This is a genomic window from Candidatus Pelagibacter sp. (assembly GCF_052049975.1).
In the GTDB taxonomy this organism is placed as follows: domain Bacteria; phylum Pseudomonadota; class Alphaproteobacteria; order Pelagibacterales; family Pelagibacteraceae; genus Pelagibacter.
Map to the genome: position 1 here is coordinate 519,045 of NZ_JBNGYZ010000001.1, position 57,342 is coordinate 576,386.

Below are 57,342 nucleotides of genomic sequence, written 5' to 3' on the forward strand. Positions count from 1 at the left end.
TTAATCTTTGAAGTGCTAGTTTGTCAGATTTTAAATCAATACCGTTATCTTTTTTAAATTCAGAAATCAAATATTCAACAACAGCATTATCAAAGTCTTCTCCACCTAAAAAAGTATCTCCATTTGTTGACTTAACTTCAAATACACCATCACCTAATTCTAAAATAGATACATCAAATGTACCACCTCCTAAATCATAAACGGCAATTTTTTTATTTTGTTTTTTATCTAAACCGTATGCTAACGAAGCAGCTGTTGGTTCGTTTATAATTCTTAAAACTTCAAGGCCAGCAATTTTACCAGCATCTTTTGTAGCTTGTCTTTGTGCATCATTAAAATAAGCTGGAACAGTAATTACCGCCTTCGTTACAGCTTGACCTAAATATTTTTCTGCAGTTTCTTTCATTTTCTGTAAAATGAAAGCTGAAATTTGTGATGGAGAATATTTTTCTCCTTTTGCTTCAATCCATGCATCACCTTTTTCAGAATTTACAATTTTAAAAGGAGCAGCTTCTACATCTTTTTTAACAGTTGGATCATCAAAATTTCTACCAATCAATCTTTTTACTGCAAAAATTGTATTTTCGGGGTTGGTTACTGCTTGTCTTTTAGCTGGCTGACCAATTAGTTTTTCATTTTCATCAGTAAATGCAACAACAGATGGTGTTGTTCTTGCACCTTCGGCATTTTCTAAAACTTTTGCCTGACTACCTTCCATGATCGCAACACATGAATTGGTAGTTCCTAAATCTATTCCAATAATTTTACTCATAATTAATATCTCTCCTTCGTCATATAAGTGTTTATTTTTAATCTACAAGTTGTCACATGCATTATTTCTTCTCTGAATTCTCTTTATTTTCTTCAACTTTTTTGTCTGGTTCTGAAGGTTTTTTTGCTACACCAACTAGTGAAGGCCTTAATAGACGATCTTTGATTGTAAAACCTTTTTGAATTTCTTGAATTATAGTTCCAGGTTCCTTAGTTGCATCTTCTATTTCCATCATTGCTTGATGAAAGTTTGGATCAAGTTTTTTATTTAAACTTTCTATTGGTTTGATGTTGTTTTTGCTAAATATAGAAATTAAATCTTTACTAATAATATCAAAGTGCTCTAAGGTTTTTTTTAATGCTTCTGTGTTTTTTAAAGTATCGTCACTTTCCAGGACTACTTTAGATCTTTCAAGATTATCAATTAAACTTAAAGCTTCTTTTGCAAATGAAGATCCCCCATACTCAAAAGCATCTTCTTTTTCCTTTTCAAACCTTCTTCTTTGATTTTCCATTTCAGCAAAAGTTCTAGCCAATTTATCTTCAAGTTCAGTAATTTTATCTTCTGGAGAAAGTTCTTTTACTTCCTCAGATGTTTCTGAAGGTGAACCTACTTTTTGTTCTGTATTCTCTTCAGTATTTGAAACTTCTTGATTTTGTTCTTGACTATCGGTTTGCCCTTTTTCCATGAAGACATATATGGTAAGAAATCTATAAATTTCTAGATGTCTCAAAAAAAAATTAAAAACCTTCTAATTGGTACTAATAATAAAGGAAAATTAAAGGAAATTAGGAGTTTATTACCAAAATATATAAATATCTATTCATCTTCAAACTTTAAACTAAATAGTCCAAAAGAGGACGGAAATACATTTAAAGAAAACTCATTGATCAAATCTAGACATTTTTCATTAAAAAGTGGTCTCATTTGCTTGGCAGACGACTCAGGCCTAGAGGTTGATCTTTTAAATAAAAGACCTGGTATTTTTTCTGCTAGATGGGGAGGAAAAATGGGTGATTTTAATAAAGCAATTAAAAAGGTTTATAGAGAATTAAGTAAAGTGGATAAAAATTGGAAAAATAAAAAAGTAAAAGCAAGATTTATTTGTGCACTTTCAATAAGTAATTTGAATAAAAAAATTGCTTGTGTTCAAGGCAAAGTAGAAGGCTTTATATCATCTGTACCAAAGGGAAAAAATGGATTTGGTTATGATCCTATTTTTATACCAGTCGGAAAGAACATAACATTTGGGGAAATGAAACCATCTCAAAAATATAAAATGGATCACAGGTTTAATGCTTTTAAGAAAATTAAAAAATTTTTATGAGTTGTTTATTTTCTATTTTGTAAAAATTTAAACGATGATTTATTTCGTTATTTTTGATATCAAAAATTCCTATTTTCCCTTTAAATGAATTTTTTCTTTTAAATATTTTATTGATATCAGACAAATCAAAATTATTTTTAAAAGATAAATAATAAACCAATCCCACCAAATCATAACTTAATAATGATAAATGATTAGGTTCCTCTTCAAAATCTAATTGATATCTTAACTTATATTTTTCAAAATTATCTCTATTTATTGATGGATAATAAATTGGTTGAATATCTTTTTCATTAATTAAACTTTTATCAAACCATTGATTGAGAGTTATGAAATACTTATCTTTTGGAGAAACATCTGTGTAAAGTAAAGAAGTAGTTACACTTTTCAAACTTTCTTCAAAGTCAGCAATTATTACAGAATTAAATTTAACATCTCCTAAGGTATATTTCATTTTTAATTGTTCTATTTTTTTCTCTTTATTAAATTCATTGGAATTTTCTAATCTATAAAGTTCATCCTCAAGATTTTGTTTTCTAATTTTATAATTAGTTATTTTTTCAATTTGATTTGTAAGTTTGGTCGGTTCTTTTTCATAGAAATGAGTTTTAGAAATTTTAATTTTAGATTTTTTTATACTTTTTTTTAATTCTTCCTCATAACTCAATTTGGGTATAAGAAAAATATTATCATCGATTTCATTATCTTTTAAAAATTTTTTTATTGCATTAAGTTGAGATGTTGAATTGACACCAGAACTTATGACATTTTTTGGTAAATCAATTGTTTGATTTGTGAATGATAAAAATATCATATCTTCTATTTCATCAAGATATTTTAAGCTATCAAAAAACACAGGACCAATTGTTAAATTAATTTCTTCAAGCTTTAGTTCTTTGGCAGATTTTAAAGTAGTTTCTGGATCAGATTTAGTATCTTTAATTATTATCTCCAATTTGTCGGTATTTATATCTTTCATAGCCATCCTCACAGCCTTGATTATTGATTGTCCGAGCTCATAATTTTCCCCTGAGATTGGTATAAGTAAACCTATTTTAAGTTTAGTATTTTCTTCTGCATGTGAGTTAATTAAATAGAAAATTATAATTATTATTGAAATAATTAACTTTGAAATTTTATTCATTTGATTAGTATTATAACAATTTATTTTCTAAATGAGCTTAAATTTTAAATCTGACAATAATAAGTTTAAAAAAGGTCTTTATCTAATATCAACTCCTATTGGAAATTTAGAGGATATAACTCTTAGAGCAATTGAGATATTAAAAAATTCAGATCACATTTTATGTGAAGATACTAGGGTTTCTAAAAACTTATTAAAAAGGTACAATATAAATTCAAACCTAATTTCTTATCATAAATTTAATGAAGCAAAAAGTTTAGAAAAAATCATCAAACTGTTACAGGCAGGCAGTTTAATTTCTTTGATCTCTGATGCTGGAACACCAGTTGTTTCTGATCCAGGAAAACTTTTAGTAAATGAATGTATAAAAAATGATATTACTATTGTTCCAATTCCAGGCCCTTCAGCAGTTACAAGTGCAACTTCTGTAAGTGGATTTTCTGAAAAGTTTTATTTTTATGGTTTTTTGCCTGAAAAAAAAAATATTTTAAATAATGATTTATTAAAACTTTCAAGTTTTGATTGTTCGATAGTGTTTTTTGTTTCAGCAAAAAAGTTAGCTAAAGCTTTGACAGAATTTAAAAAATATTTTTTAGAAAGAAATATCTTGATTTGCAGAGAGATGACAAAGATTTATGAAGAATTTATCAGAAGCACCGTTAGAGAAATTGATATATCCAAACTGACACTAAAAGGAGAGGTTACAGTAGTAATCTCTGAAAAAATTAATGAAAAAAAATCTTCGCAAACTTTAAGTGAATCAGATAAGAATAAAATTAACAAAATGATAAAAAAATTGAGTATTAAAGAAATTACTTCATTAATTTGTTTGGATAAAAAAATTTCAAAAAAAGATGTTTATAATTATTGCTTAAAAATTAAGAATGAAAATTAAGATAATATTATTATTAATCATTGGATTATTTCTTACGAGCTGCGCAGGAGTAGCTTCAAAAGGTATCTTTGGTACTGGTGTAAGTGTTGCATTCGATCCAAGATCTGTAGGAACTCAAATAGATGACTCTATTATGGAGAAAAGTTTGAAAACTAAAATCCTCTTAAGAGACAAAAACCATTTACTTAAAGTAAAAACCAAAGTACTTGATGGGAGAATTTTTTTAACAGGAACTGTTGATGACCCTGAAGAGAAATTGCAATTAACCAAATTAGCTTGGGAAACTAAAGGAGTTAGATCAGTTAGAAATGATATTAAGATTAAGGAAGAATTTAATTTTTCGCAATCAGCAAAAGATTTATTAATAACTTCTCAATTAAGAACTGCTATTATTTTGAATAAAGAAATAAAAGCCACCAATTATCAAATTGATACCTATAAAAAGAAAATATTTATTTATGGTATAGCTCAAACATTAGATGAAAAAGATCTTGTAATTAAAGAAGCAAAAGAAATATTAGATGTAGAAGATGTAATTGCTAGTATTATGTTACTTGAGGATCTTAGAATTCAAAAAAATTAATTTTCCAATTTATAATCAATAATATCCGATGAGTAAGCTGCGATAGAGGCTAAGTTTAAAATTTCTGAAGTTGAACATCTTAGTGGTGCTATTTCTATCGGCAAACCTAAACCAATTAACAAAGGCCCTATTACTTTGCTATCACCAAATGCTTTTATCATTTTATAAGATATAGATGCTGCGTGCTGACCAGGCATAATTAGTATATTTGAATTACCTACAATTTTAGAAAAAGGATATAATTTTTTATATTCTTCATTCAAGGCAACATCTGGCTGCATATCTCCATCAAATTCAAAATCTACTTTTTTATTTTTTAAAATTTCCACAGCTTCTCTGATTTGTTCTGTCCTGCTTGTTACTGGTTGTCCAAAAGTTGAATGAGAAACAAAAGCAACTTTTGGATCAAATCCAAATAATCTAACTACTCTTGCTGCTGAAACTGCGATTTCAGATAGCTGTTGGGAGGTTGGCCATTCATGAACACTCGTGTCAGCAACAAAAATTGTTTTTCCTTTATGAACTACAAGGTTTAATCCAAACATTATTTCCCCAGCTCTTGCGCCTATCACTTGTTGTACTTTCTCTAAAGAGGCACCAAAACGCCTTGTATTTCCGGTTACAGCACCGTCAGCATCGCCACAAGCAACCATGCATGATGCCCAAATTACACGATCATTTCTTACTAGTCTGTCACAATCCCATTCCAAAAGACCTTGCTCTCTTTGTAGTTTTTTAAATAAGTATTTTGTATATTTTTCCCTTTTTGAATTGTCTGTTGAATTTGTTATCTCAAAATCAAAGTGATCATCATAGCCAATTTTTTCGATTTGTTCTTTAATCTTTGCTTCCTTTCCTACCAATATAGGAATACCTAATTTAGAATTTTTAAAAGCAATTGCAGCTTTCAAAGTATTTTCATCTTCTCCATCAGCAAATACTATTTTCTTTTTTTTATTTTTGATTAAATTATTTATTCCATTCATTATTGTAACAGTAGGATCTAATCGTTGTTTTAATTGTTCTTTGTAAGTATCAAAATTTTTTATTTCTTTTCTTGCCACACCTGTTTCCATTGCAGCTTTTGCAACAGCAGCAGGGATAACACTTATTAATCTTGGGTCAAAAGTTGAGGGAATAATATATTCTTTACCATAATGAGGCCTGTTACCACCCATTGCAGCCACCACCTCGTCCGGTACATCCTCTCTTGCTAAGTTAGCAATAGCATGAGCTGCAGCAATTTTCATTTCTTCATTGATTGTTTTAGATCGCACATCTAAAGCACCTCTAAAAATATATGGAAAACCAATCAAATTATTTACTTGATTTGGATAATCAGATCTTCCTGTTGCTATAATTGCGTCATCTCTTACTTCTTCAATTTCTTCAGGAGTAATTTCTGGATCTGGATTTGCACAGGCAAATATAATTGGATTTTTTGCCATTTTTTTTACGAGAGCTTTTGGTAAAGCACCTTTAGCAGATAAACCTAAAAAAACATCCGCCCCATCTATCGCATCTTCTAAAGATCTTTTCTTGGTTTCAATTGCATGTCTTGATTTCCATTGATCAACTTTTTCTGGTCTACCTTTATAAATCACACCTTTCCTATCAAGCATAATTATGTTTTCATGAGGTACACCTGTTCTTTTAAATAATTCTGTGCAAGCTATTGCAGATGCACCAGCTCCATTCACTACTACCTTAATATCTTTAATTGATTTACCGTTTATATCTAAAGCATTTATTAAGGCAGCCGTTGTTATAATTGCAGTTCCATGCTGATCATCATGAAAGACAGGAATATCTAAAATTTCTTTTAATTTTTGTTCAATTATAAAACAATCTGGTGCCGCTATATCTTCTAAATTTATACCTCCAAAACTGGGTGCAAAATTTTTTATACTTTGAATTATTTCATTAGCGTCTGAGCAATCAATCTCTAAATCTATTGAGTCTATATCTGCAAATCTTTTAAATAATACAGCTTTCCCTTCCATTACTGGTTTAGAAGCAAGTGCTCCTAAATTACCCAATCCTAAAATTGCAGATCCATTACTAATTACGGCCACTAAATTACCCTTACTTGTGTAATCATAAGCAGACTCAGGATCTTCACTTATTTTTTTTACAGGAACTGCTACTCCAGGAGAATATGCAAGAGCAAGATCTCTTTTTGTTGTCATATTTTTTGATGAAACAATCTCAATCTTGCCAGGTTTCTTTTTAGTATGAAACTCTAATGCTTCTTTATCAGTGTAATGATCAGCTTTTGTTTTTTTCATTTTTGGTATTTATATGTACAAATAGGACTAAATTAAGACTAATATGATTTATGAACTTGATTAAGTCAACAGGCACATTTAGTTTCTTTACTGTATTAAGCAGGATATCTGGATATATAAGAGATATCTTAATAGCATTCTTTTTAGGAACAGGTTTTATAGCAGATGCTTTTTTTGTGGCATTTAGAATTCCAAATACATTTAGAAGATTATTTTCAGAAGGAACATTTAACGCTGCATTTATACCAAGTTATACATCTGAACAAAGATTAGGAAAAACAAGATCTGATAAGTTTGCAAATCAAGTATTTAATATTTTATTAATAGCACTGTTTCTTTTGGTTATTATAGTTGAATTATTTGCACCATTTTTTGTTTCATTGTTAGCTCCAGGCTTTATTGAAGATGATCAAAAAATAGATTTAGCAATTAAATTAACGAGAATTACCTTTCCTTTCTTATTGTTTGTATCTTTAGCATCTTTTTTTGCTGCAATATTAAATTCAAATAATAGATTTGCAGCCGCAGCTGCATCTCCAATTATCTTAAATTTGATATTGATAATTACATTATTAATTTCAGCAAACATTGGAGATCAACTTGTTTACCAATTGTCTTATGCAGTAACAATTAGTGGAATTATACAATTATTATTTTTATATATTTTTGTTAAAAAATATTTCTCACTGAATTTATCTTTTAAAATTAATTTTAATCAAAAAATTAAGTTTTTTTTCAGAAAATTATTTCCAAGTATTTTTGCTGCAGGTGTAACCCAAATAAATGTTTTAATTGGTACTATAATTGCATCCTTCCAAGCAGGAGCTGTTTCATATTTATATTATGCTGATAGAATCTATCAGATAAATTTAGCGATAGCTGGAATTGCTGTGGGCGTAGTTATACTTCCACAACTATCAAAATATATTCAATCAAAAAACAAAGAAAAAATTAATCATATCCAAAATAAATCAATCGAACTTTGTCTATTTTTATCATTACCAGCCTCTATAGCTTTGTTCCTAGGTTCTGAAGAAATAGTATCAGCTTTGTTTGGATATGGATCTTTTAATGAGCAATCAATAATAAATTCTTCTAAAGCTCTTTTTTATTTTGCGTATGGTTTACCAGCATTTGCTCTAATAAAGATATTTTCAAGTTTCTTCTTTGCAAACAATGATACTAAAACTCCTTTTTATATTTCTTTAGTTTCAGTAGTATTAAACGTTTTCATAAGTGTGTATTATTTCAAAGAAATAGGTTTTATAATTATACCAATTGCAACCTCAGTTTCATCATGGTTTAACACTATTGTTTTATTTTTGTATTTACTAAATAAAGACATGTTTAAATTTAACCAAAACTTTTTAATTCAATTTATTAAAATAATATTTGCTTCTCTTGTAATGGGAATATTTTTTTATTTTATGATTACAGAATTTAGTTATTATTTACATAATGATTATTCATTAAAAGCAATTTTTATTTTGATTTTTGTATTTTTAAGTATTCTTTTTTATCTTTTGGTTTCTTTTTTAATTAAAGCATTTAAATTAAGTGATATTAGAGCTAAATATTAATTTATTATGACTAAAAAAATTTTTTCAGGTGTTCAACCTACTGGTAATTTGCATTTAGGCAATTATTTGGGTGCAATAAAAAATTTTGTAAAATTAGGAAACGATTCAAACAATGATTGTATTTACTGCGTTGTAGACCTTCACGCAATTACTGTTAAACAAGATCCAAGATTATTGACTGAAAATATTCGAGAAACTGTTGCAACTTTTGTAGCAAGTGGGATCGATCCTGAAAAAAATATAATATTTAATCAATCAAGAGTTTCTGCCCATGCAGAAGCAGCATGGATTTTTAGTTGTGTAGCTAGAATGGGTTGGTTGAGTAGGATGACCCAATTTAAAGAAAAAGCAGGAAAAGATAAAGAAAAGGCAAGCGTTGGTTTATATTCTTATCCAGTTTTAATGGCTGCAGATATTTTATTGTATGATGCAACACATGTACCAGTTGGCGAAGATCAAAAACAACATTTGGAGTTAAGTAGAGATATTGCTCAAAAATTTAACAATGATTTTGATCAAGACAATTTTTTAAAAATTCCTGAACCATTAATTCAAAAAGAATTTTCTAGAATAATGAGTTTAAGAGATGGAACAAAAAAAATGAGTAAATCTGAAGTATCTGATTTGAGCAGGATTAATTTAACAGATAATAAAGATTCTATAATATTAAAAATAAAAAAAGCTAAAACTGATCCTTTACCTCTACCTAATAATGTAACAGAATTAGAAAACAGAGCAGAAGCAAAAAATCTGCTTAGTATTTATTCAAGCCTAAATGAGACTAGTTTAGAAAATTCAGTTAAAGAATTTGCGGGCAAAAATTTTTCTGAATTTAAAGAAGTATTAATTCAAGTTTTAGTTGATAAAATTGAACCTATATCATTAGAAATAAACAAGCTGATGTCCAATCAGGAATATTTAGATAAAATTTTAGATTTAGGTTATGAAAAAGCTAATGATTTAGCCTCAAAAAAAGTTAATAGATTAAAGGAAATAGTTGGTTTTTATTAATTTTTTTATTAACAAGTTATAATTTAAAGTTTAATGGCTATATAAAAGATATGTTTGTACAAACAGAAATAACACCAAATCCAAATTCATTAAAATTTTTACCTGGGAAAAAAGTTTCAAATAATGGTTCTTTTGAAATAACTAAAAAAGATGATGTTAGTAATGAATTGGTAAGAAATTTATTATCAATAAATGGAGTTGAAGGAATATTTTTAGGAAAAGATTTTATATCAATTAACAAAGTCGAAAATATTAATTGGGAAGAAATTAAACATATAGTGATTTCTCTAATCAATGATTTTTATTCAGATGGGAAAGAGTTTGTAATAGATAGAGATTTAAATGAAGAAAATTCAAATTTTTCTGAAACTGAACAAAACATTATTAAAATCTTAGATCAAAAAATTAGACCTGCAGTTGCTAAAGATGGAGGAGATATAAAATTTAAAGAATTTAAAGATGGAATAGTAAAAGTTCAATTACAAGGAAGCTGTTCTGGATGCCCTAGTTCAACTATGACTTTAAAGCAAGGTGTTCAAAATTTACTTAAACATTATATTAAAGAAGTGAAAGAAGTAGAAGCTGTGGAATGAAAAATTTGAAGTTTATTAATTTTAACTATAAAAAAAAAACAACCGAAACTGTCTATTTGTTGGGTAGTAGAGTTACAAGTACTTTTGGTAGAACTTTAATATCTTGTCTTTTTATATTATTATTTTTTTATACTGCCCCTATAGTAATTAATTTTTTAGATGAAGATGTTTTCACAGGTGAGTTTAAGAACGAATCAAGAAAAATAATGGTTTACAAACTTGATGGAAAAAATATTGATGAAAATAAAAAAAACAATGAAGAATTAGAAGTTTTTAATGAAAAGGATTTGCTGTCAGATATTTTAACATTAAATGATCTTGATAATGATTCAGTTCGTTTAAGTGCATCAACAATAAAACAATTATTTGAAGATACAAAATATAGTCTTGCCGATGTAAGAAAAAATAAATTGGTAAAACCAGTTGCACTCACATGGTTACCATATGAAATTAAAGAAATTGAAAATACAAAAAAAAGGAAAGAACTTTTTTTGCAAATTGTACTACCTTTGGTTTTGGAAGAGAACAATAAGATTAAAATAGATAGAATAAAACTGTTTAGTATTATTAATAAATCAAATAATTCTGAAGTTGAAAAAAAATGGCTAAATAAGAAATACAAACAGTACGGAGTTAGTTCTAAAGATCTTTCAACGTTAAAAATAAGAATGGACGAAATACCCACATCTTTAGCTTTGGCTCAAGCAGCTAAAGAAACAGGGTGGGGAACTTCAAGATTTGCATTAGAGGGTAATGCATTATTTGGTCAATGGACATGGTCTGGAGAAGGTTTAAAACCAAAAGAAGCAGACATATCAGAAGGTCACAAAGTTATGAAATTTAATATTTTACAAGCTTCTGTGAGAGCTTATCAAAGAAACTTAAATACACATAAGTCTTATAAAAAATTTAGAAAAGCAAGAGCGGAATTAAGAGCTCAGGGAAAAAAACTAGATAGTATGATATTATCAGCTTATTTAGATAAGTATGCAGAAACTGGAACAAAATATGTAGAAATTTTACAAAAAATTATTGAACAAAATAATTTAGAAGATTTTGATGATGCTAAATTATTACCATCTAGCAAAAAATTAGAAAGTTTAATTTAATTTCTTACAGTAAATTGAGTCCCAAACCAACGCCATTTACCTTTATCATTTAACGAACAATTAATTCTACCTCTTCTTGGTAAAAACTTTTTTTCAAATTTTATTTTCATTATATTGTTTTCAAAAGTAGAATTCGTTTTTTTCCAATTACCACCATCATTAGAATAACAAGTAATATTATTGATATTTGTTTGTTCATCAAAAAACTCAACTATTAACTCAGGAGGGTTTGAGTTATTATTTATTTTTTTTTCTTCTGGTTTGATAGATTTATATTCAAGGGGGTTATAATTGATAACAGATTTGAATCTTTTTAAGTCTCCATATTTTTCATTTATAGGAAATCTTGGTAGTTCGAATTTATCTTTATTTAAATCAATGACACCAGAATGTTGTCCAAACGCAACAGAAAAATTTTCAGCAATATAATTTTTCATAAATTTTGAATATTCTCCAAAGGGATAAGAAAATATGGAGGGAGTATAACCAAGCTTTTCTTTAAAAATTTTACTAGCGGTTTCAATATCATTTATAAAATCGTCATTACTAAAATCTATTAAATATTCATGGGTATGAGAATGATGTCCAATTGTGCCTAAGGGTGACTTTTCAATTTCTATAATTTGTTCCCATGTCATATAACCATTTTTTCCAACTGGTTCAGTTGAAATAAATAAAATAAATGGAATATTATTTTTCTTTAAATATGGCCATGCCTCATTGTAGAACGAACTAAAACCGTCATCTATTGAGATTAATATTTTTTTTTCTTTTTTACTTATATTAAATTCTTCCTCAAACAGCTTGGGATCATAAAATTTATATCCTAGATTTTTAATCATTTGCATTTGTTCATCAAAAACATTCATTCCGATATTTGTTGAAGGATATTTATTTTCATTAAATCGATGATACATCAAAGACAGAACACCCTTATCATTTGAAAAAAATTTACTATCATTTTCAGATGCAATAGAGTTTAATGATAAATGAAAATAGCAAATGACAAAACTAATAATCGATGTTGCAAATGAGAAAATTTTTTTAATGTTCATCAATGATGATAATATTCATAAAGTTGAACATGAAAATAGTAAAATTAATTATGAAAAGTTATCAATCCTAATTAATGAATTTTTAGAGAAACATAAGAAAAATTTAAAAAATATCTCTGAAATATATGTAAATAGAGGTCCAGGTAGTTTTGCAGGCATTAGAAATTCTTTATCAACTGTGAAAGCAATAAATTTAATTAATAATACAGATTATTTTTGTTTTAGTTTTAATGATTTTAAAAAAGAAGATGATGTTAAATATGAAAATATTCCAGATTTTTGTAAAAAATATAAGATTAAAAAAAATTTGATTAATCCTGATTATTCAGGTTAAAACTAACTATGTCAGAAACCATTGAAGAAAAATGTTTATTAAAAGGGGTAAAACTTACAGATCAGAGACGTGTAATAGCTCAAGTTATGTCAAAATCAACAGATCACCCAGATGTTGACGAACTATATAAAAGAGTTTCAAAAATAGATTCAAAAATTAGTATTGCCACAGTTTATAGGACTGTAAAACTTTTTGAGGAAAGTGGAATTTTGACAAAACATGAATTTAAAGGGGACAAAGCTAGATATGAGGAATTAAACGAAGGTCATCATGATCATTTAATAGATGTAAAAACTGGAGAGATTATTGAATTTGTTGATGATGAAATAGAAAAGTTGCAACAAAAAGTTGCCAAGAAGTATGGTTACAAATTAGTAGATCATAAATTAGAGTTATATGGAGTAAAAATTAACTCAAAAAAATCATGAAGAAAATTTTTATTAAAACATTTGGTTGTCAAATGAATGAATACGATTCAAATCGTATATTTGACACCGTTAAAAAAATTGGTTTTGAAAAAACAGATGTGCTTGAAGAAACTGATTGTTATCTTTTAAATACATGTCACATCAGGGACAAGGCCAAAGAAAAAGTTTATCATGATATTGGAAGAATAAAGAAAAGTTTCAGATCAAAAAAAAAACCTTTCGTAATTATAGCAGGATGTGTTGCACAAGCTGAGAATGAAGAAATGTTAAAAAGAGAACCCTATATTGATTTGGTTATCGGGCCACAGGCGTATCATAAAATTAATTCAAGAATTGAGGAATACTTTGAAAAACAAAAAAAATTAGAGGAAACAGATTTTGATGCTGAAGCAAAATTTAATTATCTTAATCAAATTAAAAATAGCTCAAGCAAAGTATCTTCTTTTTTAACAATTCAAGAGGGATGTGATAAATTCTGTCATTTTTGCGTAGTTCCTTATACACGTGGCCCAGAATATTCTAGATCTTATAATGAAATTATAGCTGAAGCTAAAAATTTATCTTTTAATGGAGTTAAGGAAATAACTCTGCTTGGACAAAATGTTAATGCTTATAACAATGATAATTACAGATTATCTGATTTAATTCTTGAAATTGAAAAAATTCCAGAAATAAAAAGAATTAGGTACACAACATCTCATCCAAGAGATATGACTGATGACTTAATTGAAGTTTACGGGATTTCTAAAAAATTGATGCCTTTAGTTCACTTACCTGTTCAGAGCGGATCTGATAAAGTTCTAAAATTAATGAATAGGAAGCATTCTATAAGCGATTACATCAAAACTTATGAAAGATTAAAAAAATTAAATTCTAAAATAGAATTTTCTAGTGACTTCATTATTGCATATCCTGGTGAAGAAGAAAAAGATTTTAATGAGACGTTTGAACTGATTAAAAATATTAAATTTATTAATTCATTTTCTTTTATTTTCAGTCCAAGACCAGGAACTGCAGCATCAAATTTAAAATTAATAGATAAAGGAATTTCAAAAGAAAGATTAGAAAAAGTCCAAAAACAATTATTTGAACATCAAATTTTAATGAATAAATCTTTAGAAAATCAGGAAATTGATGTTTTGGTTGAAAATAAAACTGAAGAAAATAACAAGTTTTTTGGTAGATCTGAGTACATGACTTCAGTTATATTTGATGGTAATGATGAAGATGTAGGAAAAGTGATAAAAGTAAAAATTAACAATAGTAATCAAAACACATTGTTTGGTGAAAAAGTAAGAAAATCAGAACAAAAAGTAGCTTAAATTGAGTAATACAATTAAAAAAGATATCCAATCTTCTTTGAAATTTGTTTATTCAGAAAATAATTCTTTGAGTGTAATTTTTCATGAAAATGATTTGTTAATGGGTGTAGTTGGTGAATTTAATAAAAATTTAAAAGAGTTAGAAAAGCTTACTGGAGCAAGCATTTATTCTAGAGGAAATTCAATATTAATAAAATCAACACCTGATAAAAATGAAATAATTAAAAATGCAATTCAATTTTTAGCAAATCAATTTATTAACAATGAAAGTATTGAACAAAAAGATATCATATCATCTATAGATAAATTTATGATTAATGAAAAAGTAAAAAATACCAATGTAACTGATATTATAAAAACACCAAAAAAATCAATTATTCCAAGATCTGAGAAACAGAAAGAATACGTTAGGGCTTTAAGACAGAGTGAAATAATTATTTCTGCAGGCCCAGCAGGTACAGGAAAAACTTTCTTAGCTGTGGCAGTAGGATTAACAATGCTATTAGAAAAGAAAATTGAGAGAATAATATTGTCTAGACCAGCTGTTGAAGCTGGAGAGAGATTGGGTTTTTTGCCTGGAGATATGAAAGAAAAGGTCGATCCATATCTAAGACCTTTATATGATTCACTTTACGATCTTTTTCATTTTGAAAAAATTCAAAGAATGATAGAAATTGGAGATATTGAAATTGCTCCTCTAGCATTTATGAGAGGAAGAACTTTAAAAAATTCATTTGCTATTTTAGATGAAGCACAAAATGCTACAGAAACTCAAATAAAGATGTTCCTTACAAGAATTGGTGAAAATTCAAAAATTGTAGTTAATGGAGACCCATCTCAAATTGATCTGCCTAATAAAAATATGTCAGGCTTGGATAGATCTAAAAAGATACTATCTCATTTAAGTGAAATTTCAGTTATTGATTTTGATCATTCAGATGTTGTAAGACACCCCTTGGTCTCAAAAATTGTTAAAGCATATAACAATAATGATCAAAGTTAATGTCATTTCAGAAGAAAAATCTTGGTCAAAAAAGATAAAGAAGAAAGAGTTATTATTTAATAAAATTATCAAATATTTTCCTAATAAATTTAAATTTTTAAATAAAAAAGTTTACTTAACACTTCTACTTTCAAACAATAAAAACATTAAAGTTTTAAATCATAAATTTAGAAAAAAGAATAAACACACAGATGTATTGTCTTTTCCTTTTGAGCAAAAGATTATGAGCAAGAAAGAATTTTATTTAGGAGATATCATAATTAGTTTCAATTATATGAATGATCCAAAAAATCTAGCAAATAAAGAATTCACTGAAAAAACAGTAAAAATTTTTATACATGGCTTCTTACATTTGTTAGGTTATGATCATATTAATGATAATGATTATAAAAAAATGCAAACAGCAGAAAAAAATATCTTTAATAAAGTAAAAAAATTTTTGAATTAAATTGAAAAAAAAATCTTTAGCAAAATTATTTTTTTTATTTATTTTGGGTGTCATTTCTTCTTTTAGTTTGCCACCATATAATTTTTTTATAATAAATTTTTTTACTTTTAGTATTTTTTTTAGTTTTTTATTTAAAGAATTAGAGAATGAGACTAATTATAAAAAATTCTTTCTTTATGGTTGGATTTTTGGCTTTGGATTTTTTTCAACAAATCTATATTGGATTACGATATCGTTAACATTTGAAGATCAATTTATATTCTTGATACCGTTTGCATTAATTATAATTCCATCTTTTTTGGCAATATTTTATGGGTTAATCACTATTACTTTTAAATTTTTAAGACCTAAAAATTTAATCAGTGCCTTTTTTCTCTTCACATTACTTTTTGGATTGGTTGAATTTATAAGAGGAACTATTTTTACAGGTTTTCCGTGGAATTTAATTGTTTATAGTTTCTCTGATAAAATAACTTTTTTAAGCGTTTTATCTTTAATTGGAACTTATTCATTAAACTTAATTGTTTTAAGTTTTTTTACAGCTCCTGCCTTGTTTGTATTGAGAAATTCAAAGAAAGAGATTGGTATTTGTCTATTCTTATTTCTTTTACCCATTTTTTTTTTGATTTATGGAAATAATCAAAAAAAAATATTTGTTAATAAAGATCTAAGGGAGATGCCTCATACTATTAGGGTATTAGGATCAAATATAAGTTTAGATAGATTTTATTATAATGTAGACCCTGAAAAAGTAATTATAGAGCTAATAAATCTTAGCGCACCAGACTTCAGTAAAAAAATAATTTTTTTATGGCCAGAAGGTATTATTCCAAACTCATACACTAACACAATGTCATTATATAAAGATATATTTACAAATAAGTTTAATGAAAATCATATTATAGCTCTTGGAATTACAAATAGAGAGTTAAATAATGATAATTATGAGTTTTTTAATTCATTATCTATATTCGATAATAACTTAAACTTGTTAAGTAATTACAACAAGGTCAATCTAGTTCCTTTTGGAGAATTTTTACCTTTTGAGAAAACTTTAAACAAGCTGGGTTTAGAAACAATAACAAATAATTTTGGGTCGTTTTCAAAAGGGCAAAATAGAGAGATAATTGATTTAAAACAAAACTCAAATTTTAATATAAATTTCTTACCACTTATATGTTATGAGATGATTTATACTGGCAATCTTTCAAAAAAAAAAAATTTTGATATTATTCTCAATATTTCTGAAGATGGATGGTTTGGCAATTCTATTGGACCAAAACAACATTTTAGCCACAGTATCTTTAGAGCAATTGAAAGTGGAAAATATATTTTAAGATCTAGCAACAATGGAATGGCAGCAATAATAAATCCATTAGGAGAAGTTGAAAAAAAGCTAGATTATGGTGTTTCTGGTTATATTGACCTTAATAAGAAAAGAGATTTTAAAACAACCATGTTTTCCACATATGGTAATAAAATTTTTTTCGTTATGATTTTATTGTATATTTTTTTAACGTTTTCATTTAATAGAATGAAAAATGAGTAACTTAAAAAATTATCTTTTCACTAGCGAGTCAGTATCTGAAGGGCATCCCGACAAAGTATCTGATCGAATTTCAGATATGGTAGTTGATACATTTCTGTCAGGTGACCCTTATTCAAGAGTAGCTTGTGAAACTCTGACGACTACTAATAAAGTTGTTCTAGCTGGTGAAGTGCGTGGACCAGAAATTAATAAGGATGAGTTAATTTCAAAGGTAAGAGATTGCATAAAAGATATAGGGTATGATCAAGATGGCTTTACTTGGAAAGACGCTACTAAAATAGAAAGTCATTTACATTCACAATCTACCGATATTGCAATGGGTGTAGATTCATCTGGTAATAAAGATGAGGGAGCTGGTGATCAAGGAATAATGTTTGGTTACGCATGTAATGAAACAGATGTGTTAATGCCAGCACCTATTCATTATTCACATAAAATTTTAAGATTGATGGCAGAAGACCGAAAATCAGGAACATTAAAAAATATTGAACCAGATTCTAAAAGCCAGGTAACTTTTGAATATGTTGACGGTAAGCCAGTTAAAGTAAAATCAGTTGTAATATCTTCTCAACATTCTCCTGATGTAAATCAAAACGATGTAAGAGAACTTCTGAGACCTTATATGTTGAAATCAATACCAAAAGAATTTTTAGAAGGTTTTAATGAGGAAGAATTTTATGTAAATCCGACAGGAAATTTTGTAATTGGTGGGCCTGATGGTGATTGTGGTTTAACTGGTAGAAAGATCATTGTAGATACTTATGGTGGTGCCGCACCACATGGAGGCGGAGCTTTTTCTGGAAAAGATCCTACAAAAGTCGATAGATCAGCTGCGTATGCAGCAAGATATATTGCCAAAAATGTTGTTGGCTCTAAAATTGCAGACAAATGCTTAATTCAATTAGCTTATGCAATAGGAGTTTCTAAACCCTTATCAATTTATGTTGACCTATTTGATAATGATATTGAAAAAAATAAATTTGTTGTAAATAAAATTAATGAAAATTTTGATCTAAGTCCTAGAGGCATTAGAGAAATGCTGGGATTAAATAAGCCAATTTACGAAAAAACTGCTGCCTATGGCCATTTTGGAAGAACACCCGAATCAAATGGAGCTTTTTCATGGGAAAATACAGATAAAACAGACATTTTTTCTAAATAGTTTTTATTGATTAATTAAAATTCTCTAATATATTTCAGCCACATTATTGAATTATCAAAATGGGCGTTAGCCCATTTTTTTTTGGAGCAAACTAAAATATGTTAAATAAAAGAGCAGATAAATTAGAATTACTAAGAATAGCCGAAGCAGTAGCGTTAGAAAAATCTATAGATAAAGAACTTATTATAAGTTCAATGGAAACAGGTATTGCGAAAGCAGCAAAATCTAAATTTGGTCAGGACAATGAGATTAAAGTTGTAATCAACCGAGACAGTGGAGATATAGAACTTTTTAGGAAATTAACAGTTGTAGAAAATCCAGAAAATACGAATACAGAAATAAAATTAGCAGATGCAATAAGTATCAATGAAGAAAATAAATCAAAGACAATTGGAGATGAAATATTACAACCATTACCGTCTTTTGATTTTGGAAGAATAGCTGCTCAAACTGCAAAACAAGTTATAAGTTTCAATGTTAGAGAGGCAGAGAGAGAAAGACAGTACAATGATTTTATCGATAAAAAAGATTCTATTCTTAGTGGAATTGTAAAACGTTTAGAATTTGGAAATGTAATTGTTGATCTTGGAAGAACTGAGGCAATAATTCAAAAAAATGAGATGATACCAAGAGAAAATGTTAAAGCAGGTGATAGAGTAAAAGCATATTGTTATGATGTAAGACGAGAACCAAGAGGTCAACAAATTTTTTTATCACGGGCACATCCTAAATTTATGGAAAAACTTTTTGTTCAAGAAGTTCCAGAAATATATGATGGATTGATCGAAATTAAATCTTCTTCAAGGGACCCAGGAAGTAGAGCAAAAATTTGTGTTAGAGCGGTTGACACATCGTTAGATCCTGTGGGTGCTTGTGTTGGTATGAGAGGATCAAGAGTTCAAGCAGTGGTAAATGAATTGCAAGGAGAGAAAATTGATATAGTTAATTTCTCTGAGGATCCAGCAGTATTGGTTTCAAATGCACTTTCGCCTGCAGAAGTTCAAAGAGTAAATGTGGACTTAGAAAGAAAAAAACTGGATGTAATTCTCAATGAGGAAAATTTGAGTAAAGCTATCGGTCGAAGAGGTCAAAATGTTAGACTTGCAACAAAATTACTTAATTACGAAATTAATATTATGACTGATCAAGAAGACTCTGAAAAAAGACAACAAGAGTTTAAAGAAAAAACAGATAATTTTGTTAAAAACTTAGAACTCGATGAAACACTTGGTCAACTTTTGGTAGCAGAAGGATTCTCTACAATTGATGACATTAAAGATAGTCCATTAGAAAATTTAACTAAGATAGAAGGTATAGAAGAGGATACTGCTAAAGCGCTTATAGAAAGAGCAAAAGAATTTCATGAAAAAGATAAAGCAGAGATTTCTGAAAAAATAAAAGAATTAGGACTTTCTGAAGATCTAAGAAGTTTAAAAGGATTAACACCTGGTATGCTTATGACTCTAGGTGAACAAAAAATTTTAACTTTGGAGGATTTTGCAGATCTTGCATCAGATGAACTTACAGGTGGTTTTGATGTTGTCAAAGGTGAAAGAGTGAAAATTCAAGGTTATTTAGAAGATTTTGCTTTATCAAAAGATGAAGCTGATGAGCTTATAATGTCAGCAAGAAACATAATTTACAAAGATTAGGGATGAGAAATGGAAAAAAAAAAAACCAAACTAACTATTTCAGGAAGTCCCAAAAAATCGTTTAAAAATTTTAGTTCTTCAAAACCTCAGGGAAAAGATTTATCATCCTCTAATAGAGGTTTTAATAAACCAACTGGTAACAACAGCTTTAGAAAGTCTACAGGGTCTGGATTCAAACCCTCAGGTAATAATTTTGGGAAGAGCACAGGTTTTAAACCAAAGTTTCCCGCTAGCTCTCCATCAACATTAAGTGATTTTGAAAAAAGAAAACTTGCTGAGCAAAGAGCAACAAAGAGATTAAAAGGTGAAAATGATAAAGATAAAAAAAGTAAACTTGATACTAATAAAAAAAGAGATACTAAGCTTACAGTTTCAAGGGCTTTAAGTGATGAAATAGAAACAAGAGAAAGAAGTTTAGCTTCTGTTAAAAGAGCAAGACAAAAAGAGCTTAAAAATGCAAATAAAGAAGACGACAAAGAAAATCTAAAACCGATTAAAAGAGATATCAATATTCCAGAAGCTATCACTGTAAGAGAATTAGCAAATAGAATGGCGGAACAATCAAGCAATGTAATTAAATATCTTTTTGGTATGGGTGTTACAGTTACAATAAATCAAACTTTGGCAGCTGATACAGCAGAATTTTTGGTAAAAGAATTTGGGCACAATCCAATTAGAGAAGAAAAAGCAGAGGAGATAATCCAAAAAATAAAAGAATCTCGTACAGAAAATTTAAAAAATAGAGCTCCTATAATTACAGTAATGGGACATGTCGATCATGGAAAAACTTCCGTTTTGGATGTTTTAAGAAGCGCTAATGTTGTTTCAGGAGAATTTGGAGGCATAACCCAACACATTGGAGCTTATCAGATTGAAAATGGAAAAGATAAATTGACATTTATTGATACCCCTGGTCACGCAGCATTCACAGAGATGAGAGCTAGAGGATCTAAGTTAACCGATATTGTAGTTTTAGTAGTAGCAGCAGATGATGGAGTAAAACCACAAACTGTGGAGTCGATAAATCATGCAAAAGCCGCAAATGTTCCTATTGTAGTTGCTATTAACAAGTGTGATCTTCCAGAAGCAGATCCTCAAAAAATCAAAAATCAACTTTTAGAACATGAGTTAATAGCTGAAGATTTATCTGGAGAAACATTGATGGTGGAAATATCAGCTAAGACAAAATTAAATTTAGATAAATTAATTGAAGCTATTTCTCTTCAAGCAGAAATTTTAGATTTAAAAACAGATTTTGAATCAAAAGCTACTGGTGTAGTTTTAGAGTCTAAGATAGACGTAGGTAGAGGACCAGTTGCTACTGTTATTGTAACATCGGGAACTTTAAAAAAAGGTGATTTTTTTGTTAGTGGTTTAAAATGGGGAAAAGTTAGAGCAATTATAAATGATAAAGGAAAAAACATTGATGAGGCACCTCCTTCTACGCCCGTAGAAATTTTAGGGATTAATGGCGCTGCTAAATCTGGTGATGATTTCATTGTTTTAGATTCTGAAAAAGAAGCAAAAACTTTGAGTGAAAATAGAGCTCAAGAGAGTAAAGATGGAAAAAATCCATTATCATTTGCATCTCAAGAATCAGCTTTTTCAGATAAAACAGCTGAGGAATTGAATTTAATTATTAAATCAGATGTACATGGTTCATCTGAGGCAATTAAAAATGCAATAACCCAGATTAAACATGAAGAGGTTAAGCCAAAAATAATTTTAGCTGATATTGGTATGGTAACTGAAACAGATGTAACTTTAGCAAAAGCATCAAATGCAGTTTTAATTGCTTTTAATGTTAAGCCAAGTAAAGAGGCCAAAAAGTTGGCAGAGAATGAAGGAATTAAAATTTCCACGTACAATATTATTTATGAAGTTCTTGACTATATTAAACAAAGAATGTCAGGACTGTTATCTCCAGATGTCCAAGAGACAATAATTGGCACAGCACAGATCTTGGAAATATTTAAAGTTTCAGGAGCAGGTAAAGTAGCTGGTTCCAAAATCACTGAGGGAGAAATTACAAGCACATCAGATGTGAGAGTTATCAGAGATGGTTCTATAATTTATACTGGGAAAATTAGCTCAATTTTTAGAGAAAAAAACCAAGTTAAACAGGTAAGTAATGGCCAAGAATGTGGAATTACTCTAAAAGATTATATGGATTTTCAAAAAAATGATACAATAGAGGCATTTAATGTTACGTCCACAGAAAGATCAATATAATGGCTGACAGAATAGGCAAACCAATATCACAAAGACAACTAAGAGTTGGAGAAATGATAAAACAATCATTGAGCATGATATTTTTAAGAAATGAAGCAAAAGTTCCAAATTTAGAAACAAACACAATAACAGTTACTGAAGTTAGAATGAGTCAAGATCTTAAAATTGCAAAAGCATATGTGCTTCCATTGGGAGGCAAAGATGCTGATGAAGTTATAAATAAACTTAAAGAATATTCTTTTTTGATAAGAAAAATTCTTTCAAAGAAGATTATCATAAAATTTTTACCAAAATTACTTTTTAGAAAAGATGAATCTTTTGAGTATGCGGAAAAAATTGAAAATTTAATTAAACAAACAAATAAATAGGAAAAATATGAGTAAAAAAGCAAGTGAATTAGCAATGCATGAAAAGGACACTGGTTCATCAGAAGTGCAAATAGCATTGTTAACAGAAAAAATTGAAACTCTTTCAAAACATATAAAACAATTTAAGAAAGACAAACATTCTTCAGTTGGTTTATTAAGAGCGGTAAATAGAAGAAAGAAATTGTTAGAATATCTAAAGAAAAATAAATTAGATTCTTACAAAAATGTATTGTCTAAATTGAATTTAAGAAAATAAGATCGAAATAGATAGCACGGAACGAAACGAAAAGAAGGAAACGGAAAAGAAATGTTTAAAGTACACAAGAAAGAAATAGAAGTAGCAGGAAAGAAAATAAGTTTAGAAACAGGAAAAATAGCAAGACAAGCAGACGGAGCAATAATTGCTCAATGTGGAGAAACAGTTGTATTGGCAACGGTTGTAGGTGCTAAAAAGGTTAATCCAGATGTAGATTACTTTCCATTATCAGTGAATTATCAAGAGAAATATTATGCAGCAGGAAAAATACCTGGCGGGTATTTTAAAAGAGAAGCAAGACCAACCGAGAGCGAAACATTAATATCAAGATTGATCGATAGACCAATCAGACCTCTGTTTCCAGATGAATTTAAAAATGAAGTACAGTTATTACCAACTGTAATTTCATATGATAAAGAAAATGAAGCTGATATTTTATCTATTACTGCCTCTTCAGCAGCATTAGCAATTTCTGGTATGCCATTTCTTGGACCGGTTGGAGCATCAAGAGTTGGTTATATAGATGGAAATTATGTATTAAATCCTTCAAAGGAAGAGCTTAAAAAATCTAAGTTAGATTTAGTGGTGGCAGGAACAAAAGATGCCGTTTTAATGGTCGAGTCCGAGGCAAATGGTTTGACTGAAGAAGAGATGTTAAATGCTGTAAAATTTGGCCATGAAGGTTTTGTACCAGTTATAGAGATGATCGAAGATCTTGCTAAAGATTGCAGAAAACCAGAGTGGGTTGTTGAAAAAAAAGATCTTTCAGAAGTTAAAAAAGTATTAGAGGATAGCTTTACAGAAGATCTTAAAAAAGCTTTTGGAACAAGAGATAAGCAAGATAGATCAAATCAGATTTCTGACATAACAGATAAAGCTAAAAAGTTATTTGAAGAAAATGAAAATTATACTGATTTAGATGTTAATTCTGAATTAAAAAACCTTGAGAAAAGAATAGTAAGAACAGATATCTTAAAAAATAAAAATAGAATAGATGGCAGAGGTTTATCTGATGTAAGACCAATATCATGCGAAGTTGGAATTTTACCAAGAACACATGGTTCAGCTCTATTTACAAGAGGAGAAACTCAAGCAATCGTAACAACAACTCTTGGAACATCAGATGATGAGCAAAAAATTGAAAGTTTAGATGGTTTGCAAAAAGAGCGATTTATGCTTCATTATAATTTTCCTCCATTTTCAGTTGGTGAAACTGGCAGAATAGGAACTGGAAGAAGAGAAATTGGACATGGAAAATTAGCATGGAGAGCAATTAATTCATCACTGCCGCCAAAAGAATCTTTTCCTTATACTTTTAGAATAGTATCTGAGATTACAGAGTCCAACGGATCTTCGTCTATGGCTACAGTTTGTGGTACATCATTAGCTTTAATGGATGCAGGTGTTCCAATTAAAGAACCTGTTGCTGGTATTGCCATGGGACTTATTAAAGAAGGTGATGATTTTTCAGTTTTATCCGATATCTTAGGTGATGAAGATCACTTAGGTGATATGGATTTTAAAGTAGCTGGAACAAAAGATGGTATTACTTCTTTACAAATGGATATTAAAATTACTGGTATTACATTTGAGATAATGGACCAAGCTTTAAAACAAGCTAAAGATGGAAGAATTCATATTCTTGGTGAAATGAATAAAGCATTATCAGCTTCAAGAACTGATGTTGGAAAACATACTCCAAAGATGGAAAAAATTACTGTTGATAAAAAAGATATAGCAGCAGTGATTGGTAAAGGTGGAGCAACGATTAGAGAAATTGTTGAAGTTTCAGGAGCTAAAGTTGATATTAATGATGAAGGAGAAGTAACAGTTGCTGCTCCAGATGAAGAGTCTAGAAACAAAGCAATGCAGATGATCAAAGACATTACTGCAAAAGCTGAACTTAATAAAATTTATAGTGGAAAAGTAATGAAGATTATGGAGTTTGGTGCGTTTGTTAATTTCTTAGGAAAACAAGATGGACTTGTCCATATTTCAGAACTTGCAGATAAAAGAGTAGCTAAAGTAACCGATGTTGTTAAAGAAGGCGACGAAGTTAAAGTTAAAGTTATTGGTTTTGATAGAGGAAAAGTTAAACTTTCTATTAAACAAGCTAACTCATAATAATTTCAGGGGTTTGGGGCATCTGGCAACAGAACGCCCCTTCACTATTCCTGATTAGTTAGATCTATCGATCGTTTTAGAAAGTTAATGCAAGTTTGGACGGCCATGTGATGTCTTAATACAGAAAATTTAGTTCAAAATTTTCTTTTTGGCTTTTTCGAATTCTTCCTTGGTGAGAATACCTTCTTTATAAAGTTTATTTAATTCAATTATTTGTTCAGTAATATTTTCTTCATTTTCATTTTTTACGTTATCGAAATCTAAAATGAATTGACTTAAATTAAGTTTATGAGTTTTTTTTGCTTTATTATAATTTTCAAACTCCATATGTCTTTTTGATGAAATTGACATCCATTTATCCATTATCTTTTTATGTTCAGGATAATTTTCTATATTATACTTGTGATACTCCGAATTTTCTTCTCCATAAAATTTATTTTTTGGAGCACCTAAATTTTTTGGATTAATTAAATAAATTACAGAATACCAATTTCCTCCGGAGTGTCTTGAGAAATAGCTATGTGTACTCGTTAAAGAAATTTTTGGAGTAATATATGAATTTTCTCTAACCCAATTTCTATACATACGAGCTACACCTTTTTTTCCTGGATCATCTGGACGATATAATTCTTTTTCGGTATCCCAGTGACTAACTACCATGCAATTGTGAACTCGTCCTTTTTTAAACAATTCTAAGTGGTAGTATTCTGGTTTTTCATAACAACCGTCATATTTATTTTTAAACATGATTTCATTAATTGCTGTGTCAATATGAGAAATATATGTACCACCAAGCAATCCTTCATAAACTTCTATCATTTCAACTATCTCATTATTCTCAGTTTTTATTATGCCTATTATTCTTTGTTTAATTCCCCAGGAACTCATTGTTTGTCTTCTAACAACTTCCCAATTGCCTTCAGAAAGTGGTATTATAAAATGTTTTGAAATTTTTAATTCATTATTTATCTTTTGACCTGTTCTAAAAGAACTAGCATAGACAAATGAATTTAAGAGCAAACTTAAAATTAAAATTCCTAAAACTTTTTTCATAATCCAAGATTAACAAATCTTGAACGATTAGTCCAAAATATAGCTTTCGGCCGACTCAATTTGGAGTCGGCATTTGGTCGGCATTATTTTATGATTAGTCTAATTTTGCGATTGCTAGTTTTTAAAGTTTAAGGATTTTGTGCATAGTTAGGGGCACTTGGCAACAGAACGCCCCTTTCACAAATCAATAAATTTAATAATATATTCAAATGATCAATTTGGAATTAGACCATACGTTAATTAACAACTTTAATCGTGATGGTTTTATTATTTTAGAAAAATTCATAGAAAGAGATTTTATTGAAAATGTAAAAAGAAAATTTGAACCATTATTTAAAGGTAAATTTGAAACTGGAATAGAGCCTGATGAATGGAACTGGAAATTTGACAAAGACCCTGTTGATGTAACCAGACAAATTTGTAATGGTTGGAAGTCTGATAATTTGATTAAAAGTTTTGTTTGTCATGAAATTGTTGGAAAAGCTTGTGCTGAATTAATGAATTGGAACGGTTCAAAATTAATTCAAGACAATGTTTTATGGAAACCTCCAGGAGGAAAAACTCTTGGTTATCATCAAGACGCTGCATATGATGATTGGATTATTCCACAAACTATGATGACTTGTTGGATGTCTTTAGATGATACTACAAAAGAAACAGGTACTCTTGAGTATGTTAAGGGTTCTCATAAATGGGGATTACAACCACCCAAAGGAGAATTTCATTCACCAGAAGATTATAGGGAGCAACTAAAAATATTTGCTGAAAAAAATAACAAAGATTTAGATATTGTTTACGTAGAGGTGCCAGCCGGCGGTGTTGCTTTTCACCATGGATATATGTGGCATGGTTCAGGCATAAACACTTCAGATAAACATAGAAGAGCAATTGTTTCTCATTGTGTCCCCTCTGATGCTAAATTTCATCCAACAAACAATGGTGGTACCGCTAAAACTTATAAGAAATACAAAAAAGAAGATTCTGATAAACTGCCAGATGAGTTTTTTCCTTTACTTTGGAAGAGAGATTGAATTACGATTTTAAAGTACAGTGACTGTCTTTGACAATACAGCCAGCTTTTTCCATTTCATCATCAAATATTCTTGGATGATTTTTTGCATACTTATTGAATAAGTAGTTATGAAAATATGGTCTAAACTTTCCATCATCTGTAAAGGCACCAGATTTGTGACCATCCGAAACAATTGTTTTTATTAACTTGCCATCGTTGCCATATAGAACTGTTTCACCATAACAATTACAAAAATAACTTCTATTTTTAGAAGGTTCTAAATCTACAAAGATTGTAGTTCCTCTTATACCTATAGTTCCTTGAGGAATTTTAACCTTTAACTCATCTTTTTGTTTGCTGAATACCGCATGAACAGATCCTTTAATAACCTCAGTAAGTTTATTTGAAATAAATTTCAGTTTTGTTTCTGGTCTTACGAGATAAAAATCATCTTTGACTTTAATTATTGATTTCTCATTTTTTGTTTCAATAATATTATCATTTAAATCATTAAATCCATTGCTTGCAGATTTTGAGTCTATAAAAAATTCTCCATTAAGAATTTTATTTCCATTATCAGCCAATGCTAATACTGGGTTTAGCCCCCAAGCTATTAATGCTGAACTTACTGTTTTACAAAAATCTCTTCTATTCATATCTAATTTATAAACAAATTTAACTTAATTTTAAGTGAAATTTTTAGGATCTGGCATTCCAACTTTATTGTAACCTGCATCTACATAGTGAATTTCCCCTGTAACACCATTTGCAAGATCGCTTAATAAGTATAAAGCAGAATTTCCAACATCATGGATATCTACATTTCTTTTTAAAAACGAATGATCTTCATTCCATTTATATAAAAATTTTGCATCCCCTATCGCAGATGCCGCTAATGTTTTAATGGGTCCAGCGCTAATAGCGTTTACCCTAATTCCTTTAGTGCCAAGATCTCTAGCTAAATACTTAACACTTGCTTCTAAAGCAGATTTGCAAACCCCCATTACATTGTAATTTGGAATTGCTTTAGTAGACTCATAAGTAAGTGTTATCATACTTCCATTTTGCTTCATTACTTTTTGAGCTTCTCTTGCAACCTCTGTAAATGAAAAGCATGAGATTAACATACTTCTTAAGAAATTTTCTCGGGTTGTGTTAAGATATTCTCCTGATAACTCTGATTTATCTGAAAAGGCTACTGCATGAACAACAAAATCAATCTCACCCCATGATGATTTGATATCTTCAAAAAGTTTAATAACTTCCTCTTGTTTTTCTACATCACAGCTAAATGTAACATTTGAATTTAATTTTTCTGCTAAGGGGACAACTCTTTTTTTTAAAGCATCACCAAGATATGTAAAAGCTAGTTCAGCTCCAGCCTCAGCTAATTTTTGAGATATGCCCCAGGCAATTGATCGCTCGTTAGCGACTCCCATGATTAATCCTTTTTTTCCTTTCATTAAGCTCATCATTCTACCTTTTCAAATATTAAAGCTGCATTAGTACCACCAAATCCAAAACTATTAGACATTACAGTATTAAGTTTTGCACTAGTTTCAGTTTTTGTAACTATCGGAAATTTTTTAGCTTCTTCATCCATATCATTAATATTTGCTGAACCAGTGATAAAATTGTTTTTCATCATAATAAGACAATATATTGCCTCATGCACAGAAGCAGCTCCTAGTGGATGGCCTGATAAAGATTTAGTTGAACTTATTTTTGGTATTTCATTTCCAAAAGTTTCTTTAACTGCATTAAGTTCAGTAATATCACCAACTGGTGTGGATGTACCGTGAGTATTGATGTAATCAATTTTATTTTTAGCAGTAGATAAAGCCATTTTCATACATCTAACTGCTCCTTCTCCTGATGGAGCTACCATGTCATAACCATCTGATGTTGCGCCATAACCTGTTAATTCAGCATAAATTTTTGCTCCACGTGCTTTAGCGTGTTCATATTCTTCTAAGACCAAAACACCTGCACCACCTGCTATTACAAAACCATCTCTAGTTTTATCGTAAGCTCTTGATGCTTTTTCTGGTGTATCGTTGTATTTAGATGAAAGTGCTGTCATAGCATCAAACATAGCAGTCATAGCCCAGTGCAATTCTTCACTTCCCCCAGCAAAAACAATATCTTGTTTACCCATTTGGATTAATTCACTGGCATGTCCAATACAATGTCCACTCGTAGCACATGCTGAACTCATTGTGTAATTCACACCTTTTATTTTAAATGGAACTGCTAAAGTAGCAGAAGCAGTACTTGCCATGGTTCTTGGGACTATAAATGGTCCCATTAGTTTTGGTGTTTTTGCTCTAGTTTTATCAACTGACAGAACAACATTTTCTATAGAAGGGCCACCAGACCCCATGACTAAACCAGTTTTAAAGTTGCTAACTTGATTATCTTCTAGTCCAGAGTCTTTTACAGCTTCTTTCATGGCTATATAATTATAAGCAGAACCAGATCCCATAAATCTTATAGTTTTTCTATCTACATGGTCTTCCAGTTTGATATTCGGTTTTCCGTGAATATTACTTTTTAAATTGTGTTCTTTATACTCTTCAGCGAATGAAATTCCTGATTTTGAATTTAATAATGATTGATGCACTTCTTCTTGATTGTTTCCTAAACAAGATACAATCCCAAGTCCTGTAATTACTACTCTTCTCATGATTTAAATAACCCCACTTTCAAACTTTCTGCAGTGTAAATTTTTTTATCGTCTGCGTAAACAACTCCATTTGCTAAACCTACTGTTGTACCACCAGGCGACATAATTTTTTTCATATCTATTTTATATTTAACAAGTTTTATATTTTGTAAAACCTCTCCTGTAAATTTAACAGTTCCAACACCAAGTGCCCTACCTTTTCCTGGATTTCCTAACCATCCAAGAAAAAAACCCACAAGTTGCCACATCGCGTCTAAACCAAGACAACCTGGCATTACAGGATCTTCTTTGAAATGACAGTCAAAGAACCACAAATCTTTTTTCACATCAAGCTCTGCTGACAATGAGCCTTTTTCGAATTGACCATTGTCATCATTTATACTGGTAATCCTATCAAACATAAGCATTGGAGGAAGTGGCAATTTTGCATTTCCAGGACCAAATAAGTCCCCATTTCCACATTTGATAAGATCGTCATAGCTGAAAGAGTTTTTTTTCATAAAAATTGAACTCCCTTAATACTTGATTTATTTGTAATATAATATAGAAATAGTTTAGAATAGTTATAATTAACATGATAAAAAACGTTGATTTTATTGATAAATTAAGAAAATCAGGCTTAAGACCTACAAGACAAAGACTAAAAATATGTGAGGTTTTGTTTGATAGAGAAAACACTTTTCATTTTACTATTAACGATCTAACAAAAATTATTAGCGATAAACTTAGTGAAAAAATCTCACTGGCTACAGTTTATAACACTGTACATGCCTTTAAAAACAAAGGTTATTTAAAAGAGATTTCAATAAACAGTGATAAGAGTTATTTTGATACCAACACTACTGTGCACCATCATTTTTTTGACGAGGACACAAATGAGCTTATTGATTGTGATGAAAGTAATTTAGAACAAGTAAAAATTAAAAATAATATTACTGGAAAAAAAATAAATTCAGTTGAGGTTCTGATTAAAGTTGCGAGTGATTATCAAAATCAAAAATAATACAATAATTTCAGTTATTTAAAAAATACATTAAAATGATTCTAAACTGTTGACATATAGTTTAGAATGATTATATGTTGTACACATTTAATTTAAGGAGAAAACAATGTCTTTAAAAGGAAGTAAAACAGAAGAAAACTTAAAAGCAGCATTTGCTGGTGAAAGTCAAGCTAACAGAAGATACCTTTATTTCGCTCAAAAAGCAGATATCGAAGGTTACAATGATGTAGCTACAGTTTTCAGATCTACAGCAGAAGGTGAAACTGGACATGCACATGGTCATTTAGAGTACCTAGAGCAAGTTGGTGACCCTGCTACTGGTAAACCAATTGGTGAAACGAAAGCAAATCTTGCTTCAGCTATTGAGGGTGAAACACATGAATACACTGACATGTACCCAGGTATGGCTAAAACTGCAAGGGAAGAAGGTTTTGAAGAAATTGCAGATTGGTTTGAAACTTTAGCAAAAGCTGAAAAATCACACGCTGGTAAATTCCAAAAAACTTTAGAATCTATTAGCTAATAAATATTCTTAGTGGGCATTAAATATGCCCACTAAATTTTAACACAAAAATTTTTACAAAAATGATAGGACAAATTATACAATTGTTTAGAGATTGGTTTAATGAGCCAGCCTTAATTGTGTCTTTATCATTAATATTAATTACAAATTTAATTATATGAGCAAAGAGGGCAGTACAGAAGCACCTATTAGACATCCAATAGATTTTGAACATCCAGATTTTACCAATCCTGAGAAGTTGGATTCAGAAATGAGAAGAGTTTTTGATATTTGTCATGGTTGTAGAAGGTGCTTTAATTTGTGTGACTCATTTCCAAAGCTATTTGATATGATTGATGAGTCTAAAGATGAGGATGTAGAAAGCTTATCGAGCAATCAATTTGCACCTGTTGTAGATGCTTGTACTTTATGTGACATGTGTTTTATGACCAAGTGTCCATATGTGCCGCCACATGATTTTGATTTAGATTTTCCGCATTTAATGTTGAGGTACAGAACAGCGCAAAAAAAATTAGGAAAATTGCCAGCTATTCCTAGACAATTAGCAGAGATAGATAGGAATTCAAAAATAGGAGTATTGCTTTCAGGATTAATAAATTGGGTTTCTGATATTAAAAATAAATTTTTTAGAAAATTATTAGAAATTATTGCAGGAATTGATGCTAGAGTTCAATTGCCGAAATATAATTCTGAAACATTTTCAAATTTCTTTAAGAAAAATAATCATCAAATAAAATTTGATGACAAAAGCAATGATAGAAAAGTTGTAATCTACTCAACTTGTTTTGTTAATTTTAATAAAAAGAATACAGGTGTAGCTGCTCTTAAGGTGTTAAAGAAAAATGGTGTTGAAGTTCAAGAGGCATATCCAGGTTGTTGCGGAATGCCGTTTTTAGAACAAGCAGATTTACCAAAAGTTGTAGAACAGGCTAAAAAAGTTTCTGCAGACTTGGTAGAATGGATAAACAAAGGGTATAAAGTTGTAACATTAACAGCTAGCTGTGGTTTAATGCTTAAATTTGAGTGGCCATTGTTATTACCAAATGATGAAACTGTAAAAAAATTATCTGAGAATGTAATGGATATTGACGAGTACGTTGTGGATATAGCTAACAATGAGGGTTTAGCTGACGGTTTACAAGAAATTGATGGCGGTGTGACTGTTCATCATGCTTGCCACGCCAGGGCTCAAAATATGGGTATTAAAGCAAGAGATATGCTTAAACTAATTCCAAATGTAAAAATTGATGTTGTTGAGAGGTGTGCTGGCCATGGAGGTACTTTTGGTGTCATGAAAGAAACTCATGATTTAGCTAAAAAAGTCGGAAGACCAACAGCTCGACAAATTAAAACTAAAAACAACAAATATATGGCATCTGATTGTCCGTTAGCTGGCAAACATTTGAAACAATTAGAAGCTGACACAAATATAGCTAACGATGAGGCACTACACCCTATCGAATTAATGGCTAAAAGTTATAAATTATAATTATGCCAAAAGATAAAAGAGAAATAACTAAAGAAGATATAATGCCTTTAGACACCTACACAAAAAATAGAGGTGAGCTTAGAAAGAATATTGTTGATTTTAAAAAAGATAGAAGAGTTCCTCTTGGACCTTACGCAACTTTTTATTTTGAAAGTTATGAAACGATGTTGGCTCAAATTCAAGAAATGCTTTATATTGAAAAAGGTGGGGATGAACAATTAAATGATGAATTAGCAGCTTACAATCCTTTAGTTCCTAATGGTAAGGAATTAACAGCAACACTAATGTTCGAAATTGACAATCCCGTTTCAAGAGCTGCGTTTTTAGGAAAAGTAGGTGGAATAGAGGAAAAAGTATTTATGAAAATAGATGGTGACATAGTTAAGGCTGTGCCAGAAGAAGATGTGGACAGAACATCAGCTGATGGTAAAGCATCATCTGTTCAATTTATTCACTTTCAATTAAATGAAGAACAAATAAATAAATTTAAATCAAAATCTTCTCTAATAGAATTAGGTATTGATCATAATGAGTATTCACATACAACAAAACTTACTGATGCAACAGTAAACTCTCTATCTGCAGATTTTAATTAATTGATCCCCAAATATTATTAGTTTTTATCCAACCAGAATAATTCTCTGTTTTAATTTTACACCAGTCATTTACGCACTTATTAATTATTAATAATCGTCCAGTCTTAATTTTTGCAACTGGTTGCGAAAATAAAGTTGGTTTTGAAAATAAAACTTTGTCTTCCAAAACTATTATTGAGTTAGCTTTTTTAAGTTGAGAGACATGTATCCAACCACTATTATTTTTTAAATCGATTATTCTTCTAAAATTCTCTTTTTGGTCGATTTGTTTTATTGGTAGATTGATTTTGTTGTAAACATATTTTACTTGAAAATTAAATCCCGGTCCGTATCTAACATTAACTTTGTTTTTTTTTAATGAAAGAAATGTTTCTTGTGAAAAAGAAAACGAAGGAATAAGCAAGATAATTAAAATTAATTTTATCATAAATTTAGACAAAACTTATATTTTTTTAAATTTTACTTTTCGAAAATTTAAATTTAACAAATCTATAATTAATATTTCATTATTTAAATTTTGACCAATTTCGGTTATCATTTTTATTGCTTCGTTTGCTTGTACGGCACCAATTATTGTTGCTGTAGTTCCAAGCACACCCTCAAACTCACAATTAAGAATATCATCACTTATTTCTTCTTCTTGGTAAAAATCTCTTAAGGATGCAGTTTTTTTGTCTTTAAAATTGAAAGTAAAAATGTGACCATCAAATTTACTGATGGCACCAGTTATTAATTTTTTTTTATACTTCAAACAGATATCATTTAGTAAAAATTTAGTTTCAAAATTATCCGATCCATCAATTATTAGATCATAATTTTTCATTATTTCTTTAATATTTTTATTATTTAATCTTTTTTTGTATGTTTTTATTTTTGTATTTGGGTTAATTGCTTTTAATTTTTTCTTAGCAACGATGACTTTTGATTTATTAACATCTCTTGTATCAAATAAACTTTGTCTATGAATATTCGAAAGACCAACAATATCATCATCAATTAATCCAATATTTCCAATACCAGATCTAACAAGATTTTCTGCTGCTGGACATCCTAAACCACCAACACCTACAATTAAAATTTGAGCAGATAGAATCTTTTCTTGTCCTTTTGCTCCAATATTTTTTAAAACTAGTTGTCGTGAGTATCTCTCAATTTGAGATTTTTTTAGATTTTTGTTCATTTCCCAGTAGAGCCAAAACCTCCCTCACCTCTTACTGTTTCTGGCAGCTCTTCTTTTTCATGTAGTTCCATTTTTATAATTGGTGTTAATATCATTTGAGCAACTCTATCATTATTATTTATTAAAAAATTCTCATTACCATGATTAAATAAAATTATTTTTAACTCACCTCTGTAGTCACTATCAATAGTTCCAGGCGTATTCAAAACAGTAATATTATTTTTAGCAGCCAAACCTGATCTAGGACGTATTTGAATTTCATATTCTTCTGGAAAAGCTAAAGATAAACCAGTTGGTACCAAACATGATTTACCAGGCTCTAAATTTATTGGTTTTTCAATGAAAGCCATTAAATCCATTCCTGATGCTCCACTTGTTTTATAAGAAGGCAATTGTACAGATGGATTTAATTTTTTAATTAAAACTCTAACCATTAGTTCAAATGATTAATAATTTTTTCAACGATTTCATCTGAAATTTCAGATTTATGTTTATAAGATAATTTTTCTTTATTTCCTTTTTTATAATAAATTGAAACTTCATTAAATTCTGAGTTAAAACCTATTTTTTTATTAGACACATCATTTGCAATTATCCAATCACAATTTTTATCATTAAGTTTTTTAATTGAATAATTTTCTAAATTATTTGTTTCTGCCGCAAAACCTATTACAAGCTTAGGTCTTAAAGAATTATGATTAGAAACATAGTTAAGAATATCAATATTTTTTTCTAATTCGAGATTAAAATTATCTTGCTTCTTGACTTTAAATTTAGATAGGTGTTTTGCTTTATAGTCACCCACAGCCGCTGAAAAAATAGCAACATCAGCAGGCAAGTTATTTTGAGTTGCTTTAAACATTTCTTCTGCTGTTTCAACTCTAATCAAATTTACTGTATCATCTATCTCTAGATTAGTTGGACCTGATATCAAAGTAGTTTCAAACCCTTTGTTAGATAAAGATTTTGCAATTTCATAACCTTGTTTGCCACTTGATTTATTTGTGATGTATCTCACAGGATCAATATACTCATGAGTCGGCCCAGCTGTAACTACTGCCTTATATTTATTATTTGAATTTAAAATATCAAAATAATTACCTATTTCTTTTAGAATTGATACAGGTTCTGACATTTTTCCTTCTCCATACTCACCACAAGCCATATCTCCTATTTCAGGTCCTATTAATTCATAATTATAAGATTTAAGTTTTTTTATATTATCCTTGGTGGATTTATGTTCCCACATTCTTACATTCATCGCAGGAGCGATAAAAATTTTTTTATTAGAAGCAAGGGCAACCGTAGAAGCTAAATCATCAGAAATACCATTGGCAAGTTTTGAAATTGTATTAGCTGTTGCAGGTGCAATTAATATAAGATCTGACCATCTAGATAAGCTTATATGATCCATCTCAGCTTCATCCTCTAAACTGAAAAGATCCTGATAAACTTTTGACTGCGATAAAGATGTGATAGATAAGGGAGTAACAAATTTACTACCACTTTTTGTTAGTATAGTTTTAATTGTTGCTCCATTTTTTTTTAGAAGTCTTATTAATTCAAGACTTTTATAAGCAGCAATGCCACCACAAATAATCAACAACACTTTTTTATTTATTAAACTTTTCATTGAGCGATTAAAATACCAATAGACTTAAAATTACAAGCAGTAAAAATCCAATAATTGTTTGATTTCTAAAAGCTAACATTTCAGATTTTTTATTATTTAAAGTGTTATAAGAATTTGAATTTTGAGGTATTTGACCATTAGCAAGAAACGTTAAAGCTTGGTTAGCTTTATCCATTATTTCTGGAAATTCTGGCAATCTTTTAATGACTTCCGAGGTAGTATCTAAAGTTTCGTTAATAGTCTTTATGGGGTCCTTAGTTTCTCTTAACCAACTTTCCAAAACAGGCTTTGATGTAGTCCATATATTTGTATTTGGATTGAGTTTTCTTGCAACACCTTCCACTACCACCATAGTTTTTTGAAGCATTAATAATTGAGGTTGTGTCTGCATATTAAATTTTTCAGTTACATCAAATAATTGCTTTAATAGTTTTCCACCAGAAATATCTTTAACTTCTTGTCCAAAAATTGGTTCTCCAATTGATCTTAATGCTTGAGCTAAATCATTGATAGGGACATCTGGTGGCACAAGACCTGCTAAGAGATGTACCTCAGCAACCTTTTTGTAATCTCTTTGAATAAAACCAAATAAAATTTCAGCTAGAAATCTTTTACTCATTTTATCCAATCTTCCCATTATACCAAAATCTATAGGAACAATTTGGCCCGAGGTATCTATAAAAACATTTCCTTGATGCATATCAGCGTGAAAAAAACCATCTCTAACAGCGTGTCTTAAAAAATGTTGAATAATATCTTCAGCAATTTTTTTTGTATCTATATTTTGTTTTTTAAGCTCTTCTGTCTCACGTATAGAAACACCATCTACCCAATCTAATGTCATTACATTTTCACTAGTATAATTCCAATAAATTTTTGGGACTCTAAAACCAGCATCATTTTTTGTATTCTCAGCATACTCATTAGCAGCAGCTGCCTCAAATCTTAAATCCATCTCTAGGTTAGTAATTTCTTTTAATAAAAAAACTACATCTACTAATTTTAATCTTTTTGTTTTTTTAATTGCAGATTCAATTAAAAAAGCAAATAACATCATTGCATCTATCTCTTCATTAAATTCTTTTTTAATATTTGGTCTTAAAATTTTAATAGCCACATCTTTAATGGTCCCATTGTCATTTATTTTTGCTTTATGAACTTGAGCTATAGATGCTGCCGCAACTGGATCACTAATATCAATTATTGAATTATAAGTTTCTTCTCCTAAGTCTTCTTTTATAATCTGTTTTGCATCACTTATTGAAAATGGAGGCAGTCTATCTTGAAGGCTCTCTAATTTTTTTGAAAGCTGTTCGCCTATTATGTCTGGTCTGGTTGCTAAAAATTGACCAAGCTTGATAAATGTTGTTCCTAGACTTTCTAGTGTATCAGATAATCTTTCTCCTTCATCTTTATTTGTCGATAAATTTTTTTTGTCTGATAAAGAAAAAGCCAATAATTTAAATATTATCGTTATTGCTAATGGTGGTGTTTGAAATTGAGAGGCAATATTAAGAATATCTGATTTTGCAACTTTTCTGCCTAATTTAAATAATGTGAAAAGTTTTTTGATCATTAAATTTTCCAACCAGTATGTATTGAAACTATTCCACCTGATAAATTTCTATAATTACATTTTTCAAATTTATTTTTTTTTATTAAATCTAATAGTTCTTCTTGATTTAGGAATTTATCTATACTTTCAATTAAATATTCATAGGGTTCTTTCTCACCAACAATATATTTTCCTATAATAGGAATTAGTTTTGAGTATTGTTTGTAAATAAAATCTAAATTTTCATTTTGAATTTTAGAAAATTCTAAACAAAAAAATCTACCACCAGGTTTTAAAACTCTATAAGCTTCTGAAAGAGACAGATCTAGATTTTTTGTATTTCTTAGTCCGAAACTTATTGTATAAAAGTCAAATGAATTATCTTTCACAGGCATTTTTTCAGCACTAGAAATAATCCAGTTAATATTTTTATACCTTTTTAGTTTTTTTTTCCCTTTCGATATCATTCCTTTATTTGGATCAATGCAAGTTATAGAATTTTCTTTATTTGTACTGTCTAAAAAAAGTTTTCCTATATCACCAGTTCCACAAGCAACATCAATTAAGTTATTTTTTTTTGATGGATTCATCATATTGATTAAACTTTTTTTCCAAAATCTATGTATACCTAATGACATGAAGTCATTCATTAAATCGTATTTATCAAAAACTTGATTAAATACTCCTTGGACTAAACCTTTTTTATTTTGAAGATTTTGTTGCATTTTAAATTAATTATTCCATTAATATAATAATAAATGCCAGAATTACCAGAAGTAGAAGTTGTACGCCAGTCATTAGCAAAAAATTTTATTGGTAAAAAAATCAAGAAAGTTTTAGTTAGAAATAGAAAATTAAGATTTAAGCTAAATACATCATTTGAAAAAGAATTAAAAAATAAATCAATAAATAAAATTCATAGATTCTCAAAATACTTGATAATGGAATTAAATGATAAGAAATTTTGTATTATTCATTTAGGTATGTCGGGCACAATTCATGTTGTAAAAAAAAATAACAAAAAGTTTTTTACTAACACAAGTTTTTATAATTCTCCTAATTTACCGACAAAACATAATCATATTGAGTTTGAATTTGAAAATTCAAAGTTAGTTTATAATGATCCAAGAAGATTTGGTTTTTTTCAAATGATTAAAGATCAAAAACAACTAAAGGATCGTTTCAAATTTTACGGTCCAGAGCCTTTTGATAAAAAATTTGATTTAAAATATGTGATTAATTATTTCAAAAACAAAAATAAAGATATCAAAAATTATTTGCTAGATCAGAAATTTGTATCAGGAATTGGAAATATATATGCAAGTGAAATTTTATATTTATCAAAGATAAATCCTTTAACATCAGTAAATGATTTAAATAGAACTCAATGTAAAAAAATAATCATTAACTCTAAAAAAATTTTGTTAAATGCAATTATTAAAGGTGGCTCAACTATCAGAGATTTTAAAAATACATTTGGTAGCTCAGGAAAGTTTCAAAAAGAATTTAAAGTTTATGGAAGAGAAAAACTTAAATGTAAAAGGCTTAATTGCAATGGCACAATTGATAAAATAGTTCAGGCAAATAGATCTACTTTTCTATGTAAAATATGCCAAAAATAATAAATAATATATTGACCAGAGTAATTTAAGCGGCTATACCCCTGCAAAATTATGGCAAATACAAAATCTGCAATTAAAAGAATTAGAAGAATAGCTAAACAGACAACTGTAAATAGAGCACGTAAAAGCAGATACAAGAATGCTCTAAAGAAAATAAACGCGCTGATTGTAGAAAAGAAGAAAGATGAAGCTTTAAAATTCTTACCTAAGTTGAATTCAGAATTAATGAAAATTGCTAAAACAGGCATTATCAAAAAACAAAATGCTTCTAGAAACGTTTCAAGAATTACAAAGAAAATTTCTGCGCTTTAAGAAAAAAACTACAGGTTGATACAACCATTAATTCTACTAGATCTATCAAACTTTAAATTATTAAAACTATATTTAGATTAAGTAAATAAAATATAAACATAATTTGTTAACTATCCAATAAATAAATTTATATTTTTTGATACATAAAATTTTTTATTGTCAAAAAAATTTTTTTTGTGTGACAAAAATTTATACAATCCAAGATTTTATTTTTTTTTAAGATTTAATAATAACTTGTTGAACTTAAATCTATTTAGTTCTACAAAATTTTTTTCCAAAAATAAAACAATGAACAATACATTTACTAAAAATAATCCAAACCAAATTAATGCAGATAGATTAGATTGGGAATTAGTAAAATCAGAAATGAAAAAAAAACTTGGTTCTGATATTTATGAGAGTTGGTTAAAAAAAATTGAATTTATAGAAGAAGTTAATAATTATGTTCTATTATCGGTCCCAACTAGATTTATTAGAGATTGGATTACATCTAGATATTTAGATCAAATTTTACAAATAATAAAAAATTATAAAAAAGAAATCCACAGAATAGAGTTTAAGATTATAGAAAAAAAATCAATCCAAGAAAATTTAAATGAGACAGATACAAATTTAAATAAATTTGATGAAAATGTTTCATTTATAAAAGACTCTTATCTTCAATATAATAGAATAGATCCCAATAAGAGATTTGATAATTTTATTACAGGATCAAGTAATAAGTTAGCATATGAAGCTTCTTTAAAAGTATCTGAGAATATTGCTCACTATAATCCTTTGTATATTTATGGTGGTGTTGGAATGGGAAAAACACATCTACTCAATGCAATTGGTTTAGAACTAAAAAAAAATAATAAAGTAATGTTTATTTCAGCAGAGAGATTCATGTACCAATTTGTGAAATCTATAAAATCTAACGATATGGTAAAATTTAAAGAATATTTTAGGAATACTGATATTCTTTTAATAGACGATATTCAATTTATGAATGGTAAAGAAGCAATGCAAGAAGAGTTTTTTCATACTTTTAACGCTTTATTGGATAAAGGTTCACAAATAATTGTATCAGCAGATAGAGCCCCTAATAAATTATCCAGAATTCAAGAAAGAATAAAATCAAGATTTTCAGGAGGTTTAGTAGTGGATATACAAAAACCTGATTATCAATTACGAAAAGAGATTGTTGCAAAAAAAGCAGATGAATTAACTTCTTTATTTTCAGATCAAAAAAAAATTTCTCAAGATATTCAGGATTTTATAAGTAACGAGATTACAGGTAGTATAAGAGAGCTTGTAGGTGCAATTAATAGGCTGGTATCTTTTTCAAGAATTTATAATAAGATTCCAAACATAAGTGAAACAAAAGTTGTATTAAAAGATTTATTAAATATTTCAGAAAACAAAGTAACAATTGACTTAATTCAAACTTTAGTCTGTAAGTTTTTTAAGATTAGTAAAAATGAAATGTTGTCTGCTAGAAGATCTAGATATTTGGTAAGGCCACGACAAGTTGCAATCTATCTTACAAAAATTTTAACATCAAAATCATTACCAGAAATAGGCCGTGAATTTTCTAACAGAGATCACACAACAATTATTCATTCGGTAAAAACAATTGAAAAATTGAAAGAAAATGATCCGGAAATGGTTGAAAATATTAATAAGTTAAAAAATCAAATTTTATATAAAAACCAAGAAAATGAAGTTTAATATTAATCAACAAGATTTACAGCAAGCCTTAAATTATTGCCAAGGTGTAATTGAAAAAAGAAGCACGTTGCCAATTCTTTCAAACATTTTGTTAGATGCAAATAATTCAAACTTAACTATTACAGCGACAGATCTTGATCTGATTTTTATTCATCAAATCAAAAATGTAGAAATTTTAGAACCAGGTAGAACAACCACAACCTCATCAATAATGTATGACATAATAAGAAAGTTTACATCGGGGAAAAAAATAAACTTATCGTTAAAAGATGAAAGTAAACTTCAAGTAGAGTCGGAAAAATCTTTATTTAACTTAAATTGTATAAATGCTTCTGAATTTCCATTAACTGATGAAAATTTCAATCAAAACGAATTTTTAATAAAGTCCAAACAATTATTAAAATTATTAAACAAATGTAAATTCTCAGTTTCTAATGATGAGACTAGACATTATTTAAGTGGGATTTATTTACATCAAACGGAAGTTGAAGATAAAATTTATCTCACAGCTGCTGCTACTGACAGTCATAGAATGTCAATTTCAAAAGTTAGATTGGAAAATAAAATTGAATTTGAACCAATTATATTGCCAAAGAAAACAATTTTTCAATTATGTTCTTTACTCGATAATTATGATGGCGAAGTGAAAATTTCTAATGCAAAATCAAAAATAAAGTTTGAACTGGACAATAGTATATTAATTTCAAAATTAATTGATGGTAAATTTCCTAATTATATTCAGGTTATTCCAAAAAATAATCAGAAAAAATTAGAGCTAGATCTTAAATTATTTTTAGATTCTGTTGATAGAGTTGCATCTGTATCATTAGATAAGAAAGATGGTGTTAAGTTTAACATGTCTAAAGATATTTTAAATTTATCTGTAAATAATACTAATAGTGGAGATGGTAAAGAAAGTTTAAGTGTTAGTTTTGATCATGATCTAGAAATAAGCTTTAATTCAAGATATTTAATGGACGTTGCATCTCAGTTAGATGGAGAAAAAATAGAAATTTATTTTAATGATACTGGTTCACCAGCATTAATTAAGGATCCAGGTGATTTCGATAGCATTTATGTTGTGATGCCCATGAAAGGCTAATTAATTTTATCTAATTCTTCATATATTTCTTTTTGTATCAATTGTATAAAGTTTTCTTTTGATAAACCCTGATCGATTTTTTTTAATATTGAAATTGTTATTGTTCTATTTGGTATTTTTTGATTTTTTTTAGGCCAAACATACCCAGAATTAATCGCTATAGGCTGACAAGGAACATTTATTTGCTCATAAATTCTCCCAGCCCCTTTTTTAAAGTCTGATCTATCTTCTGGCAAGGCTCTTGTTCCTTGAGGAAAAATTATTAAAGGTCTATTAGTTGTTTGTATCATTTGATTAATATCATCAATAAATCCTAGATTATCTTTAGTTATTTTATTTCTCTTAATTGATATAGATCCAATTTTTTTTAAGTACCATCCAAAAATAGGAATTAACAAAAGTTCATTTTTTAAAATAAAAACTGGAGAATTAAATATTGTTTGAAGGTAAAAAGTTTCAAACATCGACTGATGTGATGAAGCAATAAAAAATTTTTCATTTGAAATTATATTTTCTTTACCTTTAATTAAGATTTTAACATTTAAGAAGATTCTCAGACAGATTGCTGACCAATAGCCCATTAACTTTCCACCGAATAAAACAATTTTTTGAGGAAGAAAAAATGAAGGTAAGAAAATCAAAGAAATTATTATAATTCCTAGAAAGAAAAATAATGAAAATAAAATATTTCTAGTCATTTCAAAAACTATATTAAGTCTTTGAGCTTTTGTCTCTTACTTATAATTTTAATTTTTGAACCATTTACTAAAATTTCTGATGCTTTCGGTCTCATATTATAATTAGAACTAAGCGACATACCATAAGCTCCAACATCACAAATAATTATGTAATCTTTTTCATTAAGTTTTTGAAATTGATTTGTATTCAAGAATTTATCAGTGCTTTCACAAATTGGTCCTACAAATTCATAATTTTTTTTTGATTTTTTTTTAGTCTTATTTAAAGGTAATATTCTGTGTTTTGCATTATATAGGGCTGGGCGCATAAGATCATTCATTGCAGCGTCTAATATGATGAAATCTTTTCTTGAACTTTTTTTAATATAATTAACTCTTGATAACATGATACCAGTGTCACCTATTATTGATCTGCCAGGTTCAAAAATAATTTTAGAATTGTATTTTTTTATGAATTTTTGGATTGCATTTGAGTATTTTTTCAAATTTAGTTTTTGATTCAAACCATCATAATCGATACCCATACCCCCACCTAAATCAATAAATTCAAATTGATAATTAGACTTTTTTATTACTCGATCTAAAACTTTTAACATTTTCTCATAAGGCTTATGACTCAGTATTTGGCTACCAATATGAACACTTAAGCATTTTAAATTAAGATTTTTTGATTTTTTCACATATTTTACTAGGTTTAGAAATTGATTTTCATCAATTCCAAATTTGTTCTCTTTTTTTCCAGTAGAGATTTGACTCAAAGTTTTTGCATCAGTGTTTGGATTTAAACGTATACCAATATCAATTGTTTTATTCATGGATTTAGAGATTCTCTCTATTTCTTTAATTTCACTTTCAGACTCAGTATTTATCAATAAAATTTTCTTATTAATTGAATATCTTATTTCTTCTTCTGTTTTACCCACTCCTGAAAAAACAATCTTTTTTGGGCTTATGCCTGCTTTTAAAGCTCTCATTAATTCTCCAATTGAAACAACATCAGCACCTAAACCAAATTTTTTTATTTCTTTTAGCAGAAATAAATTAGGGTTAGATTTTACTGCGAAACAAACCAATGGATTTAAAATTTGAAAATTTTTCTTAAAATTTAGAATATTATTTTTTAGTTTTGTGTATGAATAACAATAACTAGGGGTTCCGTATTTTTTGGCAATTATTTCAGCTTTAATATTTTCTATGAAAAAATTGTTATTTTTATATTTCATATTACACTAATAATTTTAGTGTTATTATTTTCTTTACTTTCTTTGTAAACAGGGTCAGCTTTTTTACCACACGTTAAAGTTAAAAAACTAAGAATGATTAATAATGTAATTTTTTTTATCATAAATTTTTCTTATATTTGACTATCATCTTTCTTATATTACTAAAAGAAGTTCCTCCAAAAGATTTTTTAGAATTTATTGAATTTTTTAAATCAAATATTGAAAGCACATCACTCGTAAACTTAGGATTGAATTTTTTTAATTCATCAAGAGTTAATTCTTTTAGTTCTTTTTTATTCTTTTCAGCATAATTAATTATAGATGCTGTTTTTTGATAAGCGTCTCTAAACGGCATAGAACAACTTTTTACTAGATAGTCCGCTAAATCTGTTGCAGTGATAAAACCAGTTTCAGCTAATTTGATCATATTCTTTTTATTTGGCGTTATATTGTTTATAACTTCATTTAAAATTTTTAAACTATCAATTAAATTATCATAAGAGGAAAAGACTAGCTGTTTATCATCTTGTAGGTCTTTAAAATATGACATTGGAAGACCTTTTAAAATGGTTAACATTGAAAAAAGATTGCCATAGGATGATCCTGTTTTACCTCGTAAAAATTCAAGAAGATCAGGATTTTTTTTCTGAGGCATAATTGAAGAACCAGTAACTATTTGATCACTTAATGAAATTAATCTAAATGCATCAGAGTTCCAAATTATTAACTCTTCAGAAATTCTTGATATATGCATAGCACATACAGATGAACTGAATAGAAAATCCAAAACAAAATCTCTATCAGAAACAGTGTCTATAGAATTGTTTGTAGGCTTTTTAAAACCAAGTTTTTTTGTTGTGTAATTTCTATCAATATTAAATGAAGTTCCAGTTAAGGCCCCAACACCAAGTGGATTTTCATTTAAATTTTCTAAATTATTATTAAATCTAGATCTATCTCTATTAAACATTTCAACAAAAGATAGTAAGTAATGAGCAAATGAAATTGGTTGAGCATTTTTTAAATGCGTAAAACCAGGCATTATTGTTTCAATATTCTTTTCGGATATTTTAATAATAGATTTAAGTAAATTTTTTATCTCATAATCTAAATTTTTTGTAGAAGATTTAATCCATAATTTAAAATCAGTTATAACCTGATCATTTCTTGATCGAGCTGTATGAATATATCCTGCTTCTTCACCAATTATTTCATAAAGTCTTTTTTCAATATTAATATGAATATCTTCATATTCTTTTTTAAAAATAAATTTTTTATTTATTATTTCTTTTTCAATTTTGTCCAACCCATAGATGATTTTATTTTTTATCTTGAAAGAAATAATTTTCTGTCTAAAGAGCATTTCAACATGGGCTTTTGATCCTAAAATATCTTCTCTAAAAAGTCGTTTATCTATATCTAAAGAGCTCCCAGCTTTTTGATATAAAACAGATGATTTCTTCTTTATTCTAGTATTCCATATTGCTTTATTGTTTTTATTATTTGCCATGTTATTTATTTATATCTTTTAATTATGAGAATTTTAATACTATATATATTTTTACTTGCAAACGTAGTAGCTGCTGAAAATTCACCATTCAAAAACATAGTCATTAATGATGAATTAAAAGTGCATGATAATCTGTATTTTTTTGATCAAGAAAATAAAAGAATTAATTTAGATGAATTTAAAGGAAAATTTGTATTATTGAATTTTTGGGCTGTTTGGTGCGCACCATGTAAAGAAGAAATGCCATCTTTGGATAAACTTAAAGTAAATAAAAAATTAAATAATATTGAGATCTTTCCAATAAATGTAGGCAATGACAGTATAGAAAAATCTAAAGAATTTTTTAAAGATCTAAACATAAAAAATTTAGAGGCATATTTTGATCCAAAAATAAATCTTGCAAGAAAGTTATCCTTAAGGGGTGTTCCAACTTCTGTGCTTGTAAATAAAAATGGTGAAGAGTTTGCAAGAATAATAGGGATAGTTGATTTTGAGGATCCGATTATAGTTGACTGGTTATCTAAATATAATTAATTCTTAAAAAAATAAGCAAACCCAACTAAGACAATAATCGCTATAAATTGAAGAAGAACTCTTAATTGCATTAATTTATTAGAATATTTTTTACTTGTGCTACCACCTTTAAATAAGGTCCCGATTCCGAGTATTAATACTACACCAACCGCGATGAGTAAGGTGATTGAAATAATTTTAACAAGAACTCCAGATATCATTTACAATTATCTTAGATTGTTTTAAAAAATATAAAACAATTTATTTAGACTATGACATTTTGCCTAAAATCTAAAATTATCAAGCCAGAAAAAGAAATTAAAAATGCAGTTATTCTTCTTCATGGTTATGGAGGAGATGGAAATGATATTAGTATGCTGTCTTTAAATTGGAAGCGTCATTTACCTAATACAATTTTTATATGCCCAAACGGACATGAAACTTGTGAAATTAATCCCTCTGGATATCAATGGTTTGATTTAACAAAAGATGACCCAAACTATATTTTGAAAGAAACAAAAAAAGCAGAGGAAATACTTAAAAAGTTTATAAATGAAATTAAAGAAGAATATAATCTAACTAATAGTAACATATGTTTGTCAGGTTTTAGTCAAGGATGCATGATGTCATTAAATGTGGGACTAACTTCTGAAGATAAATTTAGTTCCATAGTTGGTTTTTCAGGAAAAATAATAGATCAGAATGATTTAAAAAAGAGAGTCAAAAATTTAACAGATGTTTTTTTAATTCATGGTGAATTAGATGATATTGTTTCACCTACGTTTTTATTAGAAGCAAAAGATTTTCTAATAAGAGAAAAAATTAATGTAGAATCACATTTGGTAAAAAATTGTGGTCATCATATACCAATTGAAGCTTCAAGTTTAGCATTAAATTACATCTTAAAAAAAATTTAATATTTTAGTCATATTGAAAATAATTTTTAATTAAGTTATGTTTTTGATATGAACTTTATAGAACAAGATGTTTCTTTGGAAAAATGTCCTGCATTAGTTTTAAATGCAGATTATAGACCTCTGAGCTATTACCCTTTATCATTATGGTCTTGGCAGGACACAGTGAAATCAGTCTTCTTAGATAGAGTAATTATCGTAAGTAAATATGACAGGGAAATTAGAAGTCCATCTTTTAGTATGCAGTTACCAAGTGTCATTGCCTTAAAAGATTATATAGTCCCTCAAGCAAAACCAAGTTTCACGAGATTTAATGTCTTTTTAAGAGATAAATTCTCTTGCCAATATTGTGGAAGTAAAGAAGAGTTAACTTTTGATCATTTATTACCAAGATCAAAAGGCGGAGAAACAAATTGGGATAATGTTGTTACGGCTTGTTCAACATGTAATGTTAAAAAAGGTGGAAAACTTTTGAAATTTTCAGGAATGAAATTAAACCAATACCCGTATAGGCCATCAACAGAAGATCTTCATAAAAATGGAAAAAATTTTCCTCCAAACTTTCTTCATAAGAGTTGGATGGACTATTTGTATTGGGACGTTGAATTAGAAAGTTAAGGTTATATTTTTTCTGAAATATTTATAGCTATTTTAGATCCAGTTTTAATTATTTTATCCATCAAAGAATAAAGGCCTTTTTTAGTGGCTCCTTTTTCATATGCTATATCTTTATGATGAAGCTCATCATCTCTAAATTTTTTTATTTTCTTTTTTAATTCAGCTTCATCTGGGCCTAGTTGATTTATTTGATCTAAGTAATGTTTATCGATTACCTCTTCAACTGATGCTGTACATAACATTGCAGCTTTCTTTCCAATTATTGTAGAACCAAATCCTAGACCAATACCAAGTAAATCCCATAATGGTAACAATTTTGTTGGTTGAATATTTCTTTTTTTTATCTCCTCTTCAAAAAATTCACAGTGTTCTTTTTCATGAACTTTCATTTCTTCTATTATTTTTTTTAAGTTTTCATCTTTTACAACAGTGTTTAAGGCTAGCAATTGTCCTTCATAAATTTTAACAGCACCACGTTCTCCGGCATGATCTACTCTAATAAATTCTTTTAATTTTCTTTGGTCTGTTTTATTTTTGTTTTGCATAAATTTTAATTAAAATAGCAGAAATGATTACAGATAGTAATATGTTATAAGTTGTTAATGACAAACCAAATATAGTAAATGCCACGTTTTTACAGCTAATATTCATTTTTTGAAGTTCTTGGAGCAATTGTTCCTTATTTAAATTTAGATTATCCTTTGTGCTACAGACAAAAGATTCTTCAACAAATCCTTGTTCAATTCCAAAATGATAAATTGATAATAAAGCTCCAGCAATAAAAATAACAATTAATAATAAAAGTGTATATTTATCATTAAATTTAATTTTAAAATTAGCTAAAATTATAATTATACTTAAAGCGTAAGGAATTCTTTCTAATAAACAAAGATTGCATGGTTGATAACCTAAAAAATACTCAATAAAATAAGCTGAAGTCAAAGCTAATATTGAAACAACTAAAATACTAAAATAAATTTTTTTTACCATCTTTCTAAGATGTATGTTTAAAAACGTATATTACAACTGCGAATATAAATACCAAAACAACTCCAATCATAGTGAACCATTTCGAACCATGGCTTTCCATAAATTTAGTGAATAAATGTCCAAATTTAAAAGAAAGATATGAAATTATAAAAAATCTTAAGCCTCTTGAAATGATACTTACGATTATAAAAACAAAAAGATTAAATCCAACAAGACCACTAGCAATCGTAAAAACTTTATATGGTAATGGGGTAAAACCAGCTAAAAATAAAATTCCTAGCCAAGCAAAAAAACCTGCACCTTGACTTAAATCATTTTTGATTTTAATCATTTTTTCTTCATATCCATACAAATTGATTATTTGAGAAGCAAAATCAAAAAAGAATGATCCAATGAAATATCCAAAAATTCCACCTAATACTGAAAAAATAGTAGCGATTAAAAAAATTTTAAAAAATTCTCTCTTTCTAGAGAATACCATTGGAATAATCATCACATCTGGCGGAATTGGAAAAAATGAACTCTCAATAAATGAAACAAGTCCTAAAAAAAATTTTGAACTTTTATGAGCGGCTAGATCTAAGCATTTTTTGTATAATGAATTAAGCATTTTTTTTGTTTTAATATAAAAATTCTTCTTATACTATTTATATTTATTATATTAGATTTAAAGGGCGAATGGCGGAACTGGTAGACGCGCACGACTCAAAATCGTGTTTCGCAAGAAGTGAGAGTTCGATTCTCTCTTCGCCCACCATTACTTATGAATATAAATAAATTAAATAATCTCTTAGAATTATTTTATACGCAGTATCAATTAAGCAATAAAAATGAAATTTTTTTAACATCTCTTAAACAAAAAAAATCTTTTTCATGGGAAGAAACATTCCAATCAGTAATCAAACTTTCATCCAAAATTTCATCAATAATACAAAAAGGAGATAGATGTTTATTAATTTCAGAAAATAGGCCAGAATGGATGATTTCTGATTTGTCTATAATGTTATCAAAAGGAATAACAGTACCTTCATACACTACATACACAGAAAGAGATTATGAATATATAATTAATGATTGCAAACCATCACTAATATTAGTTTCTAATAATGAATTATTTAAAAAAATAAAAAATCATATTAAAAATAGTGATTTCATAAAAAAGATAATTTCATTTGATCAAATAGAAGACAAAGAAAATAAAATAGAAAACATTAATTCAATTTTTGAAGAGAACAATACAAAAGAAACAAACTTCTTAAACCTGGACATTAAAAGAAAAGATACGTCGTGTATAATCTATACCTCAGGAACTCAAGGTGATCCAAAAGGGGTAATGTTAAGTCACGGAGGAATCTTAAATAACTGTGAAGGAGCCTATACTTTATTAAAAGAATTCGTTTCAAATAAACCTCATTTTTTAACTTGGTTACCGTTATCGCATTCATATGAGCACACAGTTCAATTTGTCCAAATGGCTGTGGGTGCAAAGGTTTATTATGCTGAAAGTATAGATAAGTTGATAAAAAATATGAGTGACTGTAATCCTGAAATAATGACGGCAGTACCAAGATTTTATCAAAATTTATATCAAAAAATTAATTCAACATTTAATAAGGTGGAAGGATTTAAAAAGAAAATAATTAATACAACAATAAATCTTGGTAAGAAAAAATTTGAATTTCGTAGAAAAAATGCAAAATTTTTTTTGCGAAATATTAGTAAGAAAAAAAATAAAGAAGCAATTTGGAGGATCACTAAAAGCATTTATATCTGGAGGTGGAGCTTTAGATAAAGAAGTTGGTTTATTTTTAAATTCAATAGGATTGCCAACTTTACAAGGTTATGGACTCACTGAAACATCACCTGTTGTAAGCTGTAATCCCATTCATGATATTAGAATAGAAACAGTTGGCCCTCCTTTTCCAGGAAATGAGGTGAAAATAGCAGAGGATGGAGAAATTCTTGTAAAAGGAGAAAATGTAATGCAAGGATATTGGAAGAAAGAAAAAGAAACTAAAGAAATTCTGAAAGATGGCTGGTTATATACTGGAGATATTGGTGTAATAAAAAATGGTTTTTTGAAAATAACAGATAGAAAAAAAGATATCTTAATTTCACCAGGAGGTGACAATATTTCTCCAATAAAAATTGAAAATGATTTAACAAAAATTGATTTTATAGAACAAGCTTTAGTGTATGGAGACGGCAAACCATATTTAGTAGCATTAATTGTTTTGAATAAAGAAAAACAAAATCAAATAAATAATGAATTAATCCAAAAAGAAATTGAAATAGTAAATAAAAATTTATCTAAAGTTGAAATGATTAAAAAATTTTTCATCATAAAAGATCAATTTACAATTGAAAATGAAATGATGACACCAACATTAAAGTTAAAAAGATTTAAGATAATAAAAAAATATAAAGAACGATTAGAAAAACTTTATTAAAATAATAAGTTATTATTCGCATAAACACTTACTTTTTTTAAAAATAAAAAAATAAAAAAAAATTTTTAAAAATAAAAAATTTTTCTAAAATTTAGGTTTTAATTAAACAATTGACATAGGTGTTATAAAAAAATAAAAATAAGTTAAGAGCGAATCATTTTGATTCGTTAATTAAAAAAAGGGAGCTAAAGATGCCTAAGAAAAGAAAAAAAGCGGCAAAGAAAACTAAGAAAAAAGCTAAGAAAAAAGCTAAGAAGAAGGCTAAAAAGAGAAGAAGATAGTCTCTTAGTATTCTTAAACAAAAACGCTTCTCATAACGATTTACGTGTGAGAGGCGTTTTTTTTTAGTCTTCTATTGGATCTTCTTCATCACCAATAGGTTCTTCTATTGGCATTTTAATTGCAGAACTTTTAGTTTCAGTTACTTCTGGTTGCGGTTGTTTACCAGTGTTCCTTTTAAGTGCTTTATCTAATTTTTTTTGTGTATCTTCAACAGATAAATTTAATATCATTTGAAACTCAGTTTGCATTCTGTCGTAAGCTTTTTCAAATAATTGTCTTTCTGAATACGATTGGTCAACCATAAGATCATCTCCTTTATTAAGATCTCTTACAACTTCTGCTAATTCATATATTTTTCCTGAAGAAATTTTGGCCTCATATTCTTGTGCTCTTCTACTCCACATAGATCTTTTAATTTTTGGCTTACTTTTTAAAATTGATATGCATTTATTAACTTGATTAATAGTTGCTAGAGGTCTTAAATGAGACTGTTTATTGACAGGAACCATCCCGTTCGCTTTGTCTTTTTCAAATTTTATTATATAAGTCTCAACGTCAATTCCGCCAATATTAATTTTCTTAAATTCAGTGATTTGTCCAACACCATGTTTAGGGTAAACAACGTAATCTTTTACTTTATATTCTCTTTTTTCAGTTTCCTGTTTTTTTACTTTAATAATTTCTGGTTTTACTTCATTTGATTTTGAAATCCTTAAACCATCAGCTGATTTATTTTCTGTTTTGTTATCAGCTTTTTTTATAGATTTTTTTGGTAAAGATTTTGTAATTTTTTTTGCTTTTTTTACTTTTTTTACAGCGACTTTTTTTGCCTTAGGTTTATCTTTTGCTTTTTTTGTAACTTTTTTTGCTTTTTTTTTATTCAAGATTTTCTTTAAAATATTTTTCATATTTATCTTTTACGTCTTTAAATTTATCATGATCCACTGGAGGATCTTTTTTTTCATTTATATTTGGCCAAATTTCAGAATATTTTTTATTTAAATCTAACCATTTTTCACTACCTGGTTCTGTATCGGCTGTAATTGCATCTACCGGACACTCAGGTTCGCAAACGCCACAATCTATACACTCATCAGGCTTAATTACAAGCATATTTTTCCCTTCATAAAAACAATCTACCGGACAGACTTCAACACAATCCATTAATTTGCATTTAATACATTTATCATTAACAATATAAGTCATTTGATAACCTCACTCTTAATTCTCTCTTTAATATCTCCCATAATCTTACTGTCAATATACAAAAGACCAGCCAATCTTCTCATTAAATTAGTTTCATAAATATCAGCATTTTGATTAGAATAAATAATCTTCCATAATGCTTCTATTATTTTTATTTTATTTTCTTCAGATAAATTTTTCGCTTCTTTAGTAAATTCAAGAATTTGATTTGAATTCTCTTCTTCTTTAATTGATATAGCTATCAATTCATCAATATTTTTAGAACTTGCACCTAAAGAAATAAGTGTTTTTTTTATTATATTTTCTTCAATTTCTGAATAATCTTCGTCAATTTTAGCCGCATGTATAAGCAGTGAACCAATTTTACTTAATGGGAATTTTTTTTCGTCGATTTTAGTTTTTTTATTAAAAAACATTAATTATTTAGATTTAAATTTTTAAGTATTTGAAAAGGATTTTCTTTTGTAGTTACATTTTTTATAAATTTCTTTCTTTTTTTATTAGGAGCGTACTTGAAAAAAATTTCATTATCTTTTTCATTAATTGAGTAGTTCATTTTTTTTAAAAGGTTTACAAAATTATCTTTACTACAACCAAGTAAATTTAACATTTCAGGAACTACTTTTATTTCCTTATTTTGTTCAGTGTTTGTATTAATTATTTGCATAAATAATCTTTCAAGTATGTCAATTCTTACAAATAGATTATCAAATTTCTCAAATCCGCATAATAGCATGAAGTTTCTATTATTTTTTTCTTTTTCCTCAATAAAGTTCAATCCAAATGTTGGTGGTTTAAGTTTAAAGTATTTTTGATGAAAAGTTTTCCATAATAGAGTTCTTAATTTTACAGCTTCAGGCTTAATTAATTTAAACAAATAAATATGATATCTTCCAAATTTAACTCCAATTTCTCTTAATATTTTTCTTTCCTCTTGGCCTAATTTGCTTAGATAATCCGAAACTTGATCTCTTTTGAGTACCCCATTATTTTCATAAAGTTGATAGGCCAAAGCTTTTATTGATGAATTATTTTGATTTATATTTTTTAAATCAATTAAGCTTTTTAATTCTGAATTTATTTTTTCATTTAACCATTTAATTAAAAAATCATTGAGTTTTTGTCTTTGTTTTTGTTCTAGCATTTCATCAATAGCTAATTCTATACTTGGAGATAAGTAATCTTTTCCTTTATTGATTTTTGCTATTGAAAATTTATTCCAATAAATTTTGGTATCATCTTTGAGTTCTAATATTTTAGTTTCTATAATGTTATCAATTCTTTTTTCAAGCTCAGGACTGACAGATTGCCTAGCAGCTTTTTTGAGTGATTTTATATCAGTTTCAAGAGCACCTTGTTTTAAGTCTAGCTCAAGTTTTAAACCATTTATTTTGCCAATATAATGACCATCAATTTTTACATCATCGTTTTGAAGTATTTCAGTTTTAAATTCCATATCTTGTTTTAATCCTCTAGCTAGAACACTCGCTCTTTTATCAATAAAAGTTTTTGTAAGTTCTTCATGTAATCTGTCTGATAATTTATCTTCTAAATTTTTTGTTTTTTCTATCCAATAATCTTGATTTTCTACCCAATTATTTTTATTGGAAACATAAGACCAAGTTCGAACATTTGCAATTCTATTTGATAAAGAATCTACATTTCCCTCTAATTTATCCAATTTCATTAGTTGAATTCTCATATAATCTTCAGGTATTTTTCCTTTTTCGCTATTTAAGAATTTAAATACGTTTCCAATTACTTCATAATGATTACCATATGTTTTTTTAACAAAATCTGGAATTTGACAGCATTCCCATAAGAGGGACAAAGTCTTGTTATTCAAGTCAACATTTTCTAAATTTTTATCTTTTAAAAAAAATTTTAAAGCTTTTTCATCTTCACACTCATGTATTTTTCTTAACCAATCTTGATAAGGTTTTTGCTCTAGCGATTTGAGTAAAGAAGATGAATTATTAAAATTCAGATTAGAGTTTCTCCAAAATAAAGTTCTAATTTCCTCAAATTTGTGATTTTCTATTAGATCTACTTCCTCAGCACTAATCTCTTTACAATCTCCAGTAATGCCAAAACTTCCATTATTTAGATACCTACCCGCCCTACCTGCAATTTGTCCTATTTCTGATAAATTTAATTTTCTTAACTTTCTTCCATCAAATTTTTTTAAATTTGAAAAATAAACGAAGTCTAAATCCATATTTATACCCATCCCAATAGCATCAGTTGCAACTAGAAAATCAACGTCACCTGATTGATAGAGTTCTACTTGAGCATTTCTTGTTTTGGGACTTAATGAGCCCATTACAATTGCGGCACCTCCTTTTTGCCTTCTAATTAGCTCAGCAATTGCATAAACTTCTTCAGCAGAAAAAGCAATTATGGCTGTTTTTCTGTTTATTCTTGATATTTTTTTATGACCTACATAGGTTAATTTTGAAAGTCTTTCACGATTAATAAATTCAATATCATCATCTAATTTTGAAATAATATTTTTAATTGTGTTTGATCCCATTAACATAGTAAGTTTTTCACCCCTCATATTGAGCAGACGATCTGTAAAAATATGTCCTCTTTCATGATCCGCACACATTTGAATTTCATCAACACCAACAAATTCAACTTGTTTATCAATTGGCATCGACTCTACAGTGCATAAAAAATATTTAGCATTTGAGGGAATAATTTTTTCTTCACCGGTAATTAAAGCAACTTTATCTAAGCTAGTTTTTTTAATTACTTTTTCATAAACTTCTCTAGCAAGAAGTCTTAGTGGAAATCCAATTATACCACTCTCAAATGAAAGCATAGTTTCAATAGCTAAATGGGTTTTTCCTGTATTAGTTGGACCTAAAACTGCAGTTAATTTATTTTTTTTCATTTTCTATCTTTGGTATACTAATTTTTTTTAGTACTAGATATAGTAAGTCCAAAAGAACAAAAATAGTCTAAAACATGGCCGAATCATTAGAACAAATGTTCTCATTTTAAAATTTCTTATCTTAATTAAAAATTAACCACCTGGTCCTAATTCAGAAGGTTTGATTTTTAATATTTTCCAAACACCACTTGCTGATGCAATTAAAGTATTATTATTTTTTAACTCACAATCCAAAAAAACAAGAGTATTAGTTTTTTTTTGAATATTAACAGTTCCAATAATCTCATCACCAGCTCTAGACGCACCAATATATTTAATATCTAGAGAAATAGTTACACATGGAGCGTTGTTTGAAACTCTATGTGCAGCAGTACCAGCTCCAGCATCAATAATAGCCGCTAAATATCCACCATGAGTTATACTAGCAACATTAAGATGATTTTCAGTTATAGTTGATTTAAATTCATATTTGTTTTCAGAAACTTTTCGAAACATAAGTCCACCATTATGTTTCATAAAGCCTGGTTTTTTACTTATTTGTTCAAAATTATCTGACATACAATTAAAGAATTAAAGTTAACAACAATAAAACAAAAAAAATAATTCCAAAAAAATAGATCACTGAATTTTGTAGTGATGATTTTAATAACCAATCAAACATAATATTTTATGGTGCGCCTGCTAGGAGTCGAACCCAGAACCTCCTGGTCCGTAGCCAAGCGCTCTATCCAATTGAGCTACAGGCGCTTTTAAATTCCTTATTTAATTTAATAATAATTATTTATAATGTAATTTAATATTAAAACTATTAGAAAATAGGTCAAAATTGATGCATGAAATTGTTATAGTTAAAGCATTACGTACACCAATAGGTACTTACAAAGGTTCTCTAAAAAATATAAGTGCTGACAAGCTTGGTGCTGAGATTATTAAAAACTTAATTCTACAGTCAAATTTATCGAAAGATGAGATTGATGAAATAATTTTAGGTCAAGTTTTAACAGCTGGAGGAGGTCAAAATCCAGCAAGGCAAGCTTCAATAAATAGTGGTTTACCAGTTTCAAAACCAGCACATATTATTAATCAGGTTTGTGGTTCTGGTTTAAGAGCAATTGTTTCTGGTTATCAATCAATTATGCTTAATGATGCAAAAATTGTTATTGCTGGAGGACAAGAAAATATGTCTAAAGCACCTCATTCAATTTTTTTTAGAGAGAAAAAAAAATTAGATGAAGATGAATTAAGTGACACCATGATAAATGATGGTTTAATTGATGCTTTCAATAATTATCATATGGGAGTCACAGCTGAAAATATTGCTAAAAAAT

Annotated in this window: 61 protein-coding genes, 2 tRNA genes and 1 pseudogene (2 of these 64 running past the window's edge); 34 read left to right on the plus strand and 30 right to left on the minus strand. The window is 28.3% G+C overall.

Annotated features, from left to right (window positions below; genetic code table 11):
• Positions 1-772: the start of a molecular chaperone DnaK gene (dnaK, locus tag ACTT9U_RS02645; protein WP_440931644.1), read on the minus strand. 1,154 nt of this gene lie to the left of the window's left edge; the window shows 772 of its 1,926 coding nt (coding positions 1-772); the start codon lies at positions 770-772; its stop codon lies beyond the left edge, outside the window.
• Positions 773-833: 61 nt separating this feature from the next.
• Positions 834-1,460, minus strand: coding sequence for a nucleotide exchange factor GrpE (gene grpE / locus ACTT9U_RS02650; protein WP_440931645.1), 627 nt, complete (start codon positions 1,458-1,460; stop codon positions 834-836).
• Positions 1,461-1,496: 36 nt separating this feature from the next.
• Here grpE and rdgB point away from each other — a divergent pair, with 36 nt between their 5' ends.
• Positions 1,497-2,099: an RdgB/HAM1 family non-canonical purine NTP pyrophosphatase gene (gene rdgB, locus ACTT9U_RS02655; RefSeq protein WP_440931646.1), complete on the plus strand. Its 603-nt coding sequence runs from the start codon at positions 1,497-1,499 to the stop codon at positions 2,097-2,099.
• Here the strand turns inward: rdgB and ACTT9U_RS02660 are convergent.
• Positions 2,083-3,243: an ABC transporter substrate-binding protein gene (locus ACTT9U_RS02660; RefSeq protein WP_440931647.1), complete on the minus strand. Its 1,161-nt coding sequence runs from the start codon at positions 3,241-3,243 to the stop codon at positions 2,083-2,085. The two genes, rdgB and ACTT9U_RS02660, sit on opposite strands and share 17 nt — an antisense overlap.
• A gap of 31 nt (positions 3,244-3,274) precedes the next feature.
• On the opposite strand from ACTT9U_RS02660, the gene rsmI reads away from it, so the two are divergent.
• Positions 3,275-4,138: a 16S rRNA (cytidine(1402)-2'-O)-methyltransferase gene (gene rsmI / locus ACTT9U_RS02665; protein ID WP_440931648.1), complete on the plus strand. Its 864-nt coding sequence runs from the start codon at positions 3,275-3,277 to the stop codon at positions 4,136-4,138.
• A complete protein-coding gene (locus ACTT9U_RS02670) occupies positions 4,128-4,721 on the plus strand; it encodes a BON domain-containing protein (RefSeq protein ID WP_440931649.1) in 594 nt (197 codons plus the stop codon). The genes rsmI and ACTT9U_RS02670 overlap by 11 nt, the downstream gene beginning before the upstream one ends.
• Here the strand turns inward: ACTT9U_RS02670 and ACTT9U_RS02675 are convergent.
• Entirely contained in the window at positions 4,718-7,009 is a 2,292-nt protein-coding gene (locus ACTT9U_RS02675; RefSeq protein WP_440931650.1) for an NADP-dependent malic enzyme, read from the minus strand. The two genes, ACTT9U_RS02670 and ACTT9U_RS02675, sit on opposite strands and share 4 nt — an antisense overlap.
• Before the next feature lie 50 nt (positions 7,010-7,059).
• Between ACTT9U_RS02675 and murJ the strand changes: the two genes are divergently transcribed.
• The 4 genes from murJ to ACTT9U_RS02695 are packed head-to-tail and all read left to right on the plus strand — an operon-like array spanning position 7,060 to position 11,302.
• Entirely contained in the window at positions 7,060-8,589 is a 1,530-nt protein-coding gene (gene murJ / locus ACTT9U_RS02680) for a murein biosynthesis integral membrane protein MurJ (RefSeq protein ID WP_440931651.1), read from the plus strand.
• 6 nt (positions 8,590-8,595) lie between these two features.
• Positions 8,596-9,600, plus strand: coding sequence for a tryptophan--tRNA ligase (gene trpS / locus ACTT9U_RS02685; RefSeq protein WP_440931652.1), 1,005 nt, complete (start codon positions 8,596-8,598; stop codon positions 9,598-9,600).
• Between the two features lie 50 nt (positions 9,601-9,650).
• Positions 9,651-10,193 carry a NifU family protein gene (locus ACTT9U_RS02690; protein WP_440931653.1) on the plus strand — a complete coding sequence of 181 codons (543 nt, stop codon included), beginning with the start codon at positions 9,651-9,653 and terminating at the stop codon, positions 10,191-10,193.
• Positions 10,190-11,302, plus strand: a complete 1,113-nt coding sequence (locus ACTT9U_RS02695) for a glucosaminidase domain-containing protein (RefSeq protein ID WP_440931654.1) — start codon at positions 10,190-10,192, stop codon at positions 11,300-11,302. Before ACTT9U_RS02690 ends, ACTT9U_RS02695 begins: the two co-directional genes overlap by 4 nt.
• Here ACTT9U_RS02695 and ACTT9U_RS02700 read toward each other — a convergent pair.
• Entirely contained in the window at positions 11,299-12,357 is a 1,059-nt protein-coding gene (locus ACTT9U_RS02700; protein ID WP_440931655.1) for a polysaccharide deacetylase family protein, read from the minus strand. The genes ACTT9U_RS02695 and ACTT9U_RS02700 overlap by 4 nt on opposite strands.
• Here ACTT9U_RS02700 and ACTT9U_RS02705 point away from each other — a divergent pair.
• The 12 genes from ACTT9U_RS02705 (at position 12,350) to pnp (ending at position 25,235) form a co-directional block, all read left to right on the plus strand.
• Positions 12,350-12,691, plus strand: coding sequence for a peptidase M22 (locus ACTT9U_RS02705; RefSeq protein ID WP_440931656.1), 342 nt, complete (start codon positions 12,350-12,352; stop codon positions 12,689-12,691). The two genes, ACTT9U_RS02700 and ACTT9U_RS02705, sit on opposite strands and share 8 nt — an antisense overlap.
• A gap of 8 nt (positions 12,692-12,699) precedes the next feature.
• On the plus strand, positions 12,700-13,119 hold the full coding sequence (locus ACTT9U_RS02710) for a Fur family transcriptional regulator (RefSeq protein WP_014953905.1): 420 nt from the start codon (positions 12,700-12,702) through the stop codon (positions 13,117-13,119).
• Positions 13,116-14,441 (plus strand): tRNA (N6-isopentenyl adenosine(37)-C2)-methylthiotransferase MiaB, encoded by a 1,326-nt coding sequence (miaB, locus tag ACTT9U_RS02715; protein WP_440931657.1) that lies wholly within the window; start codon positions 13,116-13,118, stop codon positions 14,439-14,441. The genes ACTT9U_RS02710 and miaB overlap by 4 nt, the downstream gene beginning before the upstream one ends.
• A gap of 1 nt (position 14,442) precedes the next feature.
• The gene (locus ACTT9U_RS02720) at positions 14,443-15,444 is read left to right on the plus strand and encodes a PhoH family protein (protein WP_440931658.1); all 1,002 of its coding nucleotides are present in this window, start codon (positions 14,443-14,445) and stop codon (positions 15,442-15,444) included.
• Positions 15,431-15,892, plus strand: a complete 462-nt coding sequence (ybeY, locus tag ACTT9U_RS02725; protein ID WP_440931659.1) for an rRNA maturation RNase YbeY — start codon at positions 15,431-15,433, stop codon at positions 15,890-15,892. Before ACTT9U_RS02720 ends, ybeY begins: the two co-directional genes overlap by 14 nt.
• 1 nt (position 15,893) lies before the next feature.
• Positions 15,894-17,441: an apolipoprotein N-acyltransferase gene (gene lnt, locus ACTT9U_RS02730; protein WP_440931660.1), complete on the plus strand. Its 1,548-nt coding sequence runs from the start codon at positions 15,894-15,896 to the stop codon at positions 17,439-17,441.
• The gene (gene metK, locus ACTT9U_RS02735; RefSeq protein ID WP_440931661.1) at positions 17,434-18,603 is read left to right on the plus strand and encodes a methionine adenosyltransferase; all 1,170 of its coding nucleotides are present in this window, start codon (positions 17,434-17,436) and stop codon (positions 18,601-18,603) included. The genes lnt and metK overlap by 8 nt, the downstream gene beginning before the upstream one ends.
• A gap of 98 nt (positions 18,604-18,701) precedes the next feature.
• The gene (nusA, locus tag ACTT9U_RS02740; protein WP_440931662.1) at positions 18,702-20,255 is read left to right on the plus strand and encodes a transcription termination factor NusA; all 1,554 of its coding nucleotides are present in this window, start codon (positions 18,702-18,704) and stop codon (positions 20,253-20,255) included.
• A gap of 9 nt (positions 20,256-20,264) precedes the next feature.
• Entirely contained in the window at positions 20,265-22,487 is a 2,223-nt protein-coding gene (gene infB, locus ACTT9U_RS02745; RefSeq protein ID WP_440931663.1) for a translation initiation factor IF-2, read from the plus strand.
• Positions 22,487-22,855 (plus strand): 30S ribosome-binding factor RbfA, encoded by a 369-nt coding sequence (gene rbfA, locus ACTT9U_RS02750; protein ID WP_440931664.1) that lies wholly within the window; start codon positions 22,487-22,489, stop codon positions 22,853-22,855. The genes infB and rbfA overlap by 1 nt, the downstream gene beginning before the upstream one ends.
• A 7-nt stretch (positions 22,856-22,862) precedes the next feature.
• A complete protein-coding gene (gene rpsO / locus ACTT9U_RS02755; protein ID WP_014953896.1) occupies positions 22,863-23,111 on the plus strand; it encodes a 30S ribosomal protein S15 in 249 nt (82 codons plus the stop codon).
• Between the two features lie 51 nt (positions 23,112-23,162).
• Positions 23,163-25,235 carry a polyribonucleotide nucleotidyltransferase gene (gene pnp, locus ACTT9U_RS02760; protein ID WP_440931665.1) on the plus strand — a complete coding sequence of 691 codons (2,073 nt, stop codon included), beginning with the start codon at positions 23,163-23,165 and terminating at the stop codon, positions 25,233-25,235.
• 129 nt (positions 25,236-25,364) lie between these two features.
• On the opposite strand, the gene ACTT9U_RS02765 is transcribed toward pnp, so the two are convergent.
• The gene (locus tag ACTT9U_RS02765; RefSeq protein WP_440931666.1) at positions 25,365-26,288 is read right to left on the minus strand and encodes an SHOCT domain-containing protein; all 924 of its coding nucleotides are present in this window, start codon (positions 26,286-26,288) and stop codon (positions 25,365-25,367) included.
• Between the two features lie 209 nt (positions 26,289-26,497).
• On the opposite strand from ACTT9U_RS02765, the gene ACTT9U_RS02770 reads away from it, so the two are divergent.
• Complete coding sequence (locus ACTT9U_RS02770) at positions 26,498-27,319, plus strand: phytanoyl-CoA dioxygenase family protein (protein WP_440931667.1); 822 nt, start codon at positions 26,498-26,500, stop codon at positions 27,317-27,319.
• A 1-nt stretch (position 27,320) separates the two neighbouring features.
• Here the strand turns inward: ACTT9U_RS02770 and ACTT9U_RS02775 are convergent, their stop codons facing one another.
• From ACTT9U_RS02775 to fabA, 4 genes are read right to left on the minus strand one after another with little or no spacing between them, the layout of a single operon-like run.
• A complete protein-coding gene (locus tag ACTT9U_RS02775) occupies positions 27,321-27,956 on the minus strand; it encodes a hypothetical protein (protein WP_440931668.1) in 636 nt (211 codons plus the stop codon).
• Positions 27,957-27,986: 30 nt separating this feature from the next.
• Entirely contained in the window at positions 27,987-28,772 is a 786-nt protein-coding gene (locus ACTT9U_RS02780; RefSeq protein WP_440931669.1) for an enoyl-ACP reductase FabI, read from the minus strand.
• Positions 28,772-29,986, minus strand: coding sequence for a beta-ketoacyl-ACP synthase I (gene fabB, locus ACTT9U_RS02785; RefSeq protein ID WP_440931670.1), 1,215 nt, complete (start codon positions 29,984-29,986; stop codon positions 28,772-28,774). The genes ACTT9U_RS02780 and fabB overlap by 1 nt, the downstream gene beginning before the upstream one ends.
• Complete coding sequence (gene fabA / locus ACTT9U_RS02790) at positions 29,983-30,486, minus strand: bifunctional 3-hydroxydecanoyl-ACP dehydratase/trans-2-decenoyl-ACP isomerase (protein WP_440931671.1); 504 nt, start codon at positions 30,484-30,486, stop codon at positions 29,983-29,985. The genes fabB and fabA overlap by 4 nt, the downstream gene beginning before the upstream one ends.
• 74 nt (positions 30,487-30,560) lie before the next feature.
• On the opposite strand from fabA, the gene ACTT9U_RS02795 reads away from it, so the two are divergent.
• From ACTT9U_RS02795 to ACTT9U_RS02810, 4 genes are all read left to right on the plus strand, one after another.
• A complete protein-coding gene (locus tag ACTT9U_RS02795; protein ID WP_440931672.1) occupies positions 30,561-30,989 on the plus strand; it encodes a Fur family transcriptional regulator in 429 nt (142 codons plus the stop codon).
• 106 nt (positions 30,990-31,095) lie between these two features.
• The gene (locus ACTT9U_RS02800; RefSeq protein ID WP_014953887.1) at positions 31,096-31,512 is read left to right on the plus strand and encodes a rubrerythrin family protein; all 417 of its coding nucleotides are present in this window, start codon (positions 31,096-31,098) and stop codon (positions 31,510-31,512) included.
• A gap of 157 nt (positions 31,513-31,669) precedes the next feature.
• Positions 31,670-33,001 carry a (Fe-S)-binding protein gene (locus ACTT9U_RS02805; protein WP_440931673.1) on the plus strand — a complete coding sequence of 444 codons (1,332 nt, stop codon included), beginning with the start codon at positions 31,670-31,672 and terminating at the stop codon, positions 32,999-33,001.
• Between the two features lie 2 nt (positions 33,002-33,003).
• Positions 33,004-33,597: a DUF3501 family protein gene (locus ACTT9U_RS02810; RefSeq protein ID WP_440931674.1), complete on the plus strand. Its 594-nt coding sequence runs from the start codon at positions 33,004-33,006 to the stop codon at positions 33,595-33,597.
• On the opposite strand, the gene ACTT9U_RS02815 is transcribed toward ACTT9U_RS02810, so the two are convergent.
• Genes ACTT9U_RS02815 through ubiE form a run of 6 tightly spaced genes read right to left on the minus strand, consistent with a single transcriptional unit; the run spans position 33,590 to position 38,690 of the window.
• Positions 33,590-34,024, minus strand: coding sequence for an SH3 domain-containing protein (locus ACTT9U_RS02815; protein ID WP_440931675.1), 435 nt, complete (start codon positions 34,022-34,024; stop codon positions 33,590-33,592). The genes ACTT9U_RS02810 and ACTT9U_RS02815 overlap by 8 nt on opposite strands.
• A gap of 15 nt (positions 34,025-34,039) precedes the next feature.
• A complete protein-coding gene (locus tag ACTT9U_RS02820; RefSeq protein WP_440931676.1) occupies positions 34,040-34,777 on the minus strand; it encodes a HesA/MoeB/ThiF family protein in 738 nt (245 codons plus the stop codon).
• Positions 34,774-35,211: a dUTP diphosphatase gene (gene dut, locus ACTT9U_RS02825; RefSeq protein ID WP_440931677.1), complete on the minus strand. Its 438-nt coding sequence runs from the start codon at positions 35,209-35,211 to the stop codon at positions 34,774-34,776. Before dut ends, ACTT9U_RS02820 begins: the two co-directional genes overlap by 4 nt.
• Complete coding sequence (coaBC, locus tag ACTT9U_RS02830; protein WP_440931678.1) at positions 35,211-36,410, minus strand: bifunctional phosphopantothenoylcysteine decarboxylase/phosphopantothenate--cysteine ligase CoaBC; 1,200 nt, start codon at positions 36,408-36,410, stop codon at positions 35,211-35,213. Before coaBC ends, dut begins: the two co-directional genes overlap by 1 nt.
• 7 nt (positions 36,411-36,417) lie before the next feature.
• Positions 36,418-37,986: a 2-polyprenylphenol 6-hydroxylase gene (gene ubiB / locus ACTT9U_RS02835; protein WP_440931679.1), complete on the minus strand. Its 1,569-nt coding sequence runs from the start codon at positions 37,984-37,986 to the stop codon at positions 36,418-36,420.
• On the minus strand, positions 37,986-38,690 hold the full coding sequence (gene ubiE, locus ACTT9U_RS02840; RefSeq protein ID WP_440931680.1) for a bifunctional demethylmenaquinone methyltransferase/2-methoxy-6-polyprenyl-1,4-benzoquinol methylase UbiE: 705 nt from the start codon (positions 38,688-38,690) through the stop codon (positions 37,986-37,988). The genes ubiB and ubiE overlap by 1 nt, the downstream gene beginning before the upstream one ends.
• Before the next feature lie 33 nt (positions 38,691-38,723).
• Here ubiE and mutM point away from each other — a divergent pair, with 33 nt between their 5' ends.
• From mutM to dnaN, 4 genes are all read left to right on the plus strand, one after another.
• Complete coding sequence (gene mutM, locus ACTT9U_RS02845; RefSeq protein WP_440931681.1) at positions 38,724-39,587, plus strand: bifunctional DNA-formamidopyrimidine glycosylase/DNA-(apurinic or apyrimidinic site) lyase; 864 nt, start codon at positions 38,724-38,726, stop codon at positions 39,585-39,587.
• Between the two features lie 51 nt (positions 39,588-39,638).
• Positions 39,639-39,899, plus strand: a complete 261-nt coding sequence (gene rpsT, locus ACTT9U_RS02850) for a 30S ribosomal protein S20 (RefSeq protein WP_440931682.1) — start codon at positions 39,639-39,641, stop codon at positions 39,897-39,899.
• Between the two features lie 288 nt (positions 39,900-40,187).
• Entirely contained in the window at positions 40,188-41,609 is a 1,422-nt protein-coding gene (dnaA, locus tag ACTT9U_RS02855; RefSeq protein ID WP_440931683.1) for a chromosomal replication initiator protein DnaA, read from the plus strand.
• Positions 41,599-42,711, plus strand: coding sequence for a DNA polymerase III subunit beta (gene dnaN / locus ACTT9U_RS02860; RefSeq protein ID WP_440931684.1), 1,113 nt, complete (start codon positions 41,599-41,601; stop codon positions 42,709-42,711). Before dnaA ends, dnaN begins: the two co-directional genes overlap by 11 nt.
• Here the strand turns inward: dnaN and ACTT9U_RS02865 are convergent.
• From ACTT9U_RS02865 to argH, 4 genes are read right to left on the minus strand one after another with little or no spacing between them, the layout of a single operon-like run.
• Positions 42,708-43,409, minus strand: coding sequence for a lysophospholipid acyltransferase family protein (locus ACTT9U_RS02865; protein WP_440931685.1), 702 nt, complete (start codon positions 43,407-43,409; stop codon positions 42,708-42,710). The genes dnaN and ACTT9U_RS02865 overlap by 4 nt on opposite strands.
• A gap of 8 nt (positions 43,410-43,417) precedes the next feature.
• On the minus strand, positions 43,418-44,632 hold the full coding sequence (gene lysA, locus ACTT9U_RS02870) for a diaminopimelate decarboxylase (protein ID WP_440931686.1): 1,215 nt from the start codon (positions 44,630-44,632) through the stop codon (positions 43,418-43,420).
• Positions 44,629-44,754, minus strand: coding sequence for a hypothetical protein (locus ACTT9U_RS02875; RefSeq protein ID WP_440931687.1), 126 nt, complete (start codon positions 44,752-44,754; stop codon positions 44,629-44,631). The genes lysA and ACTT9U_RS02875 overlap by 4 nt, the downstream gene beginning before the upstream one ends.
• On the minus strand, positions 44,751-46,142 hold the full coding sequence (argH, locus tag ACTT9U_RS02880; protein WP_440931688.1) for an argininosuccinate lyase: 1,392 nt from the start codon (positions 46,140-46,142) through the stop codon (positions 44,751-44,753). Before argH ends, ACTT9U_RS02875 begins: the two co-directional genes overlap by 4 nt.
• A gap of 24 nt (positions 46,143-46,166) precedes the next feature.
• Here argH and ACTT9U_RS02885 point away from each other — a divergent pair, with 24 nt between their 5' ends.
• A complete protein-coding gene (locus ACTT9U_RS02885; protein WP_440931689.1) occupies positions 46,167-46,676 on the plus strand; it encodes a TlpA family protein disulfide reductase in 510 nt (169 codons plus the stop codon).
• Here the strand turns inward: ACTT9U_RS02885 and ACTT9U_RS02890 are convergent.
• Positions 46,673-46,876 (minus strand): twin transmembrane helix small protein, encoded by a 204-nt coding sequence (locus ACTT9U_RS02890; protein WP_440931690.1) that lies wholly within the window; start codon positions 46,874-46,876, stop codon positions 46,673-46,675. The two genes, ACTT9U_RS02885 and ACTT9U_RS02890, sit on opposite strands and share 4 nt — an antisense overlap.
• A gap of 51 nt (positions 46,877-46,927) precedes the next feature.
• Between ACTT9U_RS02890 and ACTT9U_RS02895 the strand changes: the two genes are divergently transcribed.
• Positions 46,928-47,572, plus strand: a complete 645-nt coding sequence (locus tag ACTT9U_RS02895) for an alpha/beta hydrolase (RefSeq protein WP_440931691.1) — start codon at positions 46,928-46,930, stop codon at positions 47,570-47,572.
• Positions 47,573-47,620: 48 nt separating this feature from the next.
• Positions 47,621-48,187 (plus strand): HNH endonuclease, encoded by a 567-nt coding sequence (locus ACTT9U_RS02900; protein ID WP_440931692.1) that lies wholly within the window; start codon positions 47,621-47,623, stop codon positions 48,185-48,187.
• A gap of 2 nt (positions 48,188-48,189) precedes the next feature.
• On the opposite strand, the gene ACTT9U_RS02905 is transcribed toward ACTT9U_RS02900, so the two are convergent.
• The 3 genes from ACTT9U_RS02905 to ACTT9U_RS02915 are packed head-to-tail and all read right to left on the minus strand — an operon-like array spanning position 48,190 to position 49,787.
• Positions 48,190-48,732, minus strand: coding sequence for a demethoxyubiquinone hydroxylase family protein (locus ACTT9U_RS02905; protein WP_440931693.1), 543 nt, complete (start codon positions 48,730-48,732; stop codon positions 48,190-48,192).
• A complete protein-coding gene (locus ACTT9U_RS02910) occupies positions 48,716-49,177 on the minus strand; it encodes a disulfide bond formation protein B (protein WP_440931694.1) in 462 nt (153 codons plus the stop codon). Before ACTT9U_RS02910 ends, ACTT9U_RS02905 begins: the two co-directional genes overlap by 17 nt.
• Before the next feature lie 4 nt (positions 49,178-49,181).
• A complete protein-coding gene (locus ACTT9U_RS02915) occupies positions 49,182-49,787 on the minus strand; it encodes a YqaA family protein (protein WP_440931695.1) in 606 nt (201 codons plus the stop codon).
• A 62-nt stretch (positions 49,788-49,849) separates the two neighbouring features.
• Between ACTT9U_RS02915 and ACTT9U_RS02920 the strand changes: the two genes are divergently transcribed.
• Together ACTT9U_RS02920 and ACTT9U_RS02925 are read left to right on the plus strand one after the other, a co-directional pair.
• Positions 49,850-49,934, plus strand: a tRNA-Leu gene (locus ACTT9U_RS02920).
• Positions 49,935-49,940: 6 nt separating this feature from the next.
• Positions 49,941-51,627 (plus strand): annotated as a pseudogene (locus ACTT9U_RS02925) (AMP-dependent synthetase/ligase).
• A 344-nt stretch (positions 51,628-51,971) separates the two neighbouring features.
• Here the strand turns inward: ACTT9U_RS02925 and ACTT9U_RS02930 are convergent.
• The 6 genes from ACTT9U_RS02930 to ACTT9U_RS02955 all read right to left on the minus strand — a co-directional run bounded on the left by ACTT9U_RS02930 (position 51,972) and on the right by ACTT9U_RS02955 (position 56,761).
• Positions 51,972-52,817: a CarD family transcriptional regulator gene (locus ACTT9U_RS02930; protein ID WP_440931696.1), complete on the minus strand. Its 846-nt coding sequence runs from the start codon at positions 52,815-52,817 to the stop codon at positions 51,972-51,974.
• On the minus strand, positions 52,786-53,115 hold the full coding sequence (fdxA, locus tag ACTT9U_RS02935; protein WP_440931697.1) for a ferredoxin FdxA: 330 nt from the start codon (positions 53,113-53,115) through the stop codon (positions 52,786-52,788). Before fdxA ends, ACTT9U_RS02930 begins: the two co-directional genes overlap by 32 nt.
• A complete protein-coding gene (locus ACTT9U_RS02940) occupies positions 53,112-53,531 on the minus strand; it encodes a TerB family tellurite resistance protein (RefSeq protein ID WP_440931698.1) in 420 nt (139 codons plus the stop codon). Before ACTT9U_RS02940 ends, fdxA begins: the two co-directional genes overlap by 4 nt.
• Positions 53,531-56,014: a helicase-related protein gene (locus tag ACTT9U_RS02945; RefSeq protein WP_440931699.1), complete on the minus strand. Its 2,484-nt coding sequence runs from the start codon at positions 56,012-56,014 to the stop codon at positions 53,531-53,533. The genes ACTT9U_RS02940 and ACTT9U_RS02945 overlap by 1 nt, the downstream gene beginning before the upstream one ends.
• Before the next feature lie 132 nt (positions 56,015-56,146).
• On the minus strand, positions 56,147-56,572 hold the full coding sequence (locus ACTT9U_RS02950; RefSeq protein ID WP_440931700.1) for a PaaI family thioesterase: 426 nt from the start codon (positions 56,570-56,572) through the stop codon (positions 56,147-56,149).
• A gap of 112 nt (positions 56,573-56,684) precedes the next feature.
• Positions 56,685-56,761: transfer RNA gene (locus ACTT9U_RS02955), tRNA-Arg, on the minus strand.
• An 82-nt stretch (positions 56,762-56,843) separates the two neighbouring features.
• On the opposite strand from ACTT9U_RS02955, the gene ACTT9U_RS02960 reads away from it, so the two are divergent.
• Positions 56,844-57,342 carry the beginning of an acetyl-CoA C-acetyltransferase gene (locus ACTT9U_RS02960; protein ID WP_440931701.1) on the plus strand. 671 nt of this gene lie beyond the right edge of the window, so 499 of the gene's 1,170 nt are visible here — the first part of the coding sequence; its start codon is at positions 56,844-56,846; its stop codon lies beyond the right edge, outside the window.

Coding starts and splice junctions, on each gene's coding strand:
- grpE (WP_440931645.1), bottom strand. CDS start 1,460: ATGGAAAAAGGGCAAACCGATAGTCAAGAACAAAATCAAGAAGTTTCA.
- rdgB (WP_440931646.1), top strand. CDS start 1,497: ATGTCTCAAAAAAAAATTAAAAACCTTCTAATTGGTACTAATAATAAA.
- ACTT9U_RS02660 (WP_440931647.1), bottom strand. CDS start 3,243: ATGAATAAAATTTCAAAGTTAATTATTTCAATAATAATTATAATTTTC.
- rsmI (WP_440931648.1), top strand. CDS start 3,275: ATGAGCTTAAATTTTAAATCTGACAATAATAAGTTTAAAAAAGGTCTT.
- ACTT9U_RS02670 (WP_440931649.1), top strand. CDS start 4,128: ATGAAAATTAAGATAATATTATTATTAATCATTGGATTATTTCTTACG.
- ACTT9U_RS02675 (WP_440931650.1), bottom strand. CDS start 7,009: ATGAAAAAAACAAAAGCTGATCATTACACTGATAAAGAAGCATTAGAG.
- murJ (WP_440931651.1), top strand. CDS start 7,060: ATGAACTTGATTAAGTCAACAGGCACATTTAGTTTCTTTACTGTATTA.
- trpS (WP_440931652.1), top strand. CDS start 8,596: ATGACTAAAAAAATTTTTTCAGGTGTTCAACCTACTGGTAATTTGCAT.
- ACTT9U_RS02690 (WP_440931653.1), top strand. CDS start 9,651: ATGTTTGTACAAACAGAAATAACACCAAATCCAAATTCATTAAAATTT.
- ACTT9U_RS02695 (WP_440931654.1), top strand. CDS start 10,190: ATGAAAAATTTGAAGTTTATTAATTTTAACTATAAAAAAAAAACAACC.
- ACTT9U_RS02705 (WP_440931656.1), top strand. CDS start 12,350: ATGTTCATCAATGATGATAATATTCATAAAGTTGAACATGAAAATAGT.
- ACTT9U_RS02700 (WP_440931655.1), bottom strand. CDS start 12,357: ATGAACATTAAAAAAATTTTCTCATTTGCAACATCGATTATTAGTTTT.
- ACTT9U_RS02710 (WP_014953905.1), top strand. CDS start 12,700: ATGTCAGAAACCATTGAAGAAAAATGTTTATTAAAAGGGGTAAAACTT.
- miaB (WP_440931657.1), top strand. CDS start 13,116: ATGAAGAAAATTTTTATTAAAACATTTGGTTGTCAAATGAATGAATAC.
- ybeY (WP_440931659.1), top strand. CDS start 15,431: ATGATCAAAGTTAATGTCATTTCAGAAGAAAAATCTTGGTCAAAAAAG.
- metK (WP_440931661.1), top strand. CDS start 17,434: ATGAGTAACTTAAAAAATTATCTTTTCACTAGCGAGTCAGTATCTGAA.
- nusA (WP_440931662.1), top strand. CDS start 18,702: ATGTTAAATAAAAGAGCAGATAAATTAGAATTACTAAGAATAGCCGAA.
- infB (WP_440931663.1), top strand. CDS start 20,265: ATGGAAAAAAAAAAAACCAAACTAACTATTTCAGGAAGTCCCAAAAAA.
- rbfA (WP_440931664.1), top strand. CDS start 22,487: ATGGCTGACAGAATAGGCAAACCAATATCACAAAGACAACTAAGAGTT.
- rpsO (WP_014953896.1), top strand. CDS start 22,863: ATGAGTAAAAAAGCAAGTGAATTAGCAATGCATGAAAAGGACACTGGT.
- pnp (WP_440931665.1), top strand. CDS start 23,163: ATGTTTAAAGTACACAAGAAAGAAATAGAAGTAGCAGGAAAGAAAATA.
- ACTT9U_RS02765 (WP_440931666.1), bottom strand. CDS start 26,288: ATGAAAAAAGTTTTAGGAATTTTAATTTTAAGTTTGCTCTTAAATTCA.
- ACTT9U_RS02770 (WP_440931667.1), top strand. CDS start 26,498: ATGATCAATTTGGAATTAGACCATACGTTAATTAACAACTTTAATCGT.
- ACTT9U_RS02775 (WP_440931668.1), bottom strand. CDS start 27,956: ATGAATAGAAGAGATTTTTGTAAAACAGTAAGTTCAGCATTAATAGCT.
- ACTT9U_RS02780 (WP_440931669.1), bottom strand. CDS start 28,772: ATGAGCTTAATGAAAGGAAAAAAAGGATTAATCATGGGAGTCGCTAAC.
- fabB (WP_440931670.1), bottom strand. CDS start 29,986: ATGAGAAGAGTAGTAATTACAGGACTTGGGATTGTATCTTGTTTAGGA.
- fabA (WP_440931671.1), bottom strand. CDS start 30,486: ATGAAAAAAAACTCTTTCAGCTATGACGATCTTATCAAATGTGGAAAT.
- ACTT9U_RS02795 (WP_440931672.1), top strand. CDS start 30,561: ATGATAAAAAACGTTGATTTTATTGATAAATTAAGAAAATCAGGCTTA.
- ACTT9U_RS02800 (WP_014953887.1), top strand. CDS start 31,096: ATGTCTTTAAAAGGAAGTAAAACAGAAGAAAACTTAAAAGCAGCATTT.
- ACTT9U_RS02805 (WP_440931673.1), top strand. CDS start 31,670: ATGAGCAAAGAGGGCAGTACAGAAGCACCTATTAGACATCCAATAGAT.
- ACTT9U_RS02810 (WP_440931674.1), top strand. CDS start 33,004: ATGCCAAAAGATAAAAGAGAAATAACTAAAGAAGATATAATGCCTTTA.
- ACTT9U_RS02815 (WP_440931675.1), bottom strand. CDS start 34,024: ATGATAAAATTAATTTTAATTATCTTGCTTATTCCTTCGTTTTCTTTT.
- ACTT9U_RS02820 (WP_440931676.1), bottom strand. CDS start 34,777: ATGAACAAAAATCTAAAAAAATCTCAAATTGAGAGATACTCACGACAA.
- dut (WP_440931677.1), bottom strand. CDS start 35,211: ATGGTTAGAGTTTTAATTAAAAAATTAAATCCATCTGTACAATTGCCT.
- coaBC (WP_440931678.1), bottom strand. CDS start 36,410: ATGAAAAGTTTAATAAATAAAAAAGTGTTGTTGATTATTTGTGGTGGC.
- ubiB (WP_440931679.1), bottom strand. CDS start 37,986: ATGATCAAAAAACTTTTCACATTATTTAAATTAGGCAGAAAAGTTGCA.
- ubiE (WP_440931680.1), bottom strand. CDS start 38,690: ATGCAACAAAATCTTCAAAATAAAAAAGGTTTAGTCCAAGGAGTATTT.
- mutM (WP_440931681.1), top strand. CDS start 38,724: ATGCCAGAATTACCAGAAGTAGAAGTTGTACGCCAGTCATTAGCAAAA.
- rpsT (WP_440931682.1), top strand. CDS start 39,639: ATGGCAAATACAAAATCTGCAATTAAAAGAATTAGAAGAATAGCTAAA.
- dnaA (WP_440931683.1), top strand. CDS start 40,188: ATGAACAATACATTTACTAAAAATAATCCAAACCAAATTAATGCAGAT.
- dnaN (WP_440931684.1), top strand. CDS start 41,599: ATGAAGTTTAATATTAATCAACAAGATTTACAGCAAGCCTTAAATTAT.
- ACTT9U_RS02865 (WP_440931685.1), bottom strand. CDS start 43,409: ATGACTAGAAATATTTTATTTTCATTATTTTTCTTTCTAGGAATTATA.
- lysA (WP_440931686.1), bottom strand. CDS start 44,632: ATGAAATATAAAAATAACAATTTTTTCATAGAAAATATTAAAGCTGAA.
- ACTT9U_RS02875 (WP_440931687.1), bottom strand. CDS start 44,754: ATGATAAAAAAAATTACATTATTAATCATTCTTAGTTTTTTAACTTTA.
- argH (WP_440931688.1), bottom strand. CDS start 46,142: ATGGCAAATAATAAAAACAATAAAGCAATATGGAATACTAGAATAAAG.
- ACTT9U_RS02885 (WP_440931689.1), top strand. CDS start 46,167: ATGAGAATTTTAATACTATATATATTTTTACTTGCAAACGTAGTAGCT.
- ACTT9U_RS02890 (WP_440931690.1), bottom strand. CDS start 46,876: ATGATATCTGGAGTTCTTGTTAAAATTATTTCAATCACCTTACTCATC.
- ACTT9U_RS02895 (WP_440931691.1), top strand. CDS start 46,928: ATGACATTTTGCCTAAAATCTAAAATTATCAAGCCAGAAAAAGAAATT.
- ACTT9U_RS02900 (WP_440931692.1), top strand. CDS start 47,621: ATGAACTTTATAGAACAAGATGTTTCTTTGGAAAAATGTCCTGCATTA.
- ACTT9U_RS02905 (WP_440931693.1), bottom strand. CDS start 48,732: ATGCAAAACAAAAATAAAACAGACCAAAGAAAATTAAAAGAATTTATT.
- ACTT9U_RS02910 (WP_440931694.1), bottom strand. CDS start 49,177: ATGGTAAAAAAAATTTATTTTAGTATTTTAGTTGTTTCAATATTAGCT.
- ACTT9U_RS02915 (WP_440931695.1), bottom strand. CDS start 49,787: ATGCTTAATTCATTATACAAAAAATGCTTAGATCTAGCCGCTCATAAA.
- ACTT9U_RS02930 (WP_440931696.1), bottom strand. CDS start 52,817: ATGAAAAATATTTTAAAGAAAATCTTGAATAAAAAAAAAGCAAAAAAA.
- fdxA (WP_440931697.1), bottom strand. CDS start 53,115: ATGACTTATATTGTTAATGATAAATGTATTAAATGCAAATTAATGGAT.
- ACTT9U_RS02940 (WP_440931698.1), bottom strand. CDS start 53,531: ATGTTTTTTAATAAAAAAACTAAAATCGACGAAAAAAAATTCCCATTA.
- ACTT9U_RS02945 (WP_440931699.1), bottom strand. CDS start 56,014: ATGAAAAAAAATAAATTAACTGCAGTTTTAGGTCCAACTAATACAGGA.
- ACTT9U_RS02950 (WP_440931700.1), bottom strand. CDS start 56,572: ATGTCAGATAATTTTGAACAAATAAGTAAAAAACCAGGCTTTATGAAA.